General features: G+C 40.2%; 64 protein-coding genes (1 of these 64 running past the window's edge). 3 read left to right on the forward strand and 61 right to left on the reverse strand.

Annotation, left to right across the window (positions count from 1 at the left end; all coding sequences use genetic code 11):
• A partial coding sequence (locus tag ACIQXU_RS00005; RefSeq protein ID WP_402986036.1) for a transposase occupies positions 1 to 273 on the forward strand: 273 nt, incomplete at its 5' end.
• On the opposite strand, the gene ACIQXU_RS00010 is transcribed toward ACIQXU_RS00005, so the two are convergent.
• From ACIQXU_RS00010 to ACIQXU_RS00095, 18 genes are all read right to left on the reverse strand, one after another.
• Complete coding sequence (locus ACIQXU_RS00010; protein WP_402986039.1) at positions 247 to 783, reverse strand: YpoC family protein; 537 nt, start codon at positions 781 to 783, stop codon at positions 247 to 249. The two genes, ACIQXU_RS00005 and ACIQXU_RS00010, sit on opposite strands and share 27 nt — an antisense overlap.
• Entirely contained in the window at positions 780 to 1,436 is a 657-nt protein-coding gene (gene nth, locus ACIQXU_RS00015) for an endonuclease III (protein ID WP_402986042.1), read from the reverse strand. Before nth ends, ACIQXU_RS00010 begins: the two co-directional genes overlap by 4 nt.
• Before the next feature lie 22 nt (positions 1,437 to 1,458).
• Positions 1,459 to 2,154 (reverse strand): DnaD domain-containing protein, encoded by a 696-nt coding sequence (locus tag ACIQXU_RS00020; RefSeq protein WP_402986044.1) that lies wholly within the window; start codon positions 2,152 to 2,154, stop codon positions 1,459 to 1,461.
• A gap of 127 nt (positions 2,155 to 2,281) precedes the next feature.
• A complete protein-coding gene (gene asnS, locus ACIQXU_RS00025) occupies positions 2,282 to 3,574 on the reverse strand; it encodes an asparagine--tRNA ligase (protein WP_402956726.1) in 1,293 nt (430 codons plus the stop codon).
• 210 nt (positions 3,575 to 3,784) lie between these two features.
• Positions 3,785 to 4,969 (reverse strand): pyridoxal phosphate-dependent aminotransferase, encoded by a 1,185-nt coding sequence (locus ACIQXU_RS00030; protein ID WP_402986047.1) that lies wholly within the window; start codon positions 4,967 to 4,969, stop codon positions 3,785 to 3,787.
• 19 nt (positions 4,970 to 4,988) lie between these two features.
• On the reverse strand, positions 4,989 to 5,465 hold the full coding sequence (locus tag ACIQXU_RS00035) for a cell wall elongation regulator TseB-like domain-containing protein (protein ID WP_402986050.1): 477 nt from the start codon (positions 5,463 to 5,465) through the stop codon (positions 4,989 to 4,991).
• Between the two features lie 17 nt (positions 5,466 to 5,482).
• Complete coding sequence (locus ACIQXU_RS00040; RefSeq protein ID WP_214772022.1) at positions 5,483 to 5,653, reverse strand: YpmA family protein; 171 nt, start codon at positions 5,651 to 5,653, stop codon at positions 5,483 to 5,485.
• A 158-nt stretch (positions 5,654 to 5,811) separates the two neighbouring features.
• Positions 5,812 to 8,592 carry an ATP-dependent DNA helicase DinG gene (gene dinG / locus ACIQXU_RS00045; protein ID WP_402986053.1) on the reverse strand — a complete coding sequence of 927 codons (2,781 nt, stop codon included), beginning with the start codon at positions 8,590 to 8,592 and terminating at the stop codon, positions 5,812 to 5,814.
• A gap of 180 nt (positions 8,593 to 8,772) precedes the next feature.
• Positions 8,773 to 9,156 carry an aspartate 1-decarboxylase gene (panD, locus tag ACIQXU_RS00050; RefSeq protein WP_402869126.1) on the reverse strand — a complete coding sequence of 128 codons (384 nt, stop codon included), beginning with the start codon at positions 9,154 to 9,156 and terminating at the stop codon, positions 8,773 to 8,775.
• A 23-nt stretch (positions 9,157 to 9,179) separates the two neighbouring features.
• Positions 9,180 to 10,025 carry a pantoate--beta-alanine ligase gene (gene panC, locus ACIQXU_RS00055; protein ID WP_402986055.1) on the reverse strand — a complete coding sequence of 282 codons (846 nt, stop codon included), beginning with the start codon at positions 10,023 to 10,025 and terminating at the stop codon, positions 9,180 to 9,182.
• Positions 10,022 to 10,852, reverse strand: a complete 831-nt coding sequence (gene panB, locus ACIQXU_RS00060) for a 3-methyl-2-oxobutanoate hydroxymethyltransferase (RefSeq protein WP_402987327.1) — start codon at positions 10,850 to 10,852, stop codon at positions 10,022 to 10,024. The genes panC and panB overlap by 4 nt, the downstream gene beginning before the upstream one ends.
• A 360-nt stretch (positions 10,853 to 11,212) precedes the next feature.
• A complete protein-coding gene (locus tag ACIQXU_RS00065) occupies positions 11,213 to 12,193 on the reverse strand; it encodes a biotin--[acetyl-CoA-carboxylase] ligase (protein WP_402986058.1) in 981 nt (326 codons plus the stop codon).
• On the reverse strand, positions 12,178 to 13,371 hold the full coding sequence (locus tag ACIQXU_RS00070; RefSeq protein WP_402869132.1) for a CCA tRNA nucleotidyltransferase: 1,194 nt from the start codon (positions 13,369 to 13,371) through the stop codon (positions 12,178 to 12,180). The genes ACIQXU_RS00065 and ACIQXU_RS00070 overlap by 16 nt, the downstream gene beginning before the upstream one ends.
• A gap of 16 nt (positions 13,372 to 13,387) precedes the next feature.
• The gene (gene bshA / locus ACIQXU_RS00075) at positions 13,388 to 14,527 is read right to left on the reverse strand and encodes an N-acetyl-alpha-D-glucosaminyl L-malate synthase BshA (RefSeq protein ID WP_402956712.1); all 1,140 of its coding nucleotides are present in this window, start codon (positions 14,525 to 14,527) and stop codon (positions 13,388 to 13,390) included.
• Positions 14,528 to 14,531: 4 nt separating this feature from the next.
• Positions 14,532 to 15,245: a bacillithiol biosynthesis deacetylase BshB1 gene (bshB1, locus tag ACIQXU_RS00080; RefSeq protein WP_402986060.1), complete on the reverse strand. Its 714-nt coding sequence runs from the start codon at positions 15,243 to 15,245 to the stop codon at positions 14,532 to 14,534.
• Positions 15,229 to 15,654 carry a methylglyoxal synthase gene (locus ACIQXU_RS00085; RefSeq protein ID WP_402869137.1) on the reverse strand — a complete coding sequence of 142 codons (426 nt, stop codon included), beginning with the start codon at positions 15,652 to 15,654 and terminating at the stop codon, positions 15,229 to 15,231. Before ACIQXU_RS00085 ends, bshB1 begins: the two co-directional genes overlap by 17 nt.
• Positions 15,655 to 15,672: 18 nt before the next feature.
• A complete protein-coding gene (gene dapB / locus ACIQXU_RS00090; protein ID WP_402986062.1) occupies positions 15,673 to 16,473 on the reverse strand; it encodes a 4-hydroxy-tetrahydrodipicolinate reductase in 801 nt (266 codons plus the stop codon).
• Positions 16,466 to 16,819 carry a nucleotide pyrophosphohydrolase gene (locus ACIQXU_RS00095; protein ID WP_402956708.1) on the reverse strand — a complete coding sequence of 118 codons (354 nt, stop codon included), beginning with the start codon at positions 16,817 to 16,819 and terminating at the stop codon, positions 16,466 to 16,468. The genes dapB and ACIQXU_RS00095 overlap by 8 nt, the downstream gene beginning before the upstream one ends.
• Positions 16,820 to 16,989: 170 nt before the next feature.
• Here ACIQXU_RS00095 and ACIQXU_RS00100 point away from each other — a divergent pair, with 170 nt between their 5' ends.
• A complete protein-coding gene (locus ACIQXU_RS00100) occupies positions 16,990 to 17,862 on the forward strand; it encodes a YitT family protein (protein WP_402869141.1) in 873 nt (290 codons plus the stop codon).
• Between the two features lie 93 nt (positions 17,863 to 17,955).
• Here ACIQXU_RS00100 and ACIQXU_RS00105 read toward each other — a convergent pair whose 3' ends face one another.
• The 29 genes from ACIQXU_RS00105 to ACIQXU_RS20940 all read right to left on the reverse strand — a co-directional run bounded on the left by ACIQXU_RS00105 (position 17,956) and on the right by ACIQXU_RS20940 (position 44,825).
• Entirely contained in the window at positions 17,956 to 18,630 is a 675-nt protein-coding gene (locus ACIQXU_RS00105) for a zinc metallopeptidase (protein WP_402956706.1), read from the reverse strand.
• An 86-nt stretch (positions 18,631 to 18,716) separates the two neighbouring features.
• Positions 18,717 to 19,502: a sporulation protein YpjB gene (gene ypjB, locus ACIQXU_RS00110; protein ID WP_402869144.1), complete on the reverse strand. Its 786-nt coding sequence runs from the start codon at positions 19,500 to 19,502 to the stop codon at positions 18,717 to 18,719.
• Between the two features lie 114 nt (positions 19,503 to 19,616).
• Positions 19,617 to 20,213: a lipoprotein heptaprenylglyceryl N-acetyltransferase LhaT gene (gene lhaT / locus ACIQXU_RS00115; protein WP_402986065.1), complete on the reverse strand. Its 597-nt coding sequence runs from the start codon at positions 20,211 to 20,213 to the stop codon at positions 19,617 to 19,619.
• Between the two features lie 164 nt (positions 20,214 to 20,377).
• Entirely contained in the window at positions 20,378 to 21,145 is a 768-nt protein-coding gene (locus tag ACIQXU_RS00120; protein WP_402869148.1) for a menaquinol-cytochrome c reductase cytochrome b/c subunit, read from the reverse strand.
• Positions 21,146 to 21,199: 54 nt separating this feature from the next.
• A complete protein-coding gene (gene qcrB / locus ACIQXU_RS00125) occupies positions 21,200 to 21,874 on the reverse strand; it encodes a menaquinol-cytochrome c reductase cytochrome b subunit (protein ID WP_034307974.1) in 675 nt (224 codons plus the stop codon).
• 3 nt (positions 21,875 to 21,877) lie between these two features.
• Entirely contained in the window at positions 21,878 to 22,384 is a 507-nt protein-coding gene (locus ACIQXU_RS00130; protein ID WP_402869149.1) for a QcrA and Rieske domain-containing protein, read from the reverse strand.
• 169 nt (positions 22,385 to 22,553) lie between these two features.
• The gene (locus ACIQXU_RS00135) at positions 22,554 to 23,006 is read right to left on the reverse strand and encodes a YpiF family protein (protein WP_402986068.1); all 453 of its coding nucleotides are present in this window, start codon (positions 23,004 to 23,006) and stop codon (positions 22,554 to 22,556) included.
• A 169-nt stretch (positions 23,007 to 23,175) separates the two neighbouring features.
• Positions 23,176 to 23,727, reverse strand: a complete 552-nt coding sequence (locus ACIQXU_RS00140; protein ID WP_402986070.1) for a ReoY family proteolytic degradation factor — start codon at positions 23,725 to 23,727, stop codon at positions 23,176 to 23,178.
• Positions 23,728 to 23,756: 29 nt separating this feature from the next.
• On the reverse strand, positions 23,757 to 25,025 hold the full coding sequence (locus tag ACIQXU_RS00145) for a tetratricopeptide repeat protein (RefSeq protein ID WP_402956702.1): 1,269 nt from the start codon (positions 25,023 to 25,025) through the stop codon (positions 23,757 to 23,759).
• Positions 25,026 to 25,397: 372 nt separating this feature from the next.
• Positions 25,398 to 26,684, reverse strand: coding sequence for a 3-phosphoshikimate 1-carboxyvinyltransferase (gene aroA, locus ACIQXU_RS00150; protein ID WP_402869157.1), 1,287 nt, complete (start codon positions 26,682 to 26,684; stop codon positions 25,398 to 25,400).
• 26 nt (positions 26,685 to 26,710) lie between these two features.
• Positions 26,711 to 27,814 (reverse strand): prephenate dehydrogenase, encoded by a 1,104-nt coding sequence (locus ACIQXU_RS00155; protein WP_402986073.1) that lies wholly within the window; start codon positions 27,812 to 27,814, stop codon positions 26,711 to 26,713.
• Between the two features lie 42 nt (positions 27,815 to 27,856).
• Positions 27,857 to 28,969, reverse strand: coding sequence for a histidinol-phosphate transaminase (gene hisC, locus ACIQXU_RS00160; protein ID WP_402869160.1), 1,113 nt, complete (start codon positions 28,967 to 28,969; stop codon positions 27,857 to 27,859).
• Between the two features lie 49 nt (positions 28,970 to 29,018).
• Positions 29,019 to 29,411 (reverse strand): chorismate mutase, encoded by a 393-nt coding sequence (aroH, locus tag ACIQXU_RS00165; RefSeq protein ID WP_402869162.1) that lies wholly within the window; start codon positions 29,409 to 29,411, stop codon positions 29,019 to 29,021.
• A 22-nt stretch (positions 29,412 to 29,433) separates the two neighbouring features.
• The gene (gene aroB / locus ACIQXU_RS00170) at positions 29,434 to 30,513 is read right to left on the reverse strand and encodes a 3-dehydroquinate synthase (protein WP_402986076.1); all 1,080 of its coding nucleotides are present in this window, start codon (positions 30,511 to 30,513) and stop codon (positions 29,434 to 29,436) included.
• A 2-nt stretch (positions 30,514 to 30,515) separates the two neighbouring features.
• Positions 30,516 to 31,688, reverse strand: coding sequence for a chorismate synthase (aroC, locus tag ACIQXU_RS00175; protein WP_402869166.1), 1,173 nt, complete (start codon positions 31,686 to 31,688; stop codon positions 30,516 to 30,518).
• Between the two features lie 287 nt (positions 31,689 to 31,975).
• Positions 31,976 to 32,749: a CheR family methyltransferase gene (locus tag ACIQXU_RS00180; RefSeq protein ID WP_402986078.1), complete on the reverse strand. Its 774-nt coding sequence runs from the start codon at positions 32,747 to 32,749 to the stop codon at positions 31,976 to 31,978.
• A 182-nt stretch (positions 32,750 to 32,931) separates the two neighbouring features.
• Positions 32,932 to 33,378 carry a nucleoside-diphosphate kinase gene (ndk, locus tag ACIQXU_RS00185; RefSeq protein ID WP_402869169.1) on the reverse strand — a complete coding sequence of 149 codons (447 nt, stop codon included), beginning with the start codon at positions 33,376 to 33,378 and terminating at the stop codon, positions 32,932 to 32,934.
• A gap of 96 nt (positions 33,379 to 33,474) precedes the next feature.
• Positions 33,475 to 34,437 carry a heptaprenyl diphosphate synthase component II gene (gene hepT, locus ACIQXU_RS00190; RefSeq protein WP_402956690.1) on the reverse strand — a complete coding sequence of 321 codons (963 nt, stop codon included), beginning with the start codon at positions 34,435 to 34,437 and terminating at the stop codon, positions 33,475 to 33,477.
• 28 nt (positions 34,438 to 34,465) lie between these two features.
• A complete protein-coding gene (locus ACIQXU_RS00195) occupies positions 34,466 to 35,182 on the reverse strand; it encodes a demethylmenaquinone methyltransferase (RefSeq protein WP_402869172.1) in 717 nt (238 codons plus the stop codon).
• 3 nt (positions 35,183 to 35,185) lie between these two features.
• Positions 35,186 to 36,010 carry a heptaprenyl diphosphate synthase component 1 gene (locus tag ACIQXU_RS00200; protein WP_402986081.1) on the reverse strand — a complete coding sequence of 275 codons (825 nt, stop codon included), beginning with the start codon at positions 36,008 to 36,010 and terminating at the stop codon, positions 35,186 to 35,188.
• Between the two features lie 238 nt (positions 36,011 to 36,248).
• Positions 36,249 to 36,494 (reverse strand): trp RNA-binding attenuation protein MtrB, encoded by a 246-nt coding sequence (gene mtrB, locus ACIQXU_RS00205; RefSeq protein WP_402986084.1) that lies wholly within the window; start codon positions 36,492 to 36,494, stop codon positions 36,249 to 36,251.
• Positions 36,495 to 36,515: 21 nt separating this feature from the next.
• Entirely contained in the window at positions 36,516 to 37,082 is a 567-nt protein-coding gene (gene folE, locus ACIQXU_RS00210) for a GTP cyclohydrolase I FolE (protein WP_402869176.1), read from the reverse strand.
• Between the two features lie 285 nt (positions 37,083 to 37,367).
• Positions 37,368 to 37,640 carry an HU family DNA-binding protein gene (locus tag ACIQXU_RS00215; protein WP_318683240.1) on the reverse strand — a complete coding sequence of 91 codons (273 nt, stop codon included), beginning with the start codon at positions 37,638 to 37,640 and terminating at the stop codon, positions 37,368 to 37,370.
• A 498-nt stretch (positions 37,641 to 38,138) separates the two neighbouring features.
• The gene (spoIVA, locus tag ACIQXU_RS00220) at positions 38,139 to 39,617 is read right to left on the reverse strand and encodes a stage IV sporulation protein A (RefSeq protein WP_402869179.1); all 1,479 of its coding nucleotides are present in this window, start codon (positions 39,615 to 39,617) and stop codon (positions 38,139 to 38,141) included.
• Between the two features lie 230 nt (positions 39,618 to 39,847).
• The gene (locus ACIQXU_RS00225) at positions 39,848 to 40,570 is read right to left on the reverse strand and encodes a hypothetical protein (RefSeq protein WP_402986087.1); all 723 of its coding nucleotides are present in this window, start codon (positions 40,568 to 40,570) and stop codon (positions 39,848 to 39,850) included.
• Positions 40,571 to 40,586: 16 nt separating this feature from the next.
• A complete protein-coding gene (locus ACIQXU_RS00230) occupies positions 40,587 to 40,784 on the reverse strand; it encodes a DUF2768 domain-containing protein (protein ID WP_402869182.1) in 198 nt (65 codons plus the stop codon).
• A gap of 540 nt (positions 40,785 to 41,324) precedes the next feature.
• Positions 41,325 to 42,377 carry an NAD(P)H-dependent glycerol-3-phosphate dehydrogenase gene (locus ACIQXU_RS00235; protein ID WP_402956684.1) on the reverse strand — a complete coding sequence of 351 codons (1,053 nt, stop codon included), beginning with the start codon at positions 42,375 to 42,377 and terminating at the stop codon, positions 41,325 to 41,327.
• Between the two features lie 16 nt (positions 42,378 to 42,393).
• Positions 42,394 to 43,704 (reverse strand): ribosome biogenesis GTPase Der, encoded by a 1,311-nt coding sequence (gene der / locus ACIQXU_RS00240; RefSeq protein WP_402986090.1) that lies wholly within the window; start codon positions 43,702 to 43,704, stop codon positions 42,394 to 42,396.
• A 500-nt stretch (positions 43,705 to 44,204) separates the two neighbouring features.
• Positions 44,205 to 44,825: a YphA family membrane protein gene (locus ACIQXU_RS20940; RefSeq protein ID WP_427591739.1), complete on the reverse strand. Its 621-nt coding sequence runs from the start codon at positions 44,823 to 44,825 to the stop codon at positions 44,205 to 44,207.
• A gap of 115 nt (positions 44,826 to 44,940) precedes the next feature.
• On the opposite strand from ACIQXU_RS20940, the gene ACIQXU_RS00250 reads away from it, so the two are divergent.
• The gene (locus tag ACIQXU_RS00250; RefSeq protein WP_402869190.1) at positions 44,941 to 45,072 is read left to right on the forward strand and encodes a YpzI family protein; all 132 of its coding nucleotides are present in this window, start codon (positions 44,941 to 44,943) and stop codon (positions 45,070 to 45,072) included.
• Positions 45,073 to 45,131: 59 nt separating this feature from the next.
• On the opposite strand, the gene fni is transcribed toward ACIQXU_RS00250, so the two are convergent.
• The 14 genes from fni to ACIQXU_RS00320 all read right to left on the reverse strand — a co-directional run.
• Positions 45,132 to 46,178, reverse strand: a complete 1,047-nt coding sequence (gene fni / locus ACIQXU_RS00255) for a type 2 isopentenyl-diphosphate Delta-isomerase (RefSeq protein WP_402869192.1) — start codon at positions 46,176 to 46,178, stop codon at positions 45,132 to 45,134.
• A 20-nt stretch (positions 46,179 to 46,198) separates the two neighbouring features.
• Positions 46,199 to 47,335, reverse strand: coding sequence for a 30S ribosomal protein S1 (gene rpsA / locus ACIQXU_RS00260; protein WP_402986095.1), 1,137 nt, complete (start codon positions 47,333 to 47,335; stop codon positions 46,199 to 46,201).
• 208 nt (positions 47,336 to 47,543) lie between these two features.
• A complete protein-coding gene (locus ACIQXU_RS00265) occupies positions 47,544 to 48,131 on the reverse strand; it encodes a lysophospholipid acyltransferase family protein (RefSeq protein ID WP_402986098.1) in 588 nt (195 codons plus the stop codon).
• Complete coding sequence (gene cmk / locus ACIQXU_RS00270) at positions 48,128 to 48,802, reverse strand: (d)CMP kinase (protein ID WP_402869198.1); 675 nt, start codon at positions 48,800 to 48,802, stop codon at positions 48,128 to 48,130. Before cmk ends, ACIQXU_RS00265 begins: the two co-directional genes overlap by 4 nt.
• 193 nt (positions 48,803 to 48,995) lie before the next feature.
• Complete coding sequence (locus ACIQXU_RS00275; protein ID WP_402869200.1) at positions 48,996 to 49,181, reverse strand: YpfB family protein; 186 nt, start codon at positions 49,179 to 49,181, stop codon at positions 48,996 to 48,998.
• Between the two features lie 68 nt (positions 49,182 to 49,249).
• The gene (locus tag ACIQXU_RS00280; protein ID WP_402869203.1) at positions 49,250 to 49,909 is read right to left on the reverse strand and encodes a flagellar brake protein; all 660 of its coding nucleotides are present in this window, start codon (positions 49,907 to 49,909) and stop codon (positions 49,250 to 49,252) included.
• Positions 49,910 to 50,091: 182 nt separating this feature from the next.
• Positions 50,092 to 51,447: a germination protein YpeB gene (gene ypeB / locus ACIQXU_RS00285; RefSeq protein ID WP_402986101.1), complete on the reverse strand. Its 1,356-nt coding sequence runs from the start codon at positions 51,445 to 51,447 to the stop codon at positions 50,092 to 50,094.
• A 14-nt stretch (positions 51,448 to 51,461) separates the two neighbouring features.
• A complete protein-coding gene (gene sleB, locus ACIQXU_RS00290) occupies positions 51,462 to 52,316 on the reverse strand; it encodes a spore cortex-lytic enzyme (protein WP_402869207.1) in 855 nt (284 codons plus the stop codon).
• A 121-nt stretch (positions 52,317 to 52,437) separates the two neighbouring features.
• Positions 52,438 to 53,124: a glutamic-type intramembrane protease PrsW gene (gene prsW / locus ACIQXU_RS00295; protein ID WP_402986105.1), complete on the reverse strand. Its 687-nt coding sequence runs from the start codon at positions 53,122 to 53,124 to the stop codon at positions 52,438 to 52,440.
• Positions 53,125 to 53,210: 86 nt separating this feature from the next.
• Positions 53,211 to 54,176: an asparaginase gene (locus ACIQXU_RS00300; RefSeq protein ID WP_402986107.1), complete on the reverse strand. Its 966-nt coding sequence runs from the start codon at positions 54,174 to 54,176 to the stop codon at positions 53,211 to 53,213.
• Between the two features lie 18 nt (positions 54,177 to 54,194).
• Positions 54,195 to 55,163, reverse strand: coding sequence for a YpdA family putative bacillithiol disulfide reductase (locus ACIQXU_RS00305; protein WP_402869214.1), 969 nt, complete (start codon positions 55,161 to 55,163; stop codon positions 54,195 to 54,197).
• A gap of 153 nt (positions 55,164 to 55,316) precedes the next feature.
• Positions 55,317 to 56,594 carry a Glu/Leu/Phe/Val family dehydrogenase gene (locus tag ACIQXU_RS00310; protein ID WP_402869216.1) on the reverse strand — a complete coding sequence of 426 codons (1,278 nt, stop codon included), beginning with the start codon at positions 56,592 to 56,594 and terminating at the stop codon, positions 55,317 to 55,319.
• A 265-nt stretch (positions 56,595 to 56,859) separates the two neighbouring features.
• A complete protein-coding gene (locus ACIQXU_RS00315) occupies positions 56,860 to 57,435 on the reverse strand; it encodes a genetic competence negative regulator (RefSeq protein WP_402869218.1) in 576 nt (191 codons plus the stop codon).
• Positions 57,436 to 57,520: 85 nt separating this feature from the next.
• Positions 57,521 to 57,671, reverse strand: partial view of a MerR family transcriptional regulator gene (locus ACIQXU_RS00320; protein WP_402869220.1) — the 3' end only. It continues 743 nt past the right edge of the window; 151 of the gene's 894 nt are visible here — the last part of the coding sequence; the start codon falls outside the window, past its right edge; the stop codon is at positions 57,521 to 57,523.

Consider the following 57,671-nt stretch of genomic DNA (forward strand, 5'->3'; position numbering starts at 1 on the left):
TACGCTCGACGAAAAATCGAGGTAGAGAGTGTTTTTGGTCATATCAAGGGCAATAGGTCGTTCCGTCGCTTTTCGCTTCGGGGCTTAGCGAAAGTCCAAACGGAGTTTGGCATCGTAGCCATGGCACATAATTTACTGAAGATAGCTGGGTTACGTCAGCTACTTTCAGTAAATTATTATAAAAATAGAAAAACAGGTGGAGAAAAACAACTCGTTTTTCTCCACCTGTTTTATTTTAGGGACTTATTAGACAGCCCCTTTTTTCGCTTTTAGTAGGATGTTTCTTACAAAGAGCTTTTCCAATTCGATGAATAATTCGCTGAGCTGTCTGAATGAATGGTAAAACGCCGGTCTTTCCATGATGAAAGATAATCTTTCAACCAAGTTTATCGGTTTAACCGGACAGGCTTCCATCTGTTTCTTCCATGCACTTAGCTGCACAGGTTTTTCATTCATCCAATAGACTGCCGAAAGGAATAATCCAATTCCTTCTTTCATAGGCTCCAAAGCCAGTCCCGCTTTTCTATTCGAAAATAACAATTCGCAATCCTTTTTAATGAGCCTCCATTTTTCAAACAGTTCAGGTATATGCATTTCCCCACTCTTCCAAGGTGAATAAACTTCTTCCCCCCTGTAAAAAAGCAGCTCATATGAAAACACTTCAACTTCACTGGGATTTCTCCACTCTTGATAGTCTTCCTTTTTTAAAGCTTTTATTTCTTTAGGGAAGAAGAATGGATCGTCTAATTCGACCGGCACATTTATTGAATTTAAATCGTTCATTTGGCTTCTATCCTTTTTAGTCGCTTTTTCCCTTCACGACACAAATCAAGAAGCGGACAGGTTTCACATTTTGGAGACTGGGCTTTACAATGATAGCGACCAAAGAAAATGAGTCTATGATGTGTAACGGACCATTCATCCATTGGCACTTTGGTCATTAAGGTTTTTTCCACCTCAAGGACATTGTCTTTCCAGCGGCATATACCCAGCCGTTTAGACACACGCTCTACATGGGTATCCACTGCTATCGCCGGCACGCCAAAAGCCACTGAGACGACCACATTGGCCGTTTTCCGACCGACACCCGGTAACTTGGTAAGCTCATCACGGTCCCTAGGAACTCTTCTATCATATTCGTCTATCAGCATTCTAGACAACTTTTGAATGTTCTTTGCTTTATTACGGTACAGACCGATTGAACGAATATCATTTTCCAATTCTTCAATCGGTACACTAAGATAATCTTCAGGCGTTTTATATTTTCGAAATAAATTTTGAGTAACTTTATTAACCAATACATCTGTACATTGAGCCGAAAGAGCAACAGCAATCACCAATTCAAATGGATTGGAGTGATTCAGCTCACAATGGGCATCAGGAAACATCTCGCCCATCGTATCCAGACAGTAACGAATTTGAGCCTTATTCAGCATGTTTGTTCTCCTTTAATTCACATTACTGTTCGAGCCAATTATAAAAGGGTACATCTTTCAGTGGTTGTGTCGGTTCTATTTTACGGTCCCTTTTTTGATGGACTCTAAATTTTTGTCCTTGCTCCCTTGCTTGTTCCAAGGTTTTAATCCCATTCTTTTTCCACTCGAATAAAATTCGGTCTATATAACGGAAATTCAATTTCCCTGAAATGACAGCCTCCCTTAAAGCCGCCTTGATGATATCTGGTTGATGGTCATCCTCCATCCACATTGCCAGGGTTTCACACTCAAAAGGAGATAACGGACGTCCGAACTCCTGTTCAAATATTGTATACAGGCTCTCCCCTGTCTTCTGTACCTCGGCAGATTCAGCCTGTTTCAAAGACTTCAAGAAGCAGTCCATCATTTTCTCATATAGTGGATCGAGTGAATACTTTTCCTGACCAATTTCCTGATTATTTTCAACGACCATCTGGACGAATCCTCTTTGAACTAAACGTTGTATTAAATATAGGCATTCAGATTCCTGTAATGTCATTCGGTCGGATAGTTGAGACGGTGCTGGGAATGGATTATCTCCATCGATAAAATTCTGCAATTGGAGTAGTAGAACCATCTCTTGCTCATTCAGCCCCATTGTCTTATAGTGAGTCAACAAAAAGGATGGAATCGTTATCGTTCCTTCCTTAAACCAAGCATATAAATGTTCTTTATTCATGTTTTGGACACCTCTAAATTAGTATAACATGAAAAATGTGATACGAATAAGCTTATAATTTTAACAGAATTAATAGAAAAAAACGGTTATTCGCCCAGTATGGCTAAATAACCGTTTTTTTTACAAATCAAGGATATAAGCGATTTAAAAGACGTGGGAAAGGAATAGTTTCACGGACATGTTCAACGCCGCTAATCCATGCCACTGTCCGTTCTAAGCCAAGGCCAAATCCAGAATGTGGGACAGATCCATATTTCCTTAATTCCATATACCATTTATAAGCATCTTCACTCAAACCATGTTCAGCAATGCGCTGTTCAAGAAGCTCCTGATCATGGATTCTTTCCGATCCACCGATAATCTCACCATAACCCTCTGGTGCGATCAAGTCGGCACATAAGACGACTTCTTCCCGGTTTGGATCTGGTTGCATATAGAACGGTTTAATTTTAGTAGGATAGTGTGTAATGAAGACCGGCTTATCATAGCTTTCAGCAATTGCCGTTTCATGTGGTGAGCCGAAATCGTCTCCCCATTGAATATCTTCAAACCCTTGTTCATGAAGGAACTTGATAGCTTCATCGTAAGTGATCCGCGGGAACGGAGCCTTGATTTGTTCAAGCTTTGTCGTGTCACGGCCAAGTGTATTCAATTCTAGCTGACAATTCTTCAGAACAGACTGAATGACGGCTGTGACAAATTGTTCCTGGACTTCTAGGTTTTCTTTGAATTCCACGAAAGCCATTTCCGGTTCAATCATCCAGAATTCGATTAAATGCCTTCTTGTCTTAGATTTCTCTGCCCGGAAAGTCGGACCGAAAGAAAATACTTTTCCTAACGCCATGGCTGCAGCTTCCATATAAAGCTGACCGCTTTGTGATAGATAGGCATCCTCATCAAAATATTTTGTCGCAAACAACTCACTCGTTCCCTCTGGTGCGCTACCAGTTAAAATCGGCGGGTCCACTTTGACAAAACCTTCATCATTGAAGAATTCATATGTAGCACGAATGATTTCATTACGGATTTTCATAACCGCATGTTGACGCTTCGAACGAAGCCATAGATGACGATTATCCATTAAGAATTCTGGTCCATGAGCTTTCGGAGTGATTGGGTAATCAACTGAATCATGAATGATTTCAATATTGTTCACCTGTAGCTCATAACCAAAAGGTGAACGCTCATCCTTCTGAATGACTCCCGTAACATACATGGAAGATTCTTGTGATACCGACTTTGCAGTAGAGAAAAGGTCTTCTCCTACATCAGCCTTCACGACTACCCCTTGGATGAAACCAGAGCCATCGCGGATTTGAAGGAAAGCAATTTTACCACTAGAACGCTTATTAGCAAGCCAGCCTCCAATTGTCACTTCTTGATCGACAAATTTGCTAGCATCTTTTATTGTAATTTTCACCGAATTTCCCTCCAAATATAACTTAACTACTAAGAAATTTACTCTATTTATTATACCTATAGGGCTCATTACAAGCAAATTATTCAGCTAATCTACTATAAATGTCTACTTTACTGCTCATAATCTTTTATCCATATAAAAAATAGGGAAGATATAAAAAAGCCTACAAACCCCCTAAACGAAATAGGGGACCTGTAGGCTTTTCAAATACTACGCCATTTTCGCTTTAACGAATGTATGAATTCTTTCAACGGCTGCTTCAAGTAGGTCCAAAGATGTTGCGTAGGATAATCTGATGTTATCCGGAGCCCCAAATCCTGAACCTGGGATGACGGCCACTTGAGCTTCTTCTAATAAAGCGGTAGTAAACTCTTCGACATTACTGAACCCTGTTAATTCAATTGCACGTTTCACATTCGGGAACAAATAAAATGCCCCCTGCGGTTTAATGCAGCTTACTCCCGGTATATCTACTAATTTTCCATAAATCGTATCCAATCTACTTTCAAATGCTTGACGCATTTCCTCTACCGGTTCCTGTGGGCCATCATATGCTGCAATTGCACCATATTGAGCCGTGGTAGTAGGATTGGATGTACTATGGCTAGCTAGGTTTGTCATGGCCTTGATGATGGCCTCATCACCTGCTGCATAACCAATTCTCCATCCTGTCATAGAATGTGATTTAGAAACCCCGTTGATGATGATTGTTTGCTTTTTCAATTCAGGAGAAATTTCTGCAATCGATATATGTTTTGCAGTTCCATATACCAATTTTTCATAGATTTCGTCCGAGATGATTAAAATATCATGATCTAGGCAAACTTTACCAATGGCTTCTAACTCATCTTTAGAATAGAGCATGCCAGTCGGGTTGCTTGGAGAGTTAATGATGACCGCTTTCGTTTTATCAGTGATGGATTCTTCGAGTTGTTCCTTTGTGATCTTATACTGGTTTTCTTCAGAGCCAACAACATACACGGGTTTTCCGCCAGCAAGCTTAATCTGCTCTGGGTAACTGACCCAATATGGTATAGGAACAATTACTTCATCTTCTTCATCCAAAATCGCTTGGAACAATGTATAAAGCGCATGTTTTGCACCAGATCCGACAATAATTTCAGAAGGCTTATACTCTAGACCTTGATCACGTTTTAACTTTGCTGCAATCGCGGCTTTCAGTTTTGGAAGCCCAGCAGAAGGCGTGTATTTGGTTTGTCCTTCATTCATGGATTGCATGGCTGCATCGATAATATGTTGAGGAGTATTGTAGTCAGGTTCGCCGGCCCCTAAGCCAATAATATCAAGACCTTGTGCTTTGAGTTCTTTTGCTTTTGCTGTGATTGCCAGTGTTGTTGAGGGTGTTAATGACTGAACCCGATTAGCTAATTTCATAGTAGTAAAATCCTCCATTCTATATACTTCGATAATACTTAAGCCATTCCCCTGTTTTGAAATCGTAATAATCATAATTATACCGTTCAGAATCGTCGAGATATGTTACCTCCCAAAGAGGAACATCCTTTTCCATACCAAGCTTAACAGATATGATTTCTTCAGGTTTTAGCTTATCATTCACTATGTTTAAAATTTCTTTTTTTGTCTTACCTTCTTTAAAATTCCTCACAACTATTTTTTTCTTCTCGTCCTCAGGAATCCAGACGATTTTTTTACTTCCATTTTTCGTCTTGCCAATGATAACAGAATATGAGGTTTGACCATTATAAAGGTAAAACTCATCCTTGGTATCAATTCCGCCTGCTTTCTTTGCCTTTTCAAAAGCCTCATTACCAGCTTCTTTTTTATGCTGTAATGCTTTAATGTATGCTCCGCTGACAAAACCGATAAAACAAAGGACTAGGATAGAAGCAATAACCAACCATTTTTTCAAAGCCGCTTTCCCTCTTTCTATGTACGATAAATAGTAAATATCGCTTTTTCTTGATCTTGTGAATCCAATGCCAGCCCGAACATCAAATCGTCCTTTTTCAACGTTCGATTCAAAGAATCCACAATCTTATACAAATCAGGTGAATTTTGCAGCCTGACTGTCGAGATCACTTCAATTTTGCTCTCCATGAAAATGCTCCTCCATTTTAACTAAAAATTGTCAACAACCACTGGTATGTATGGAATTTGAAGGCATAACTACCTTTCACATTATACCAGTTCATAGGTTATTTTTCTTCATTATTTCGCAAAATTCCACCTATAATAGGAAAAGAATAGAAGAGTCATTAAATCCACTCTTCTATCAAATCCGCCATTTCTCTAATGGAGACATTTTTCCAATCGATAGGGGGAATCGATCTTTTAAACTCATGCCCATATTTAGCCGTGATAACACGTCGATCCAATACGATCAGCAAACCCCGATCCTCTGGCGTACGGATTAACCTACCGAATCCCTGACGGAACCTTAACAGTGCTTCAGGTAAGGAATATGCCGAAAAGGCGTTCTTCCCCTGTTTTTCGAGTAGCTGACATTTTGCAGCCGTAACCGGCTCATCGGGAGGTGAAAAAGGAAGCCTGACAATGACCAGACATGATAGATCTTCTCCTGGTATATCGACACCTTCCCATAGACTCGTAGTCCCGAATAGCACTGCTTTCTCGAAATTTTGGAAATTCCTTAACAACCTCATCCTGCTTCCACCAGAAATCCCCTGTGCAAACAAAGTGAAATCATCCAAGACCTCGGAATCTTTTATGGCATAATATGTGGCACGCAACATCTCATGTGAAGTAAATAAAACCATCATCCTGCCCTTGGCTGCCTGGGCAGCAACAATTATATGGTTAGCTGCGTTCTCGGAAAACTCATCCACTGTTAAACAGTTTATATCGGGGATATCATTCGGCACCAACACCTTTACCAAGTCCTTATAAGGGAATGGTGAAGGGTAGATGGCTGTCTGTACCCATTCTTTTTCCAAACCAAGCTGTGCCTTGAAATACTGGAAGGAATGTTTCACGGCTAACGTAGCAGATGTCATGATTACACTCTTCTGACGTCCAAAATAAGAGTCCCACAACCATTTGCTTCCTGATATCGGTTGAACCGTCAACGTAACACCGTGCTGTGGCGCCGCTTTTGTATAATCAAGCCAATAAATATTTTCTTCATGAGGCTTAATGAAACATTCATGCAAGGAATCTCTTGTATCCTGAAGATGTCCAAGCAACACTTCGATATCATTCAGGTAAAACAAGGCATTTTTCCCTAAAGATGATTCATTATCCATTAAACGATGCAATCGCCTCTCAAGTTCCATGATCATTGAACCTGATAGATCCACTAACCGTTCCGCTATAAGTATCGCCTGTTTCCAGGAAGGGTCTTCTATTTTAAAGGCAATTCGCTTCGGACCTATAGACCGTGAGAGTTTTTCTGCTTGATTGGACAAGAAATAAAAAAGTTGATCGAATTCATATGAAAAGTCACTTAGCTTTTGATCAAATGTATAGGTTGGACTGCCATCCGACCATCCATTGTTCGAAAGCAATTTTTCAAGTCTATAAAATAACTGCTTTTGATCGAAGGTCCCTAGCCTGTTTAGCATGGTCTTTACTGAAATATAATGGAGCCTCCTACCAAGTTGTGTGGAAGCCGCCTGTTCCAAGTGATGGGCCTCATCCAAGACTAAATACCCTTCTTTGGGAATAAGGGCGTCTTCTGTAAGGAGGTCACTCATTAAAAAGGAATGGTTTGTAATGATAATATCTGCTTTTGCGGCTGTTTTCTTGGCCCGTTCAAAGAAGTCCAGTTCAATCCAGGGTTTTTTCAAACCTACATATGTAAGACCATCACTTTGAAGCCTGTTCCAAAACAATTGTCCACCACTAGTAAGATTCAATTCATCTTTATCCCCTGTTGCCGTTTCCGTCAACCAGACCAATATCTGCATTTTCGTTAAAGCAGTTTCATAATTATCTTCTTTTTCTCGCAATGCCCGCTCAAACTTTGCCAGGCTCAGGTAATTGCTTCTTCCTTTTAGCAAAACGGCTTGAAAGGAAAAAGGAAGGATCTTCTTCAGTTTAGGTACTTCATTTTGAAGGAGCTGATCCTGCAACTGAAGAGTATATGTCGAAACGACGACAGGTTCATGATGTTTCTTGGCAAAATAAACGGCCGGCAGTAAATAACCCAATGATTTTCCAATTCCCGTGCCAGCTTCAATTATCGCATGCTGTCGGGATTCGAAGGAATCATGAATTAAGTTCATCATGCTAAGCTGTCCATCTCTTGCTTCAAAAGCGGGGTATGCATTTTGAAGCATGGCTATTTTCCCCTCGTCATCGAGTGGGAATTCTGTTTCTTGTTCAATATGCTCACTATCATCGGTTACTTTTTTAAATGCCAGTCCTCTAAATGTCGTAATACCTGGTAAACGGACCTCGGCTTTTGTAAGTTTGCTCGCAATGCAAGCATCTATTAATTCGGAAACCTCGCTCTGTAAGGAAAAAGATAGCCGGTATAATTGCTTAAGTGTCATCAATGGTAGGTCCAACAGCTTTTTTTTCAATTCTAACAATAATAAAGCGGTAGCATATGCATCGCTATCCGCTTGATGTGGCCTCGAATGGTCTAAATTTTCCTCTTTGGCCAGCTGATGCAATTTATATCCATCGGAAGTCGGTTTCATGATTTTCGCCAATTCTACCGTATCAAGCGTAGAACCATAAAAGGGCTCAAATCCGCACCTTACCAATTCTTCCTGTAGAAAAGATAAATCAAATAATACATTATGGGCGACAAAGCAAGCCCCTTCTATAAGATGGGCAATTTTTTCCGCGACATCTTCAAAATCTGGCGCATCCTTTACGGTCTCATTACTTATCCCTGTCAATTCTTCAATGAAAAGGGATATTTCCTGCCCAGGATGGATGAATGTTGAATAGGTATCAACAATCTGATCATTTTCAATGACCACACCAGCAAACTGAATGATCCTATCCCCTTTTTTGGGTGAATTCCCTGTTGTTTCTAAGTCAACCACTACATATCGTTGTGTCATGAATTGTACACCTCAAACTTCACTTTCTCCACTAGCTGATGGAATTCTTTATACCTTTTTTATACCATACTACACAGAATAAAGGAAACACTCCGATTGCCAGATGGACATAGGTTCAGGAGTCTGGTTGCATAAAAAAGGGGCATGCTCAACATATAGATGTTGAGCCGCCCTCTTTGCTTACAAGATTGTCGCTGCAGGTTCGTGTGAAATCAATTCAATGATTTGGTTCCTTTCATTCATGATTGCCACTTTAGGTTGGTGATCACTCACCCTTTCTTCAGCCACCATCACATAAGAAATGATAATGACAATATCATCAGGCTGGACTAATCTTGCTGCTGCTCCATTTAAGCAGACAACCCCACTTCCACGTTCTCCCGCTATCACATATGTTTCCAGTCGAGCACCATTATTATTGTTGACAATCGCCACTTTCTCATTGGGCACGATGCCCACTGCATCAATAATATCTTCATCTATCGTGATGCTTCCCACATAATTCAAATTGGCTTCAGTCACCCTTGCCCGATGGATTTTACCATTCATCATTGTCCGAAACATGATCGTTCCCCCTACTATTCGTTTTATAGCGTAACTATAATATTATCAATGAGTCTTGCATGTCTGAACTTAACGGCCACAGCAATGATTATATTTCCATTCAGGACATCAAGTGGCTTCAGTTCCGGATATTGATAAATTTCAACATAGTCAATTTTGCCTTTTGTCCGGGCTTTGATATGTTCCTCGACGAGAGCTATCACCTTTTGAGGGTTTCTTTCCCCAGAAATAATGGCATCTTTCGCCCTCAATAAACTTTGGTACAGTTCTTTTGCTTCATGACGTTCATCCTCAAGCAAGAAGACATTCCGTGAGCTCCTTGCCAAACCATCTTCCTCACGTACTATATCAACGGCCACTAGTTCAATGGGGAAATTGAGGTCCTGGATCAACCCGTCGATTATAGCGACCTGCTGGGCATCCTTCATCCCGAAATACGCCCTATCAGGTAGAATGATATTAAAAAACTTCGTCACGACAGTTGCTACGCCATCAAAATGGCCGGGTCGCTTTCTACCACATAAACAATCGGTGCGGTTTTGTACAACGACTTTGACTGATGGATTTTCACCATACATTTCATCCACGGTCGGATAGAAAAGATAATCGACGCCCGCGTTGACTGCCAGATTTTCATCCCGGTCCAAATCACGGGGATAAGACGCAAAATCCTCATTGGGTCCAAACTGCAACGGGTTGACGAAAATACTTAAAACTACGATATCATTCTCTCTGCGGGCATTTTCTATAAGGGAGGCATGCCCTTCGTGTAAGTATCCCATGGTTGCAACATAGCCTACACTTTTTTTATTGTTTCTGTCATGACGGAGTACTTTCTGCAATTCTATTGCTGATGTAAAAGTTTTCATTTTTCTCCTCCGTAAAGCGCATGAAGTTGTTCTTCCTTCATCGTAAAAGAATGATCTCTCGTCGGAAAATCGCTTGATTTTACTTCTTTCACATAACTTTCAATTGAGTTTCCAATTAATTCATTGGCATTTCCATATACCTTGACAAATTTTGCAACCCGTTCAACCCCATACGTAATGAGATCATGGAAAACCAATACTTGTCCATCCGTTTCGGCTCCAGCTCCAATTCCAATCGTCGGGATTGTAAGGTCTTTAGTAATACGCTCTCCCACTTGATAAGGTACACACTCAAAAACAATTGCCAGAGCCCCAGCCGCTTCGCATTTCCTTGCATCTTCCATTAGCTTTTGGGCAGCTTCGGCATCTTTTCCTTGAACCTTATATCCTCCGAGCACGCCTACAGATTGGGGTGTCAATCCAAGGTGTGCGACTACCGGAATTCCCGCCTTCGTCAAAGCCGAAATCTTTTCGACCACATCGTCCGCCCCTTCAACCTTCACAGCATCGGCATGGCCTTCCTGCATAATGCGAGCTGCATTCTTGAGCGTTTCATCCAAAGATAGATGATAGCTCATGAAAGGCATATCCGTTACGACAAATGTATCAGGAGCCCCTCGTTTCACCGCTTTTGTATGGTGAATCATGTCTTCAACAGTCACAGGAATGGTGGAGTCGTAACCTAGAACCACCATTCCTAACGAATCCCCGACCAAAATCATATCAACCCCTGATTGCTCGGCTAACTTTGCCGATGGATAATCATAGGCAGTCAGCATGACAATTTTCTCACCTTTTTGTTTCATTTTCAAAAAATCACCGGACATCAACTTCATTACGTTTCCTCCTTTATTAGAGGAGATGAAAACATCAGTGTTTTAAAAAACTGGTGTCTAAACATTCGCTGCACAAAAAAGACCGACTAAATAGAGTCCCTAGTTCGTGATGATAAAAATGGCCAAACAAATGGCCTTTATCATCAACGTTCAAAGTACTTTCCTTTTAGTCGATCTCTTTGGTATCTTTAGAAGTTTCATCCCTCCGTCCCCGTCCAATCATTTGGATCAAGGCAGATTTTCAAATATTTTTGTGTTATTGGGGTGCAGTTCTTTCACGATACTGCCCACTTGAATTATATCAAGCCACATTCGATTATTCTATTTATTTTTCTTGAATTCTACAAAAATCTACTGAATTTCTATATCTGCAGAATAAATCGAATGGATGGTCCCTTGATTATCTTCGAGAAGTAGAACGCCAGCGTCCGTGATTCCAAGTGCCTTGCCGACAATTGTATCATTAACGGTACTTGCTTTAAGAATTTGTCCTAAACTGATTGCATAACTCTCCCAAAGGAGCTTAATTGGCATGAAACCTTCTTGTAAATAGAGTGTATACAGATCTTCTAGACGAAGCAGGACTCGTTGAATGACCTTGGCCCTTGAAATCTTCACTCCACTTTCAATGGAAAGAGAAGAAGCTTTCTCCTGAAGGTCCTCTGGAAAGTCTTCTTTTTGTTGGTTGATATTCATTCCGATCCCGATGATGACGGAATGTATTCTATCCGACTCAGCCTGCATTTCCGTTAAGATCCCCGTAACTTTTCTACGATTAATAAGTAGGTCATTTGGCCATTTGATCTGAGGTTGAAGTTCTGTAACATCCTCGATTGCCTGTGCTACAGCAACTGCAGCCAACAAGGTTAACTGCGGCGCCTGATGGAGCGGGATTTTCGGACGTAAGATCAGACTCATCCAAATCCCGCTGAATTTTGGAGAATGCCAAGATCTCATGAGCCTCCCTTTTCCTGAAACTTGTTCCTCGGCAATCACAAGGGTGCCTTCCTCCGCCCCTTCGTTAGCCAGCTGGTGGGCAATTTTTTGTGTGGATTCAACGGATTCTTGATAATGGATCATCTTTCCAAGGGCTTTCGTCTCCAGCCCGAATTGAATTTCACTTTCCGATACTTTTTCTGGAGCCGATACAATGCGGTACCCTTTCTTCCGGACTGCTTCAACCATATATCCTTCACCGCGCAAATCCTCTATATGCTTCCAAACGGCCGTACGGGAACAGCCAATATACTCAGCGATTTCCTGTCCTGAAATAAATGTTCCATTCGCTTTAGAGAGGGCTTGCATCAGTTTAGTCCTTAAATCAGATTGCATGTTATAAGCCACTCCTTAATTTCAGCTTTTTCATTTGTTATTTCCGAATTCAATACAGCTGCCAAAATCAGTTCCAAGTATTTTCTAACCCAAGGACCCGGTTTTTCTATATGCCATGACAATAAGTCCTCTCCAGTTACATCAAGATCTGACATACTCTTTAGAAGAAGGTTTTCGTACTTGATAGACATGGACTTTTCCGCTTCTAATACGTTTCTGCCTTCGAGAATTGCCTTAACTTTGGCTGCCTGAACCGCTTCGATATGACCTGCCTGGAATACATCAAAAGTGGAATCTTCAAATCCAGGTTCCTTTTCGACCAATTGTATAATACGTTGGACATTCCTGATTGATTTTAAAGGAAGCTTCCATGCTCTCAATACTTCCTCAATATCCTCCATATCTGCCTGGATGAGGACGACCGCCCATAACTCAGGCACTGTCAATTGATGAAGGGGGAGAAGCAATACCTTTTCCAACTTTTCCTTTTGACCAGCAAATTGGGGAAGAAACTGATATAATCCACTATCCAGTAAAAGACTTAGTGCCTTTATCCGATTGTCGCCGGCTAATAGCTTTTCAAATTCTACAAGAATTCTTTCAACGGCAATCTCCCGTAAAATAGGCCCGTTCTCCTTTAAGGATTGGAATGTTTCTTCATCAAGTTGAAAATTCAGCTGACTGACGAACCTTAATGCTCGCATCATCCTAAGACCATCTTCAGCAAAACGATCATGTGGGTTACCAACAGTCGTTATCTTTTTTTGAAAAAGGTCAAGTTGGCCCTTGTATGGGTCGAAGATGACCCCCGATTTGTCCATAGCGATTGCATTTATCGTAAAATCTCTTCTTTGTAGATCCTCAGTCAAAGAACGGACGAATTTTACTGAATCAGGCCTACGATAATCCGTGTATCCACTCTCTGTTCGAAAAGTAGTAATTTCATATGTCCCTGACTCCAGTATCACTAATACAGTTCCATGTTCGATTCCCACATCCGCCGTTTTTGGGAATATCCCTTTAACTTCCAAAGGTGTAGCGGAGGTTGCGATATCCACGTCATTAATGGGCCTGCCGAGAATATAGTCCCTGACCGATCCACCAACAAAATAAGCTTCGAACCCCGCTTCTTCAATTCTTTCAAGAATGGGTACCGCTTCTATAAATAACCGATCCAACTATGTCTCCTCCTCACTACTCCAATGAATTGGTCCCAAGCACCTGCATATAGATTTCTTCATATTCTTTCATGATCGTATCTGAGTGGAACTCAGTATTGGCACGATCCAAAGCAGCTTTTGAGAACTGTTCATGTAAGGTGGGATCACTTAATAGTTTGATCGCTTTTTGAGAGATCATTTCGACGTCTCCTAATTCACATATGTAACCCGTTTCTCCGTCAACAATGACTTCAGGTATCCCGCCGACATTCGTTCCGATGCAAGGAACTCCACAGGCCATCGCTTCTAACAGTACAAGCCCAAAGCTTTCTTTTTGGGACAACAATAAAATTAAATCACTGATTGAATATAATTCTGCCAGGTTATCCTGCTTGCCCAAGAATAGAACCTTATCGCTGATACCCAGATCTTCCGCCAACTTCAATACAGTAGTCACTTCAGGTCCATCCCCGACAAGTAAAAGCTTGGCTGGCACCTTTTTTTGCGTTAAATAGAAGGCACGGACCACATCTTGTACTCGTTTAACTGTCCGGAAATTAGAAACGTGGATGATGACTTTTTCATTCTTCTCAAATCCGTATTCGTCCCGTAAATATCCTGAGTCGGTTTTATGATAATCGCGTTCATCAATAAAGTTATAAATGGTTTGAATTTCCTTATCCGGAGCAATCAACTCATGTGTTTGCTTGACGAGTGAATGAGAGACGCCTGTGACGACATCCGAATTTTCTATACCGAATTTGATTAAATTAGATAATGATGGGTCATGACCCAATACCGTGATGTCCGTTCCATGAAGCGTTGTGACGATTTTCACTTTATTACCTGACATCTGCTTAGCCAGAATTGCACAAACCGCGTGAGGTATCGCATAATGAACATGTAAAATATCAAGTTCTTCCCTTTTAACAACCTCGGCTATCTTGCTTGCAAGTGCCAAATCATAAGGAGGATATTGAAAAACGGAATACGAATTCACTTCCACTTGATGATAATAAATATTATGGTACATCTTATTTAACCGAAACGGGAGACTTGAAGAAATAAAATGAATCTCATGCCCCTTTTCCGCAAACATTTTGCCCAACTCGGTAGCCACGACACCTGACCCACCTACAGTCGGGTAGCAGGTAATTCCGATTTTTAATTTCATATGATTAATTTTCCCCTAACAAATCGATTTCGACCAAAAATGGTTTTTTTGACATGAACCCTTCCGCATAATCGACACCGACTTCTTTACCGAACATCCGCTCACGTGCTTCGACTGTTTCGATATAACCGTTAACAAGCGGAGTATCCACTGTGGTATCCTTCTGTTCAAACTGACTTTCGTAAGCTCTAAGACTGTCAAGTTTCTTTAATATCGTAGAGGAAATGTCAATGACAAAATCAGGCTTATGAAAACCATTTATCATGTAATAATACATATTTTTGACACGGTGGGCTTCCAATCCAGCATTCTCCAAATATTTTCTCACACCAGCAGAAAAAACTGCTTCTTCAACTAACTTTGCACAGTTTCCATGGTCAGGATGGCGATCTTCTAGAAAAGGTGCAAAGACAAGTTTGGGCTTATACTGACGGATGACCGCTATTACTTTCTGTATGTATTCTTCTTTCATATAAAGCCCACGGTCAGGAAGGTCTAGGGAGATTCTATCGACCCCGAGGATTTCCGCCGCCTTTGATGCTTCCTTAATCCTTAATGGGACAGTCCCATTGGATGACATTTCAGCCTTGGTCAAATCACAAATAACAATTTTTTTACCTTGCTGTGCATATTTAGCTATCGTGCCCCCCATCCCGATTTCTACATCGTCTGCGTGGGCCCCGAATGCCAGGATATCTATATTATTTTTGTTTGTCATTTATCTCACCTTGTTTTTCTCTAAGTTTGAGCCAGTCCATATATCCATGTTTAAGTCCTTGAATAAGGACCTCCGCTGTTCCCATATTCGTTGCCAGCGGGATTTCATAGACATCAGATAGGCGGATAAGTGCTGATACATCCGGTTCATGGGGTTGGGAAGTTAAAGGATCACGAAAGAATAGCACCATATCCATTTCCCCTCTAGCTATCATCGCCCCGATTTCTTGGTCTCCTCCAAGTGGTCCAGAATGGAAACGATGGATTGGCAAAGATACTTCATCTATAATCCTTTGCCCCGTTGTACCAGTCGCAAATAGTTCATGTTGTTGAAACACATCTTTATAGGCCATTACGAATTGAATGATATCTTCCTTTTTCTTATCATGAGCAATTAAAGCAATCTTCATCATACGCCTCCTTAATCCCTACTCGATAATATTTTCCAAGCCATAAACAAGTACATCGAGTTTCATGACTGTTTCCACAGCAAGCTTTACTCCTGTCATGAATGATGCACGGTTAAATGAATCATGGCGTACCGTCAAGAGTTCCCCATCACTCCCGAATAGTACCTGTTGATGGGCAACAAGTCCTGGAAGGCGTACACTGTGGATATGCATGCCATCGATCTTGGCTCCTCGAGCCCCTTGAATCGTCTCTTTCTCGTTTGGATGCCCTTGTTCTTTTGTTTCGCGGACTGCCGCTATCATATCTGCCGTTTTTGAGGCAGTTCCGGAAGGTGCATCCAATTTTTGATCATGATGCATTTCAATAATTTCAACATCCGGAAAGTATTTGGCTGCCATTTGTGAAAACTTCATCATCAAGATTGCGCCAATCGCAAAATTGGGTGCGATGATACAACCAATGCCTTTTTCCTTAGTCAAATAATCCAGTTTCTCTAAATCCGATTTAGAAAAACCTGTCGTACCTACAACAGGGCGAATACCATGGTTCAAGGCTGTTTCTGTATGGTACATCCCAACTTCCGGTGTTGTTAAATCAATCAATACATCTGCTTCCACCTTGGAAAAGCATTCATTAATATCTGAATACACTGGTGCCTCAATGCCATTGAACCCCTCGATAGTAGATAAGTTCTCTCCATTAAACTTACGATCTATAACAGCGGCTAATTGAAATCCATCTGTGCGATGTACCAATTTCACCGCTTCATTTCCCATTCTGCCACGCGGCCCCGCAACAATCACTCTCACTTCACTCATCCTTCATTCCCCCTACGTTCTCATCTTTTTTTGTCCATCTGTCTTTATCCCGGGTTGTAAATTTATGCATGACCATATCATGCGATTTTTGTAGATCAATGCCAAGGGAATTAGCAAAACAGATCATCACGAACAACATATCCCCCAATTCCTCTTCAACTGTATTTTCTTTTTCAGTCAATTTTTTAGGTTTTTCGCCATAGTAATGATTGACTTCTCTTGCAAGTTCCCCTAGCTCCTCTGACATGCGTGCAAGCATGGCCAATGGGCTAAAATATCCTTCTTTAAATTGTCCTATGTATTGATCGACCTCAGCTTGCATTTGTTGAATCGTTTTCTGTTCCATTTTGTCACCCATTCTTGATATTCGATTACAAATATTTATTTCTACTCCATGTTAGCTAAAAGTGCAAGAGATGACAACCGATACGCCCACCGTAATTAATTGCTCACAAATGGTTAATTGGTTATAATAAGTAAATTACTTGAATACATACGTTTTGGGGGTCTCTAGACATGCTAAACGGTTTAAAAGTGAAAAACATCCTGTTCATCCTAATTGGAGCTGGAATTTTTGCATTCGGCCTTGTCCATTTCAATATGCAAAATAACTTGGCAGAAGGCGGGTTCACTGGTCTTACCTTGATTATATATCAACTCATTGGTTTAAATCCGTCATATTCCAATTTGATATTAAATATTCCCCTTTTCTTCGTTGGTTGGAAATACTTGGGCCGAACTTCTTTTTTTTATACAATCGTTGGCACTGTCGGTTTATCGGCTTGGCTTTGGATTTTTGAAAGGTATCAGTTTGAAATAAATCTTGGCCAAGATTTAATGCTGGTTGCCTTGTTTGCAGGGGTCTTTGTCGGTGTTGGCCTGGGCATCATATTCCGGTATGGCGGAACGACGGGCGGAGTTGATATTATTGCCCAATTTGCTCATCGTTATTTAGGGATGGGGATGGGGCGTACCATGTTTATATTCGATGCGGTCGTCATTGGTCTTTCCATTTTAACTTATTTGGATTATCGAGAAGCGATGTATACCCTCGTAGCCGTATTCATAGGGGCGCGCGTCATTGACTTTATGCAAGAAGGTGCCTACGCTGCAAGAGGAGCCATGATTATCAGTGAGAAAAATGAAGAAATTGCTGAAAGGATCATGCATGACATGGATCGGGGGGTAACCGTCTTGAAAGGCTATGGTTCATTCACAAAAAACAATCGTGAAATTCTATATTGTGTCGTTGCCAAAAATGAACTTGTCCGATTAAAAAGTGCTATAACGTCAGTCGACCCCCATGCTTTTGTGTCTGTCAGTGAAGTACATGACGTTCTAGGAGAAGGTTTTACGTTAGATGAAAACAAAAATCCAATAATACGATAACGCTTTCGGATGATCCTTGAAATATCCCTGTAGTTCGTACGTGAATGTAGAGATTGAAAAAGGCATGATTTCAAAATGAAATCATGCCTTTTCTTAATCTTCTTCCCTCATACCTGTGTACATAAGCAGAAGGCGAACTAATTCGAGTACAGCTACAAGAGCAGCAGCTACATAGGTCATCGCGGCAGCACTTAACACTTTTTTCGTTTCTCTCTCTTCATCATTTCGGATGACTCCAACGGAAACAAGTTGATCCATTGCCCGTGAGGAAGCATTAAACTCAACTGGCAGAGTGACTACCTGAAATAATACAGCTGCAGCCATGAATACGATACCCGCTAATAATAAAGCTGGTATGTTCGCAAACATACCGACTAAAATTAAAATCCAGGAAATATTCGATCCAAAGTTTGCGACTGGGACTAACGCATGACGAATCCGCAAGAATGCATAAGCTTCCTTATCTTGTATCGCATGTCCAACTTCATGGGCTGCAACAGCTACACCAGCAACTGAATGTCCATGATAGTTATCTGTGGATAAGCGTACTGTCTTATCTCTTGGATCGTAATGATCGGATAGCATGCCTGGTGTTTCTTCGACTCTTACATTGTAGAGACCATTTTGGTCGAGAATGGCCCTAGCAGTCTCTGCACCATTCATACCTGATGAAGCAGGCACTTGAGAGTACTTTTTATACGTACTCTTCACTTTCATTTGTGCGTAAATCGGGATTAAGATGATAATCGCCAAATAAATGAAATACATGGTTTCCTCCTAAGAACTATAATTACTTTTATTCTATGGATACGGGACGGTCATGTCAAATATAGTGTTCTTCAGGGTAGCGCCTTTCAATCATTACGTTCCTTGGTTGGCTTTTCACGATCTCCCTTATATTTTCTCCAACCTACATAGGATAGCGTCATAATTATTATACTGCCCGTTGAAATGATCACCCACCATAAGGAGGGGTCTGAATCGTCTTCTCCCATTTCCTCAAAGACAGCCGTCAATTCATCCTGCAGGTCTTCCATTTCTTTTTGATTTCCACCTTTCCTAATCACTTCAGGACGATATTGATCCATATACTGAATTCGGGTATCCAACTGTTGAATTGTTTCCCTGGAAAGGTCCACTTTTAAACTGGGATAAATCATTTCATATTGCGAGAGGAATAAGTTCAATTGATCATTAAAAGTGATGGCATCTTGATTGGTTGCCGCGTCTTTCGTTTGTCTAAAAGAATTCATCATTTGATCTTCCATTTCAGTCCAGAGGGGTTGATGCGTAGACTTAACTGCATCCATTACAAGTCTAAACTTAGTGACGGAATTAATCTTTTCGGAATCTCCCTTACTACTATCCTTTATCGTCATCAATGCTTCATTATGAGCAACGGTAATGATTCGAAGTTCGTCCATATCAAGAATTTGCTCTATTGCAGTCTTTTTTATAAACTGATCAGAAAAAAATGTCAGCATCTTTTCTGAATCATCATATCGCTTCAACTTGGCCATTTCGAGAGCTTTATCCGAAATGTTGTCCAACTTCTCCAAATTTGAAGAGGATTGTGCATAAACAGGGAAATTCAAGACGGAAAATAAAAGGGCAGTGGTTAAGATGAATTTTTTCAACATGATACTCGTCCCTCCTCATATCTCTACTAAAACGATATGAGCAAAAAAACATGAGTAGACCATGTTCATGATAAAAAAATAACCTTGCCCATTTAATTATGAACAAGGTCATTTTTACTTTATGAAAGAAAGCGTAAATCTCCCTTTTCTGTATCCGAAATACCAAGCAACGAAAATGGACAATATACTGAGCCAAAACGTGAAATAACCGATCATATCCATATACTCAAATAAATCACGATAGCTGGGCATCATCTTAAAAACGTAATCGATTATATCATTATGTATGGTCCAGATTCCGGCCAAAATTAAATGCCAAGGTTTTATTCTGTAAAATGGTGCGTATAATATCCCCTGAATTGCCATCCCTAAATGGGATGCCATTAACATATAGCCTTCTATTGGCAATGTGCCGGTCGTCAATAAAGTAAGTACGTTCATCACAACGGCCCAAATACCATATTTGAATAAAGTCATGATTGCCAAGGCTTCCACGAAACCAAAGTTTTTCTTGAGTAGAAATCCTACTAATACAAGTAAAAAAAACAAAGAAGCCGTTGGGCTATCAGGTACAAATGGTAAAAAGATAGCAGGTGTTTCAGCTAATTGATAACCATACCAATAATATCCATATGCCGTTCCGAATACATTCACTATTAACAATAAAACAAGTACTTGCCGATGCGCAAACCAACTATAAATCACATTCATCCACTTTTCCCTCGCATTCTCTATATATTCATATTACAGATTCTATCCTCCAAATCCAAGTTTTTCTTTTAAATTGTCATTCCATTCAATAAAAATGGCTGACAACGGAGTTGTCAGCCATTTTTATTCAGCAGTAGCGAAAAACAAATGCTACCTGAATTCATTTATTTTGCTGATAAACCAGAAACGAATTCAGCCAATGTCTTCAATTCTTCATCAGAACCTTTGAACATACCAGCTGGCATTGCCCCTTGACCTTTGACAGCAATTTTAGAAACTTCTTCTGGAGTTAAACCGGTGTCAATCAAGCTAGGTGCTCCTGCCCCACCTGTCAATTCTGCTCCATGACAGCTTATACATCCGCTTGAATCCATAAGCTTATAACCATCACTATCTTTATCGATGTCAGCACCTTCTACGATGGCCCCCTGCTTTTTAGAAGCTTCCCAATCGTGATGGGCCGCCGATTCCCATGTTAAATAAAACACTCCAGCAATAGCTAATAACATAAACCCTACAGCAAATGGGCGTTTAGCTGGACTACGCTCAGGACCGCGATCTAAAAACGGTGCCAGAAGCAATGCTCCAAAAGCTAAACCTGGTATAACCATGGCTCCAATTGCATTGTACGGACCTGAAGCATAGGTATACTTAAGTAATTGGTAAAGGAATAGAAAATACCAGTCAGGCAGCGGAATGTACGCTGTATCTGTCGGATCGGCTATCCTTTCCAATGGGGACGGATGTGCAACTGTCAAGCATAAATAGCCAACTAAAAATACTGCTCCGACCATCCATTCCTTTAAAAGGAAATTCGGCCAAAATGCTTCAGTTTTCCCAGGATATTCAGAATAATCTTTCGGAATATTCGGTTTACGGTTCGCAGAAATACGCGAGTCGCCTACGAATTTCATACCTTTCCCACGATGCATTGAATGATCCCCTCCTTTATGAAAAGGTTTTTATGATTCTTGTTCCATATTCTTTTATAGTGGACCTGAAATACCTTGCTTACGAATCATTAAGAAATGAGCCGCCAATAATGCAAATAATGCCGCAGGAAGGAAGAATACATGAATCGCGAAGAATCGAGTCAATGTCTGTGCACCAACGATTGTTGGGTCTCCTGCTATCAATGTCTTAAGTGCCGGTCCCATTAAAGGTACCGATTCGACAATGGTCAGTGTAACTTTTGTTGCAAATAGCGCTTTCATATCCCATGGTAATAAGTATCCTGTTAAACCCAATGCCAGCATAATAAAGAAGATTAATACGCCAACCATCCAGTTCAATTCGCGCGGTTTTTTGTAAGCTCCCTGGAAGAAGACACGAAGAGTATGTAAGAACATCATAACGATAACTAGACTTGCTCCCCAGTGATGCATGCCACGGACAATTTGACCGAAGGCCACTTCGTTTTGTAAATAATAAACCGATTCCCAAGCATTCTTGATATCGGGTACATAATACATCGTCAAGAACATACCTGACAAAATTTGAATGACCGTGATAAAGAAAGTTAACCCACCAAAACAATATACGAATGCAGAAAAATGATGCGCAGGGTTAACATGTTCCGGAACCTCATGGTCAGCAATATCCCGCCATAACGGCGTAATGTCTAAACGCTCGTCCACCCAGTCATATAACTTTGTTAGCAATGTTTACGCCTCCCCGTGCGGTTTTAGTTGACCTAAATAAAGAATTCCGTCTTTTTCTTTCGTGTCAAAGACATCCAAAGGTGAAATCGGTGGTGTCCCTTTCACGTTCATGCCATCTTTCGTGTACCTGCCATAATGACAAGGACAGAAGAACTGGTTTGGATTAGATTTATCCGTATTCCACGCTACCGTACAACCTAAATGCTTACAAATTGGAGATAGTGCAACTAACTTCCCATCATCCGTTTTATAAACCCAAGCTGTGTTTGTTTCTTCAGACTCATACCACCCGTCGACCTGCTTAAAGCTAAAATCAACTCGGACTGGTTCTGTAGTCAGTTCGCTTACCTTCTGCTTAGTTGCAATGTAATCCCCGCCTTTATCAGCTGATAGTACTGGATCAATTGCAAACCTAACCATAGGCATCAACATACCGGCCGCCATAAATCCACCAACGCCAGTAAGTGTGTAATTAAGGAATTGACGTCGTGAAACATTATGTTTGCTCATGCGTTTTCCCCCCCTCTATTACTATATTGAGAGCCCATTGGACCACTAAATAGCAACACTATAAAACTAGGACATTTCCATGATATATCAATAATTTCCCAAGGTCAATATTTGTAAAACCCAAAAGGTGGCAACTATGTGTCAAAAAATGAAAAAAACCCTTATTTTATTAGCTTTTCCAGTAATGAGTAAATATGTCTAGAATTTGATTGACTTGTTGGCTAATCATAGCCCTAGCTTGGGCATTTTCTAAATTTTCAAGCGGGATGGAAGGAATCCAAACCAAATGATGCTCCAATTCCAATTCATTCTTTTTCCACTCGATATCCGATGTAAGGAAAAATACATGCTTAAAGTTGTTTGCTTCCAGTTTTTCAGACCAACGCTTTAGAATGGAAAGCTTGTCCTCCTCATCACTTAGGTAGTGAAATGTTGGCATTAAAAGCATTCTGCCCTTCATTTGCTTTTCGATTTCCATACTCAAAATAGTAATGAATTCGTTATTCGAACCGGACTGTTTCATTTGTTCTCCAAAAGAGAGGGGAACCAATGGTATTAGTGCCGTATCCACAAACTCTTTTGCATGGATATACATATCCAATTCTTTTGCTGACCACTTCATATTCTTTACTCCACTCCCACTTTATCGAATCAACTCCTTTTCATTGTACCATTTATCGTAATATCTTTACCATATACCCCTAGTATTCATAAAAATGTAGTTTTTAACCATATTTTTTAAAAAAATAAAAATAAAAAACCTTTCCTGCTTCAGGAAAGGTCTTTGCAATTTATCCCAGTACTTTTAGTTGATTGAGTTGTTCCGTTAAATTCTTAAAAGCTTGTTCATCATGTTTATCCAACGCTTCATCGATTGCCTTGAGTATTCGGTCTCTCTCGAAATGAAGCATACTCTTCTCTAAAAACTGCTCAGCAAGTAGCTGATCTTTTTCATTAGCGGCTGTTGATTTTGGCATGAACGGGTTATTTTCCAATACTGCGGCGTATTGATAAGACGAATAAGCTGATTTAAAATTTAGCTGGATATAGATATCCTCATCCCGATTCAATCGAATATCATGAAAAGATTTCTCTGCATCGGTTGTCATGATATTGGATTTATAAAATCTGAAAGGCACTTCCTCCACACAATGGGTAGACATGATAAGACCACGGGGACAATATTGTGCATTCTCTACAAAATGGACCTTTTTCATTAATTGGTCGTGACTCATTAGATAATTTAAAATCCAAACACATTCTCTTCTTTTAAGTTGATAATGATTTAAAAACCACCGAATAAAATCCTTTTTCTCATTTACAGAAACAGGGGTAGCCACCATGAATTCCCTCCTCTGTCTTACTATTTTTTTTATAGCCCTGAACTTTCACCTAAACGTTCCAAAATCATCGCATATTCATCATTTGCCGGATTTATTACGAGCAGCTTGTTAAATACTTCTCTAGCAGTAGCGCTGTCTCCTTCTTCAATTAAAAAGAAACCGTAATCCTCCAGAAAATCCGGATTGTCTCTGAAAGAATTATATGCTTTACCATAGCTGGTTAATGACTCTTTATATTGCTCTGTTTTTTGATAACAGACAGCAGCTATCCATTCAAACTGTGGATCATCCTCGCCATATCTCCTTACCTCACCAATGCATTCTAAAATATCTTCATACCTTTCATTATGCATATAGAGCTTCAGTAGGGTAAGGGCAGCTTCTAAGTAGCCGGGATCGATTGCCAAAGCCTCTTTGAATAGGTTTTCCGCTTCATCCTCCAAACCGCTTTTCAAGGCGATTTTACCACCGAAGAAATATAGTTCCTTATTGAACTCATCTGCCTTGATGCCTTCCTTAACCGTATTCAAAGCCTTATCAAGATCCTCTAGATGTTCATAGCTTTTTGCTAAGTATAAGTAGAGGGAATGGTACTCATGGTCTATTTCCTTCAGTTCGATAAACTTGCGCACGGCAGTTTCATATAGACCAGCTTGGAAGGCAGTAAAGGCGTATTCAAATAGCGTATTGATTTCGACGCTACCATCTAAGGCCTTCTCGAAGTAAGGAAGGGCCTCCTCGAATTTCCCCGAACTACTCAACGCTTCCGCAAGACGCTGATTGACGTTCACCCCTGCAATTTCATGTTCCCGTTCTAATACCTTTATGTAATTTGCAATGGCATCCTGGTCTCTTCCTTGATGATAAAATAGTTCAGCTAGTGCAAAATCAATGATGATCTCATCCGGCAATAATTCCTTAGCCTGCAACAATTTCCTTTCACTGACCTCGCTCATCCCCTGTAATTGATAAAGGTCTGCTTCTAGTAATAGGGCACTTGGATAGACCTCATCTTCCGGGCTGACTTTTTCAAGCATCAGCATGGCTTCATCTTCTTGATCCATATCGATAAGGATTTCTGCTAAAGAAACAATCAACTCGCCCTCGTCTGGATACAGTGCCAGTAGATGCTCAAAAAGATCCTTAGCTTCCTCGACAAACCCAAGTTGGAACATTTCCTCAGCCAACAATAAGATGTCCTCTGCCGACTCTGATGATTTAATTCGATTTATATGTTTAAGAGCTTCTGTTAATTCCCCTTTTTTTAAATACTGAATAACTTGTTCTACTATATTCATAGCTGCTTCCTTCCTTTTGCATAAACTTAGTCTCTAGACAAACAACATCACGCAAAACGTCAACTTTCCTATCATAAAAAGGATGAAACGGATCGTGAAGATGTTTAGTAAAAACAGTAATATTTAGTTTACCATACTGCAGCCCGGTAATTCCATTGATGTAGTTCCCCCCATTCTTCATAAAAAAAGGTTACTATCTAATTCTCCATGGAAAGGAGAATCTCCTTTTTGATTAATCGGACCTTTATCATCAGTCCCCACCGTTATATTTCATAAAACGTTATTTTGACAACGCTTACAAAGGGATAGGAGCAAAAAACAAAAAAATAAAAAAAGTTTGCAGCACCAAAATATCTGCAAACTTTTTTCAATTCACTTAATCAAGTATGTTAAATGGTCAAAAAATTCCGGATACGAAACATCAATGGCTCCTGGGTCTTCCAGTTGAACATCCCCATTAGTAATTAATGCCGCTATTGCAAGCATCATTCCAATGCGGTGATCTCCATGGCTCGTGACCGTCCCTCCCTGAAGGGATTTACGCCCACTAATAATCAATCCATCTGCAGTCGGCGTTATATCCGCTCCCAGGATTTTAAGCTCATTGGCCACCGTGTCTATCCGGTTCGTCTCTTTTACCTTTAACTCACTAGCATCCTTGATTGTGGTAATACCTTCCGCTTGAGTGGCTAGGAGAGCAATGACCGGAATCTCGTCAATTAAACGAGGAATCAAATCACCACTGATCGTCGTCCCTTTTAATTGGGAACTCCGTACAGTAACGTCTCCTGCGGGTTCACCTTCTCCAGAATGTAAATCGACCGTTATATCCGCTCCCATTGCCTTCATCACTTCAATAATGCCTGTTCTTGTGGGATTAAGGCCTACGTTTTTCAAAACAACTTCACTATTTTTTGTAATCGCTGCAGCTACCATAAAGAATGCAGCCGAAGAAATATCGCCAGGCACATGTATAGTAGTTCCTTTGAACAACTGATTGCCACTTACTTTAATCGTTTGACCGTCTTTTTCAATTTTTCCACCAAATTGTTGGATCATCCGTTCAGTATGGTCTCGTGTCGCTTCCGGCTCCACGATGATCGTTTCTCCTTCAGCTTGTAGCCCCGCAAGGATAATAGCAGATTTGACCTGGGCACTAGCTACAGGCAATTGATAGCGAACCCCTTGTAATTGCCCTCCCCTTATGGAAAGGGGCGTGTATTCGCCGTCTTTACGTCCGTCTATGAGCGCTCCCATCTCACGGAGGGGATTCACCACTCTTGTCATCGGCCGTTTAGCAATGGAGGAATCACCAGCGAGGACTGCAGAAAAGTCTTGTCCAGCCAAGATACCTAGCATCAATCGAATCGTAGTTCCAGAATTTCCGACATCCAGGACTTCACGAGGCTCAGTCAACCCATTGAATCCTTTCCCCTCTATACGGACTAGCTGACCCTCTTGTTCTATGCTCACGCCAAGCTGCTTGAAACAGGAGATTGTACTTAAGCAATCCGCACCAGGTAAAAAATTAGTAACCTCCGTAACCCCTTCAGCTAGCGCTCCAAACATAATAGATCGATGGGAGATAGACTTATCCCCCGGTACAGCGATCGTTCCACGCAAAGATTGAATGTTCGTTGGCAACCTTTTTGTCTTCATACAACCATCCTTCACCATGTATTATTTTATGCCAGAATCGTTTCATAATCAGTATGCCTCGCCACACAATCAGCAGCTTTAATACGGTCTTCCTCTGTCTGGAAGCTGATTACTAGTACGCCATATATTTCTTCCCTTGTTTCGATGATTCGTATATTCGTTATACTGATTCCTTCCTGTGCCAAATAACCAGTAATCTCTGAAATGACCCCTGAGTAATCTGGTATATCAACATATAAATCATAAAACGCCGGAATGGCACCTTTCATATTGCTCGGTAAGTCATCCCTATATACCTTGGCATCAGTAAAGAAACGAAAAATTTCTTCGCTATCTTCATTGGCTACAAGTTCTTTGATATATTCCATTTCCCTTAACCAATCATTCATCAACACTAATAGCACTTCACGGTTATGTAATAAAATATCACGCCACATTTCGGGATTACTGGAAGCTATTCTAGTAATATCACGAAAGCCTCCTGCAGCAAGCCTTGAAATCAGCTCATTCTCCTGACTGTATGCTTCCGCCTGTTTGACAAGGCCTGAGGCGATGATATGTGGAAAATGACTGATCACTCCTGTAATTCTGTCGTGGGTATCAGGTGAGACTACCAAAAAATTAGCTCTTGTGCCACTTAACCATTGTTTTAACTGCTCTATTCTTTCTTCCTCGACATGTTCCTCTGGAGTAAGTAAATAGAACGCGTGCTCAAATAAGTGCAATTTGGCTGCCCCCGCTCCACTCTTGTGGGAACCAGCCATTGGATGGCCCCCTATGAAGGTGTAACCTCTATTGATCAAGCTGCTGGCCGCATTCACAACGGTTGTTTTCGTACTTGCAGCATCCGATATGATGACATCCCTTTTTAAGTCCAGATGAGCTAATTCCGCTAAAGTCCGGACCGTTTCATTGACGGGGACCGCCATTAAGATTAAATCGGCATCACAGGCGCCAGCTTCAAGAGAAGATACGGAATCATCAATGATTCCTAATAAGGTGGCTAGTTGTAAATTCTTTTCGTTTAAATCATAACCAATAATTACAGCGTCAGGATGAGCATGGCGGATAGCCATGGCCAACGATCCACCAATTAGTCCGAGGCCAATTACGAAAACCTTTCCTTTCACTCTTCTCTCCCCCGCTCCTTTAGTCCTCTAACCTAGATGAAATTAATGTATTGAATTAGAAGGCAAACTTACTTCAGTCAAGAATGATTTAATAGCACGAATCATTCCTTCATTTTCCTCCGTCGACCCAATCGTCACACGGACGCTATTTGGGAAACCGAATGACTTACCTGATCTTGCGATATATCCCCGCTCCAATAAAAACTGAAATACTGCATCAGCGTCATGATTGAAATGAATGAAAATAAAATTACCCTGAGATGGATAATATGAGAGATTTTCCGATTCACAAAACTCATAATACTGTTGTAGACCTTTTTGGTTTTCCGTCCTACATTTTTCTATGAAGGCCTGGTCCTCTAATGCCACGACGGCAATCTTTTGTCCGAATGTATTCACATTGAATGGTTCACGCGATGGATCAAGCTTCTGGATAATGTCTTCATCAGCCAATCCGTATCCAACTCTAAAGCTGGCAAGACCGTATATTTTTGAAAATGTTCGAAGTATAATCAGATTCTTATATTTATTGATCCATTGATTGGTTCTCGGATAATCCTCAGCCACTGCATATTCACTATAGGCTTCATCTAAAACAACAAGTACATCTTCCGGAACCTTTTCAAGGAATGCAATTAAATCAGGTTCGGGAATGTATTTTCCTGTCGGATTATTAGGTGTACAGATCCAAATAACAGATGTGTTTTCATCAATAGCATTAAGCATACCTTCTAGGTCATGAGCTCCGTCAATGTGCGGCACTTCTCTAATTTCCGCCCCTTCAAGGGTGGCATTATGTCGATACTGTGAAAAAGTCCCCGTAGCCATAACAGTGTTTTTTCCCGCTCCAAGCAAACTCCTTGATATTATTTGAATATTCTCATCTGATCCATTCCCAAAAATAAGTTGTGTCTCTTTAACACCTGTATGTATAGCAACGGCCTCTCTAAGCGAGGTTGCATATCCGTCAGGGTAAATAGCGAAAGAATGGCTTGCATTTTTTATGCTATCTTTAACTTTTTCGGAACACCCAAACGGATTTTCATTTGAAGCAAGTTTCACTATTTTTTCAAGACCATACATTTTCTTCACTTCATCGGTTGATTTTCCCGGTTGATAAGATTTCAAGGAAAGGACCGCTTCATTCCATTTCATATCATTCACCCCTATTTTCACTACTTTAAAGCATCAAAGTGTACAAATATTATACCATATCTTTTTTCTTGAATTCTAATTTTTTAGTTAAATCCGGCCTCAAAACAGTGGCACCCGCTTGATATACATGCTCAATATCTCTCTGCGATTTCGTCGTCTCTACATGAAGCATCACTCTTATACAGGAAGGCAAAGAATTTATCACAGGAATTTCTTGCATACAAGTGACCGGTACATATGTCCACCCTTCAAATTTCCTGAGGGCTTTGGCAGGGAAGACGGAGCGTATATCATCCGTTGCAGAAAAAAATACGGAGGCAACCATTTCAGGTTCAATATCGTTTTTTCGAATAATTTCTTCCAACAGTAGTTCAACAGCAGAAATCACTTCTGATTCTGTGTCATTTTCTACGGTTGTTGCGCCCCTTATTCCTCTAATCACACACGATTCCCCCATTCTTCAATCACATTAAATCAGTCATTTCTTCTAACAGTAGCGAATCTTCCATATCCATTAACACAGGAGAACCCAATTGTTTTAGCAAGACAAATGTAGCACCGCCATGGACGGACTTTTTATCAGTTTTCATCAAATGGAGCAATACTTCTTTTTCAAGCTGATGAGGTATAGTTGTTTGATAACCTAAAGAGGAAACCCATTGTATGAACTCGTTAAGGTTAAAATCCAGATCCTGTTTCTTCTGACTTAATTTCAGGGCGTAGACCATTCCTATTAAAATGGATTCACCATGAGTAAAGTTACCATATCCCATAGAGCCTTCAATAGCATGACCAAGTGTATGACCAAAATTTAAATAGGCACGGATACCCGTTTCTTTTTCGTCCTTTTCTACGATGGATGCTTTTATGCTTATCCCTTTTGTAATCATGATTAGAAATTGCTCATCCGTTACATTGGTGAGATCCACAATATTCAACCTTAACCATCGGTAAAAGTCTTCATCAGCAATCAAGGAATGCTTAATTACTTCGGCAAAACCCGAACGTAACTCTTGTAATGGAAGCGTATGTAAAAATTCAAGGTCATAAAAGACCGCTTCAGGCTGGTGAAAGGCACCAACCATATTTTTTCCTAGTGGATGGTTGATGGCAACCTTGCCACCAACAGCACTATCATGCGCAAGTAAAGTCGTCGGGATCTGGATAAACGGGATTCCCCTCATAAAAGTGGCCGCAACAAATCCAGCTAGGTCGCCGACTGCACCACCGCCAAGAGCAATAATCATTGACTTCCGATTAAGTCGTTGGGATAAGGCGTAGCTTTGGCACTCGTAAAATACGTCAAATGTCTTAGCATGCTCCCCTTCCGGAACAACATGGTGCAACACCGGTTTTCCCGTCTTAATTAAAGCGCTTTTGACTGTCTGTAAATGCAATTCTGCTACTTTTTCATCCGTAATGATTAAAATCTTGCTTACATGACTATATTCATTGGAAATGAAATCGGATAATTCATGAATCGCATTCTTGCCTATTACAACCGGGTATTGCTTGGAAGCCGTTTTAATTTGTATGGATTCCATCGTTAAAACTCCTTTACTTCTTCCCGATAAGAATTTATGTATTCTTCCAATCGATCAAAGCGGTCTGAAGGAAATTGTTCCACGATTGCCGTCGCAAGTTCCCAGGCCACTACTGCCTCGGCAACCACGGCTGCAGCTGGCACAGCACAGCTATCAGAGCGCTCCACACTTGCTTCAAATACTTCCTTAGTATCGATATCAACGCTTTTCAACGGTTTATATAATGTCGGAATTGGCTTCATGACACCACGTACAACAATCGGCATACCAGTCGTCATCCCGCCTTCAAAACCACCCAGGCGATTCGTTTTCCGATAGTAGCCCTTATCCTTGTCCCAAGCTATCTCATCATGAACATCACTACCGAATCGATGAGCCGCTTCGAATCCTATACCTATCTCGACACCTTTAAAAGCGTTAATGCTCATAATTGCCGCTGCAAGCTTAGCATCGAGTTTACGGTCATAATGAACATAGCTTCCAACGCCCACTGGCATTCCTTCAACAATGACTTCCACAACGCCGCCGATTGAATCTCCCTTTTGTTTAGCATCATCAATGGCATCCTTCATTTGTTGCTCGACATTCTTATCAAAACATCTGACTGAAGATTCTTCCGTCACATGCTGTAACTGCTGAATCGACTCATATTGAGGAGGATCAGCCTTTATACCACCGATTTCAAGTACATGTGATGCCACTTCAATTCCTAACAAAGCCAGTAATTTTTTAGCTACTGCACCTGCTGCCACACGCACGGTCGTTTCGCGGGCCGATGAGCGCTCCAAAACGTTCCGTAAATCACGATGACCGTATTTAATGCCACCATTCAAGTCTGCATGACCTGGACGTGGACGCGTAATTTTGCGTTTGATCTCTTCAGCTTCTTCCTCTGATAGACCTTCACTTCCCATGATCTTGGTCCAATGCTTCCAATCGTCATTCTCGACTACCAATGCGATCGGTGATCCCAACGTGTAACCATGTCTGATTCCAGAAGATATGAAGGCTTGATCCTTTTCAATCTGCATTCTTCTTCCTCGGCCATGCCCTTTTTGCCGGCGACCCAAATCTTTGTTAATATCCTCATTTGTAATTGGCATACCCGCTGGTAAACCTTCAATAATAGTAGTTAGCTGCGGACCATGTGATTCTCCCGCTGTTAAATATCTCATTTTCCTGCCCCCTTTTAGCACTTTAAAGGATTTATGTATCAATATAACACAATTTTATGAAAAGTGGGAATACAGTTAAAGCAAAATCAATATTTCTTTATATTTCAACACTTTTCTTTTATTATTTTACATGTTCTCAAACAATTTCGATATAGTTTAATCTTTCCCAAGCTAACATTTCACCCCCATCTTCTCTCTCAGCTTACCAAAAATGGCCCTTTAGTCCAATAACGTATATAGAAAAGAGAACTGAATGTTCCATTCAGCCCTCTATACCGTAAATCTATTTACTTTTTCTTATAAAAGAATGTGTCTATGGTTTCAAATTCATATTTTCCCGGATTAAAAATCTGTTCTGTACTCCCCACAAAAAAGACACCACCACTTTTCAAAGATGCACTGAATTTATCATATAAAAGACACTTTGCGTCTTCAGTAAAATAAATCAAGACATTTCGACAGACGACTAAGTCAAAACCCTGTTCAAATCGATCTGCAAGTAGATTATGTTTCTTAAAGGTGACTGTTCGCTTAATTTCATCTTCAACACGATAAAAATCATCTTCTTTTTTAAAGTGCTTGTTCTTTATATCATCTGGCACTTCATTCAAAGAACGCTCAGGATACACCCCCATTTTACCCCGGGCAATTACGTTTTCATCTAAATCCGTTGCCAATATTTCAATTTGGCTTAATGGAACAAGATTCGATAAAATCATCGCAATTGTATATGGCTCTTCACCGGTTGAACAGGCAGCACTCCATATTTTTAATTTTTTTTTGCTGGCTAAGAGGGAAGGCAGGACTTTTTTCTCTAAAACTTCCCATCTCTTCGCATTCCGATAAAATTCCGAAACATTAATCGTCATTCTGTCTAAAAACTCATTTAATACTTTAGAATTGGACTGAATGTCTTTAAAATATTCCCGGAATGATCGATACCCTCTTTTCTCATACAGAGAGGTGAGACGACGTTTCATTTGCCCTTCCTTGTACAATGACAAATCAATGCCTGTCAACACTTTAATATTGCGAATAAACTCTTCATATTCTTGAGGCATTGCTGTGACTCCCCCGAACTTATTGATTTATGTCGTTCTTCTCTTTATATCGGAGTGGGCTTGGGATTCTTTAAATAATAATTCCGCTTTACGCCTTTAATTTCAATAACTGCAAAGATACAAAAAAAGCGGGTCTGTCGAATCATTCGACAAAACCCGCTTTTATATTCTTACCTACCTAATTAGTAAACCCATTCGTTAGCGATTTTTGAATACTCAACTAGTTCTTCTTCTTTGAAGAATAAACCAATTTCACGTGCAGCGCTTTCAGCTGAGTCTGATCCGTGAATGATGTTTTTGCCTACAGTAACTGCGAAGTCGCCACGAATTGTAGCTGCTGCAGCATCTTTAGGATTAGTAGCACCCATCATTTGACGAGCAGTTGCAATTACGTTTTCACCTTCCCAAACCATTGCGAAAACAGGGCCAGAAGTGATGAAGTCCACTAATTCGCCGAAGAAAGGACGTTCTTTGTGCTCTCCGTAATGTTGCTCAGCTAATTCCTGAGAGATAACCATTAATTTTGCTCCAGCTAATAGGAAGCCTTTCTTTTCGAAACGAGAAACGATTTCACCGATTAAATTACGTTGAACGCCGTCAGGCTTTACCATTAAAAATGTTTTTTCCATAATTGTCACTCCTAATATGTATCATAGTTATTTGCCTTTATAAGGCAATCCTTTTAGAATACTACCATGGTTTGTCCAGTTTCGCAACTGCAAGCTTTAAAACTTCCTTTTTCCGATGTTTTTTGCTATATCAGATAATGTCTTCCTCGCCTTAATGGCGGGAAGTCCTTTCAATTCCGAGAAAGCCTTTTCTAAATAAAGGTCACTTATCTTAGCCGCTTGTTCAATGGCACCTGAAGACTTGATAGCTGTAATGATTTTCGATAAATCTTCTTTGGACATATCTTCCCTAACCGTTTCGATTAGCTTTTTAAGCATTGGGTCTTCCATTGCAATCAAAACGGGTAAGGTGATGTTTCCCTGTATCAAATCACTGCCTGCCGGCTTACCCAATTCTTCTTCAGATGCAGTGAAGTCCAGGATATCATCTGTTATTTGATAAGACATGCCAACATAATAACCAAATCTAAATAACTTTTGATGGATTTTTTCATCAACACCGGCAGCAATCGCCCCGAGCTGGCAGCTTGAAGCTATGAGTAACGCTGTTTTTCTCTTTATCCTTCGAAGATAAATTCGCCAGTTTTGATTGAAATTGTATTTATCCTTAATTTGCTCTATTTCCCCGAGGCACAATTCGACCATGGTATCCGCGAGAATCTTATGTGCAAGCGGGGTCTCAATCACTGCCATCATTTCCAGTGCTCTTGCAAAAATGAAGTCGCCGGTATACATGGCAACACGATTGTCCCATTTCGATTTAATAGTGGCAGACCCTCTGCGTAAATCCGCATCATCTACAACATCATCATGTACGAGTGAAGCCGTGTGTATCAGTTCCAATGTCGCTGCAACATGCTTGACTACATGGATATCATAATCGCCAAACTTCGCCCCTAAAAGGACGAATACCGGGCGAATACGTTTTCCACCTGATTGCAGTAAATGTAGTGAAGCTTCCCGCAAAACCGTGGAATCCGCTATAATTGCCGCTTCTAATTCTTTTTCAATTAATTGCAAATCTGTATTCAAGAAGGAATACATCATTCTATATTTCATAAATTCCACCCAGCTTTGTCCATTGCTTTTATGCTTTATTTAAAGGCTTATATCCGAAATGTGTTGCAGCAACGCCACCAAAATGCGCTTTATAACTCACTTTTTCCATGCCTGCCTGCTTAAACATACTTTCAAGTTTTTTCATACCCGGGAAATCGCGTGCAGATTCCTGAAGCCAAGAATATTCATTATAGCTTTTAGCGAACAACTTGCCGAAAACCGGCATGATAAAACGAAAATAAAAATAATAGCCCTGTTTAAAACCTAGCATCGTTGGCTGCGAAGTATCGAGACAAACGACCATTCCCCCAGGCTTTACCACTCGGTTTAATTCTTTAAGGACTTGCATGTAATCTGGCACATTCCGAAGGCCAAAGCCAATCGTTACGTAATCAAAGCTATTATCATCAAAAGGGAGTTCCATTGCATTACCATGCATAAGAGAAACATGATCCAATTTAAGATCTTTGACTTTTTGTTCGCCAATTTTCAGCATGTTCTTACTGAAATCCAACCCTATTACTTTTCCTTCCGGTCCGACTTCATTAGCGAGCGCAATGGTCCAATCCGCCGTTCCACAGCATACATCGAGTGCATGGGCGCCCTTTGGGACTTTCATGATATCCATGGTCGCCTTTCGCCATTTTAGATGCTGCTTAAAGCTGATGAGGGAATTCATCTTGTCATAATTTCCGTATATCTTTTCAAAAACATGATGAACTTTTTGCTCTTTAGACTGTTCCATGGCTCAACCTTCTTTCACACATGAATTCGCTTGATTCTTTGTTTGCTTAAGTATCTCGCTCACTCTTTGTAAGATTTCTTCATTTTTTTTTGTTACATTCCGAGAGGAAAGTTCTACAGCTTTACTTACATCTCTTAGACATCTATCTATTTCAATCTTTACTCGTTCTTCTTTTTCTGATGAATGGACGTCATTACGCTTACCTTCATCGATGATATTTCTCATGTTATCAAAGACAATCGATTGGCCAGTAAGCAAATAGTTTGTCTTTTCAGTCTGCAGTCGATTTAAAAGAAGCAGGTCTTCCGAAATCTCCATCCAATCAGGTCGTTTATAATATTCGGCCATTTTATAAACAAGCGAGGATTCGATTGCCTTTAGAGTATTTAGAAGTGTAGGAAGATCGCTTATGCATTTTTGATAAAGAATAATTTTATTATCGTTGATTTTCTTTATCGCACTTGAAAGTACGCGGATCATCTCAATGTTTCCGATACTCGCTAGCCCCTGATAATACAGGCCGCTGTAGTAATCACCTGCAAGGACTTGTAATTGCCGATTTTTCAAAACCTGAGGCGTTTCCGGCCCATCGAATGAATTAGAGACGATTTCATGTGTATCAAGAGCAATTTGAACGAGCATGGTCGATTCAATGTATTGATTCCGCTCTTCGTTTAAAACGTCCAGATCATTAAACAAGCCCCAAAGTAATATTAATTTATTTTCATCAACTAATGGCTTTTGGATATATTTAAGTAAATAAGGATGTTGAGCCTTTGTTTCTATCGTTTGTTTTAATTGTCTTAAGTCATTCGTTATGTTTAACAATTGAGATCACCTTTGCATCCCCGAAAGATAATTTTTTCATACATATTCGTTTCTTATCTGTGTAAAATACACATTATTATACCATAAAAACAATCAGTTGAAATGAACAACGTTTATAAAATGATACATCCCTGAATGGGAAGGAGTATCTTTTATTCTTTCTAACCAACTGGATGCAGAAGTTTTCTTAAATAAATGTGTGAAATAGGTGAGGAATAACCTTTTAGGTGAGAATCATTTACTTAACGGTTGAATTCTTTTTTGACTCACTTTCCATTTCACCGTAGGGAGTGTAAATCTTTGCATGTCCTCTTATTTTTATGGCCGATGTATGCTCCGTGAATTGAGCAATCATCACTTCCCCTGAGTCAAGCTTCTCAGAATGATGAAACTTGGTATCGGTCCCTCTTGTCAACCCAATCACGTTTACGCTATCTTCAATGGCTTTAATGACTACAAAATCACTTGAGAATTTTTCGTCCATTTCTATTCTCCCCCTATATCCTTAGTCTTTAATGAATGCCAATACTTCGGCCCGAGTACGATGGTCCTTTGCAAAAGACCCTCTAACCGCTGAGGTCACTGTTTTAGACCCTGGTTTTTTCACGCCCCGCATGGTCATACACATATGTTCAGCCTCTACTACAACCATCACACCATGTGGCTCCAGCTTCTCCATAATCGCATTTGCGACGGTCGATGTTATGCGTTCTTGCAATTGTGGTCGTTTTGAAACCGCCTCGACAGCTCTGGCTAACTTACTCAAGCCTGTCACTTTTCCGTTTTTAGGGATGTAAGCGACATGGGCTTTCCCGTAAAAAGGCACTAAATGATGCTCACAAACCGAGTAAAAAGGAATATCCTTCACAAGAACAAGCTCTTCATGATCTTCACCAAAAACCGTATCGAAATATTCTTTTGGATCCTGATTCAGCCCTGAAAATATTTCTTCATACATTCTAGCCACGCGCGCTGGAGTATCTAGTAACCCTTCTCTCCCAGGATCTTCCCCAACTGCCTCAAGAAGCATCTTCACCGCTTCTTCTATTTTTGCATGGTCGACATTTGCCATTCCCTTACCCCCTATTTAAATTGAACTAATATGTATTAGAAAAAAACACAAGACAAAACGCCTGGCATTTAATGTTCTTTCATCAAAAGGCCTTTTAACCAGTATAAAGATCAATAAATAATTCATGTACCATTCATTGCATTCATTGATACTTATTATTATATTATCTTTTCTTCAGTATTCACTGCCTTTTATAATAGCATAGATAGAAATTAAGAAGCAAAAAAAGACCGCGTATGCACGCGGCCCTTTTTGTCGGTTAAGCACCCGTATGTAATGGTAAAATTACTTCACTGCATCTTTCAGTGCTTTACCAGGTTTGAAAGCTGGCACTTTGCTAGCTGCAATTTCGATTTCGTCACCAGTTTGTGGGTTACGACCTTTACGAGCCGCACGTTCACGAACTTCAAAGTTACCAAAACCGATCAATTGTACTTTATCTCCAGATTTTAGAGCTTCTAAGATTGTATCAAAAACAGCATCAACAGCTTTTGTAGCGTCTTTCTTAGAAATTTCAGTTGCTGTAACAACTTCATTAATTAATTCTGTTTTGTTCATGCCATTCACCTCCTCCCAAAAGGATCTTTATAAAAAATCATTATTACAACACGATAATAGTGATTTGATATTTAATTCAATGGGAACTTTTCCTACTGCTAACCATGTGTAACCTATCTTGAATAATTTTTCAAAAGGACACATCAGCTAAGTTAAAAATAGGTTGAAACCGCTGTTATAACGCGTTTTCTGTATGTAGATTATCACAAATCCTATTCGCTTAGCAAGGGAATTCAAAAAATAATGGGAATCTTTTCATAAAAAATTGTATAATTTATAAATTTTGTCTCCCGCTAATCATCATTTCCCTTTTTTATAGAAAGTAAACTCCTAATCCCACTGAAAATCGCATAACACTAGGGTTTTTAGAGATTCCATTAAAAACTTACTAAAAAAACGTATCGGTCAGATTCTTTTTACCCTTATAAGGACTGATGTAATCCTAACAATAAAAAGACCAATCCCACGAACGGAATTGGTCCCATTTAATATGGTTCCTTATAAAATGATCGCTATTAAACCACCACTACCTTCATTGATGATTCTTTCAAGCGTCTCCTTCAACTTATACCGAGCATTATCTGGCATCATGGCTAGTTTCACCTGAATTCCTTCTCTAACATATGAGCTTAGGCTTCGGCCAAAGATATCGGAATTCCAAATGGAGAGTGGATTATCTTCGAAATCCTGCATTAAATACCTGACTAATTCTTCACTCTGCTTCTCCGTACCAATGATCGGTGAAAACTCTGATTCGACATCTACCTTTATCATATGAATAGATGGGGCAACCGCCTTTAACCTGACCCCGAACCTGGCTCCCTGACGAATGATTTCCGGCTCATCCAAGCTCATATCGTTCAAAGATGGAGCCGCTACACCATATCCGGTTTGCTTAACCATCCTTAAAGCATCTGCTACTTGATCATATTCGGCCTTGGCATATGCAAAGTCCTGCATAAGGGATAGGAGGTGATCCTTGCCACGTATCTCGACACCGACAATTTCCTTCAGGATATCGTCGTAGAGTTCATCTGGGGCATATAAGTCGATTTCAGCCACACCCTGCCCCATTTCTATCCCCGCGAGTGCAGCATGGTCAATAAATTCAAACTCATTGAAATGCCCGACTACCCGGTCAACATCCCTTAGACGTTTGATGTCTTTTACAGTCTCTTTGACCGCTTCCTGATAGCTTTCCCTTAACCAATGGTCTTCTCGGAGGACCATTACCCAACTCGGAAGATTGACGTTGACTTCAAGAACCGGAAACTCATAGAGAGCTTCACGAAGCACACTGTATACATCCGATTCGCGCATCCCTTCCACACTCATCGCCAATACAGGGATATCGTACTTTTCCTGTAAAGAATCCCTCAGTGCCACCGTATTTGGATGATGGGGTTGCACGGAATTAATGACGATAATAAACGGCTTTCCAACCTCTTTCAATTCTTCGATGACCCTTTCCTCGGCCTCTAAATAATCACTGCGGGGAATTTCACCAATTGTCCCGTCTGTTGTAACCACAATCCCTAAAGTCGAGTGATCCTGGATTACCTTCCGTGTACCAATTTCTGCTGCTTCATTGAAAGGGATCGGTTCTTCGTACCATGGAGTATGAATCATACGGGGCCCATTTTCATCTTCATACCCTTTGGCCCCAGGTATTGTATACCCTACACAATCGACTAATCGAATATTCACTTCTAGACCTTCCGCTACCTGAATGGAGGCTGCCTGGTTAGGCACGAACTTAGGTTCAGTCGTCATGATTGTTCTTCCCGCTGCACTTTGCGGCAGTTCATCTTGAGCTCTTGCTCGGTCTGCTTCTGACGGTATATTCGGAATAACAACAAGTTCCATGAATTTTTTTATAAATGTGGATTTCCCTGTCCTGACAGCTCCAACTACACCTAAATATATGTCTCCACCGGTTCTTTCAGCAATATCTTTAAAAATATCTACCTTTTCCAAGGTATCCCCTCCCGAATTAGCGTTTTGGGATCACGATTATCCATTTACTCATGTTTAGGACACTATATGTCTATGATGTTGTCCGAAAAATTTATTCCGATTATTCCCGTACCCATACCTTCCTCCACCAACAGATTTTATATAAGGGTTTTTATTTTAAAAGTAAGATAAAATGAAGATAAAGAAATAACCCTTCCCCTACAATATATTTTGTAGAAGAAGGGTTATGACTATTTTGTGAGAAATATTGGGCTTTTACTTTTTTCATCGATGGTATATGGCAGTGAATAAGCTGGAACGAATTCCGAACTATCCACAAGAAGTTCCCGAATATCTTCTCCCGTCTTGATTCTTCCATCATGCTGCTGCAGTACATCATATAAATCCGGTGTGTAATCAACATAAAGATTTCCATCCCCATCCACCACTAAATAAAGATCCTTTTGTGAATAGGGGCTCGTAACAGTTGGTGCTTCCTTTAGACCCATCTTTTTATAATCAAGCGTAAAGACATTTTCCGATATCCTCTCTTTATAAGGGGGATACCCGTTACTTTGCTGATATGCCTGCAACCGTAAAGAAATATCTTGAATTTTCTGGGCCATCCGGACATCCAAAAGTTTCACCGTCGGATCGTTCTCTACGTTCACTAGGACATATTGAAAAACCCCTCCTGATTCATAAGCATTATCAGGCGGTTCCCCCATATACCTTGGTGAGATTTTCGTGAACTTGATTACATACTTTTGATAGATCGGAGTGTCCGCTTCTTTCGTCACTATGGGAAGAATCCCGCCTTCGTCTTCCTTAAATTGATCAACAGCGCTTTGGACGGATTGAATTTGTTCTTTATATGGTAACTGATTTTGAACTTTTTGCTTCTGAGGATACAAACAGCCTGTCAATAATCCAGAGATGCATAATAAACATAATATTTTGAAAGAATTTCTCATCATATCTCCTCACCTATTAAGTGGTTGGGCCGCTTAGAACAACGATAAGGATGATCAAGCCGGCTAGAAGCATAAGTATGTATGCAATAATTGCTGTTAAGCCTTTCCAGATTCCTTTAAGTTTATAACGACTTCCATAAATAAGTAGGATAGAGATAACCATAAAGCCCATCGCTATAAAGGATATCCACATTTTTTGCAGAGCTGGTGTCATATCATCTTCACTCCTTTTTCCAGAAATTATTATAACATACCAAATTACGTTAAAGGTATTAAATCGTTGTCCAAACTGTTTAAATTATTGCTCAATTAGCTTTTTCGTTTAAAAATAATGTTTAAAAAGTTAAGAAAAGAATAACCAGTTTGACAAAATAACAGCCCAGCAAAAACTTTTTTCATGAAGGATGCTATAGTCATTCACTTAGCCGAAAGAGGCCAACACATGGTTTTGAATTGTTTCATAGCCCAATAGAAACAATGGCACTTCCACGCGTCCAAAACCCTCTTGTGGAGTCACGATTCGAGTGATGATGAGTTCCCTTGGTTAACATTTACTGCTGACAGGGGAAAAGGATATTTCTCCATAAAAAAAAGCAGAAGATAATAAGATATCTTCTGCCATTTGACTAAATCCCCCGTGCCGAGGTCAAATTACTAGTTTACTTTCGTTGCATTGTATGCTGATACCTTGTAACTCGCATCCTCAAATGCCCATTTTAATGAAATTCTTTTAACAGATTTACAGTCCATGGAATTATTTTTCCTGTCTATTATCCAATATGTTAAAAAGTTCTTCCATTTCATTGGTTTTTGAACGGTTCATCAAGAGATCAACAGCCTTCTTCACTTCTTCCCCATTAAATAACACACGATATAGGGCTTCAGTGATTGGCATGTTCACATCATACTTATGAGCTAGCTGATAGGCTGCTTTAGTCGTTCTGACACCTTCAACGACCATACCCATATTTTCTAATACTTCTTCTAGGTTTTGCCCTTTACCAAGCAAATTTCCGGCTCTCCAGTTCCGAGAGTGCACGCTTGTACATGTCACAATCAAATCGCCGATGCCAGCTAAACCTGAAAATGTAAGGGGATTGGCACCCATTGCAACTCCTAGTCGAGAAATTTCCGCCAGTCCACGCGTAATCAAGGCAGCCTTTGCATTATCCCCATAACCCAAACCATCCGTTATTCCGGCAGCCAAAGCTATGATGTTCTTCAAGGCTCCTCCGATTTCAACACCAACCAAATCCGGGTTCGTATAGACACGGAAAGAATGATTGATAAAAAGGTCCTGAACCTTTTCTGCGGCTTTCATATTTTTAGATGATACGGCAACCGTTGTTGGATGGCGCTTGCTTACCTCTTCAGCATGGCTTGGCCCAGAAAGGACCACTATATCTTTGAGCCATTCCGGCGAAGAGACTTCTTCAATCATCTCGGAAATACGAAGTAGAGAATCTGGCTCGATACCTTTACTCACATGTACAATCGTTAACGGAATATCGTGAACCGCTTCAATTTGCCCAAGCACTTCACGATAGGCTTTAGTCGGAACAGCCAAAATAACGATTTCAATGCCACTTAAAGCCTGTTCCATAGAGGAATAGCCCTTAATCCCCAATGGCAGCTCAATTCCTGGCAAATATTTATTATTGGTATGTTCTACATTTATTTCATCAATCTGCTTCGGGTTATGTCCCCATAATCTCACTTCATGCTGGTTATCGGCTAACACCATGGCTAGAGCGGTTCCCCAGCTACCGGCACCAATAACAGCGATGCTTTCTTTTTCATTCACCATTGTACATACCGCCTTTCTATTTTCTTTGGCGTCCAAAAATCCGTATCGGCGTTCCTTCGAATCCAAAGGCATCCCGAATACGATTTTCTAAAAATCTCTCATAGGAGAAATGCATTAACTCTGGATCATTAACGAATACAACGAAAGTAGGCGGCTTGATTGCCACTTGTGTCGCATAGTAAATTTTCAAACGGTTACCATTATGTGTAGGTGTTGGATTCATGGCTACTGCATCCATAACCACTTCATTCAGGATATTTGTTTGAACGCGTATAGCATGGTTTTCGCTAGCTCGATCAATGACCGGCAACAATGTATGCGTGCGTTTCTTAGTTAGGGCAGATAGATAAATAATCGGAGCGTAATCAAGGAATTGGAAATTATCCCGGATTTTTTCTTCAAATTCCTTCATCGTCTTTTCATCTTTCTCGATGGCATCCCATTTATTAACCACGATGATAACCGCTCTACCCGCTTCATCAGCATATCCAGCAATTTTCTTGTCCTGTTCGCGGATGCCTTCCTCCGCATTCAGAACGACAAGAACAACATCAGAGCGTTCAATTGCTCTTAAAGCACGAAGAACACTATATTTCTCTGTGCTTTCATACACTTTCCCTTTTTTCCTCATACCTGCCGTATCAATGATGACATACTCTTTGCCATTGAATTTGTACGGTGAATCAATTGCATCACGTGTCGTACCTTCGATATCACTTACGATAACACGTTCTTCCCCCAATAAAGCATTCACTAGAGATGATTTACCGACATTTGGGCGTCCGATCAGACTGAATTTGATTACGTCGTCAGCATAATCCTGGCCACCGTATTTAGGGAAATGTTTAGCGGCTTCATCCAACAGATCACCAAGCCCCAGTCCATGTGAACCTGAAATTGGGAATGGTTCGCCAAAACCTAGAGCATAGAAATCATAAATTTGATCTCTCATTTCTGGGTTGTCCACTTTATTGACAGCAAGAACGACTGGCTTTTTCGATCTATAGAGGATTTTAGCAACCTCTTCATCTGCTGGAGTTACACCTTCACGTCCATTCGTCATGAAGATGATAACATCTGCTTCATCAATGGCGATTTCAGCCTGCGAACGAATTTGTTCCAGGAATGGCTCATCACCGATGTCGATTCCACCTGTATCAATGATATTAAAGTCATGAGTTAACCATTCACCTGAACTATAAATCCTGTCTCTTGTTACTCCTGGAACGTCCTCAACGATTGAAACACGTTCTCCCACTATTCTATTAAAGATTGTTGATTTACCAACGTTTGGCCGACCAACTATCGCAATTACCGGTTTTGGCATTGCTATTCACCCTTTCTGCTACTATATCTCTGTCAAAGTCACGAAATTCATGAATGCATTCTTTTAATATTTCATCTGCACTGTGATTTTCATTAATTCCTTTTTAAGGAAAAGGCTGTATGGATCATCATATAAAGGAAACTTCCATCAGTACAAGAAAACACCTATACTGTTGGCAAGTTAAACGTATCAAGTATATACAGGCATGAGTCCGCCTATCCCCTTGTTCCTAAGAGAACATATGGCAAATCCGCTGCTTGCTAAACATGATTAAAAACAGCCAAGAAAAAATGAAGACAGCCAAAAAACACCTTCGGCAACAGCTTCCATTTAATATAATTAGAGCACTTTACGATTTATCTACAGACCTCTAACTATCCTATAGTACCAAATTTCTCACTAATCAACAATGATTGTATGCATAAAAGCCCATTCTCCTACAATATTCCCCGCAAAAACTCCTTATGAAAAGTATTATATTAAACAAATTTTTATCCTATCTATTGGGTAAAGTTCTCCTTCCTTTCCTCCGACAATACCCTTGCTTGTGATGATGCAAAAATATATCCACATAAGACCTCGAGCAATCGCCAAAGAGCATTGGCCGTCAATACCATGACTACATTATCATGCCATGCATAAGATAGCGCCACGTAAGTCATCGAATGGAAATGAAGGAGGCCTGAATACACAAGATCGCCCAGCGTCATTCCTAACAACAGTACCGACATGCGCGATTTCCAGTCTTTAAACAGTAAGAGAATCAAATAATTCAGGAAAATGCAAAGAAGATAGGGCGCCTTGATAAATAGCCAAATGGGATCTAGTAAAGAGAACAACTGAAAACTTGCATAGGCCAGAGTGACAATCAAACTTCCTATAACAAGCTCTATTGTTTTCAAGGGAGATCGCTTTCTTATGTATACACACAGAATAAGAAAAAGATATAGCCCACTAATATGCATAGTAAAGGAGGATACCTCAAGGGTATATCCCACAAGGACCATGATAGCTAACAGATGGAAAAGGAAATCGAATCGATAGGCAACAGTTTTAGGAATAAAAAACATGACACATACCCACACTATCCATGAAACCCAATAAAAAAATATTCCATCCATAATAGCTTCTCCCCTTTTTAAGAAACATTATGGGTTATTTATGGTAAGAATAAACATGCCGATTTTTTTGATAAGTTACTAAATGCATGCCTGACAATAAAGGAGGTGTAATCTCGTGGGCAAAGACCGCCAAGAAAAGAAATTAAGGGAAAGCAAACGTTTGGAATCGGATCGGGACCAGTCCCTCGATAAAAAAGGGGCAACCAAGCTGGAAAGTCCTGAAGATGCAAGAAATAGAAACCATTGACCACTAAAAAAAGAGCACCTCTATTGTCATGATAACAATAGATGGTGCTTCTTTTATTGTCATTTTGCATAGGAAGTGCAGTCTATCCCTCTTTGAGTCAACCAGTGATAGGTATCACCGGAGATCACGACCTTTGCCTTTCTAAGCTCGGAAATATTAATAGCACCAAGTGCCGTCATAATAATCTTAAAATCGTCATGTATGTAATTTATTTCCCTAATTAGCTGCTCTAAACCGCTTTCTTTGTGCACCTTCAAGAAATGGCCAGCTATCCCTATTCCTCTTGCTCCTAAAGCTAAGCTTTTGGCAATCTCTAAAGGATTCTGAATACCGCCTGAACCCACGACTGACAATGCGGGTGAAACATTTACCGCTTCTACTATGGAAGCAGCAGTGGGAATACCCCATTCATTAAAATATCCAAGTATTTTGGAGCGTCTTTCATTTTCAATCCTAGCAAAATTCGTTCCACCGAAACCGCCCACATCTATTATGGAAACTCCAACAGAATGCAATTGCTCTACGGTTTCCTTACTCATGCCAAACCCTACTTCTTTTATTATGAGTGGAACTCCTAAATTTTTATTGATTTCTTCTATCCTAGACAGTATACCTGCAAAATCCCTATCTCCTTCAGGCATGGTCAACTCTTGAATGGCATTGATATGAATCTGGAATGCATCAGCCTCAATCATATCGCTCGCTCGCTTTGCTTGTTCAACAGTGGCTTCACCACCAAGATTTCCAATGAGGATTCCATTAGGATTCTCTTGTCTTACCACTTTATATGAAGCTTCCTGACTTGGATCTTTAATGGCTCCCATTTGTGAACCGACTGCCATTGCCATTCCAGTTTCCCTGGCAGCAATGGCCAGTTCCCTATTGATTTTTTCAGTTTCCAGTCCACCGCCGCCGGTCATGGCATTTATGAAAATTGGCGAACTTAATGTAAGTCCGCCAATTTCCACCGTAATATCCACATTATCCAATGAAATCCCAGGTAAGCTTTGGTGAACAAACGAAACATCTTCAAACCCGGATTTACGTTGCTGGCCTGTTTTCAATGCAATGTTTATATGGTCTAATTTTCGTTGTGCTCTCTCCAAGGCTCTCTCCAATTATTATCTTATTTTAGTTTTTTTAATTGATCGCCAATCATTTCACCAAGCTGGAACCCTTTTGTTTCAGCTGGAATTTCATAATCCGACGAGTAATTAGATTGTGGATCTTCCAGTTCTTTGATGCTTAATGATAACCGTTGATCCGCTTCATTGACGTCCAAAATCTTCACTTTGACCGACTGATCCTCTTGCAGGACTTCCTGCGGTGTTGCTATATGTTTGTGAGATATCTGTGAAATATGGACCAATCCTTCCACTCCGGGAAAGATTTCAACAAAGGCACCGAAGGAAACAAGACGTCTAACTACACCTTCTTGTATCGATCCTTTTGCTGCTTTATCAGCGATATCCACCCATGGTCCAGGAAGGGTATCCTTTATGGATAAAGAAATTCTCTCGTTATCACGGTCAATCGAAAGAACCTTCACCTGTACTTTATCGCCTTCAGTCACGACATCTGACGCTTTATCGACATGTTGGTGAGACAGTTGAGAAATATGAACAAGTCCGTCTACGCCACCAATATCAACAAAAGCTCCGAAATCGGTTATTCTTTGTACAGTTCCCTCAATCACTTGGCCACTTTCAATTCCATCAAGAACACTAGCTTTCTGCTTTTCCTTTTGCTCCTGTACAACTGCCCGATGGGAAAGAATCAAACGGTTCTTATCCTTCTCTAGTTCGACAATCTTGAATGTTAAAGTTCGGTTTTTGTAATCAGAAAAGTCCTCAACAAAGTAGTCTTCTACTAAAGAAGCTGGAACAAAACCACGTACGCCTAGATCTACAACAAGTCCGCCTTTGACAACATCTTTGATTTCTGCTTCAAATACGACTCCATTTTCAAATTTTTCTTCTAGGTCATCCCACGCTTTAAGAGCATCAATTTTACGTTTTGATAGAATAAGAGCTTCTTCTTCCACTTTGATAACTTCAAGCTCTAAGATGTCTCCTTCTGAAACGGCATCAGATGCTTTTTCGACATGCAGGCTTGACAACTCACTGATAGGAATGATCCCACCGGACTTGCTGTTTTCCACATCGACAATGACCTGTTTTTCTTCTACCTTTGAAACGGTTGCTTTAACTTGATCCCCAACATTGTAATTGTTCACTTCTACTTGATTCATATCTTCTGTCATTACTAACTCCTCCTTAACCCATGACTGATCAGCAAATTCATCGGCCATATATTTTATTTAAAGTGATTGGATAAAAACACTTTTTATAAAGATAAACCAGCCTCTTTTTAGGGTAAAAAGGTCAAATTACCTTTTTTATTCCTATAAAGGAATATTACCCCTAATTTATAAATTCTAACAAAATCAGTGAATTGTCAAGCGGAAAGGATTATTTATGTTCAGAAATCAATTTTCCGATATGCGCCATAACGATCTTGGTCGCTTCATCAGCTGAAATCCTTTTCTCCCGATATTCTGTAAAGTCAATTGGTGGGCCGTAAACGACCTTTAGAGGGCGCAATAATTTATATGGTCCAATTATCGCACAAGGAATTATCACAGCTTCGGATCGCAATGCGAAAAAACCGGCTCCTGCCAATCCTTCTTGCAATTCACCCGTTTTGCTTCTGGTACCTTCGGGAAATAGCCCAAGTACTTTGCCTTCTTTTAAAAGCTTCAGCCCTTTTCTAAGTGATTCCCGATCGCTATTTCCCCGCTTTACGGGAAAAGCGTTTACCCTAGGTAATATACCCTTTAATATAGGTGCATGAAACAACTCTTCCTTCGCCATGAAGTGAATATCCCTTGGAGACGTCATTCCGACGACGGGCGGGTCCAAATTATCAATGTGATTGGCACAAATCAGCACCCCTCCCTCTTTAGGTATATTTTCCTTCCCTAACGTTTTAACCCTATAAGCAGGCATTAAAACACCTTTTACGACGTTTTTACCAAAAGTATAAAAATCCAAGGTCATCTTTTCCTTTCCTCTATCAATGACATGATACTTTCTGCCACTTCTTGGATGGATAGCGAAGTCGTGTCAATCTCGACAGCATCCTCTGCCTTTTTCAAAGGGGAAACTTCTCTCTCGGAGTCGAGCTTGTCCCTAGTTGCAATTTCTTCTTTTAAGATCTCAATATCAGAAGGGAATCCTTTTAGTAGATTTTCCTGATGTCTTCGCTGAGCCCTTTCATCCACAGAGGCAATTAGGAATACCTTAACCTCGGCATTCGGCAGTACATGGGTACCTATATCTCTGCCGTCCATGACCACTCCGCCATTTTCACCAAACATTTGCTGCCTTCTAACCATTTCTTCCCGAATGCTTCTGTGCTTTGCCACTTCTGAGACAGACCCAGTCACTTCATTGTTTCTAATTTGAGCGGTAACATCCTCATTATCCACAAACACCAATTGTCCCGCTTCACTCGGTCTTAAAGATATATCGGTATCGATCAACATATTGAATAAAGCGTTCTCATCATTCAGGGCAACCCCGTGATTCAACGCTTTATAAGTTAATGACCGGTACATCGCACCTGTATCTACATATATGTAATTGAACTTTTCTGCAACAATTTTTGCAACCGTACTTTTTCCAGCAGCAGCTGGTCCATCGATTGCAACTGATAATTTTTTTGTCATAAATCCTCCCAAGAATCCTACGATCATGATGATAGTTTACTACCCCTTCATTTTATCACAATTAGCGAGAAAAAGATTAATAAAAGGGCGTGTCAATTGAAAATCACGTCTGTTTAAAACACCTTATCGGTATTTATCCGAGATTCCTTGCTAAAGGCGTGTTCATCTAGAAAAAGGCGGGAATCCCGCGCTTTTATTTTGATGTCCCATTAAAGGTTTCAATAATTTTAGTATAGTTATTTGTATTGACCCCTTCATACTTTGAAAGCTTTGTCAGCTCAAAGATGCGATCTTCCTTACTTAGAAGAAGTTGAAAAAAAAGCAAACAGATTAGTTGGATGATTATCACTTTAATTAAAAGCCTTTCAATTGTTTTCATGAACTGTCCCTTCCAAACTAGGTAATACAATCAGTATGGAAAGAAATCCGACTTCTCATTCACCTCAATTACATATACAGACCTTTTTTCTTCAAGTCCACTTGCTTTTCAAAAATGAACCTCATCAATGTTTGAACCTCATTTCTTGGAGGGTCTATAAATTGAATATGAAGTAACCTATTGCCATGGTCCTTCTCCGTCACCCTTATCACTTTACTTTTCAACCGCAAGTATTGAATTTCCCCTGACTTTAATGTAAGGGCCATCCATAGATATAGTTCTGAGACAGATCCGATATCCACCCCTTTTAAAAGCCTGATTGAAGCCCCACCCGCACTGATGTCCTCGGTCAGGGCTCGGAATGGGGAAAACTCATACTGTATGGGATGCAATGCGATATCCACCGTTACATCAAGACGGACATACTGTCTCCTCTGAATTTTCACAAACGTCTCTACTTCGGGTACCATTAGTTGAATCATCGGGATTTGCCCTTTCACTTTGCCCAATACCTCGGAATCAAAAATATAAACGGCTTGTTCCTCATCCGTAAAGGAAATGTTCAGTTGAGTTCCATCCACTAGAAATACAACTTTTCCCGTCTCGATATTTATGGGGTAGTCTACGTAAACGCAACCAGATTCCATTTCTACGACCATACATTTAAACTTTTCCTTTTGGGAAGAGTATTTTTGCTCTAGCGTCAGCATATCGCCTATTTTAAACATTGTGTCTACACGTCCTTCGTTATTCTTAAAAAGGATCACCACTGAAGGAATTAATGAAATTAAACCCTTAATTTATTCCACATAATCCATAAAAAGTTTATTTGTATTATGTCATGGAAATGGAAAAAGGAAAAGTACCTAGGCACTTTTCCCTATATTTATTTTAGATATTAGTGTGGATGTTAGATTAACTTTTCATAAACAGGTTCTGCATTTTTCAATTTTTCTACCTTTTCTTCCCTGCCGTTGTCAGCATTAATGAAAATTCGGTAGGTATCTTCCTTAATCGTTCCAAGAAACTCGTAACAAAGTACCTCTTCACCTATGTCATTTATAATTAAAGCCTTTCCCTGCTCCATGATTTTGACGTTCGGATTAATTTTTTCTTTCGCTTCTTTTTCTGTAATTGTGGCATCACCAATATCCCTAATCTTATTTGCTTTTAAATATTCTTCTGCAGAAAATCCGATGATGGATCCATCGTCCAAAGCCACTTTTACCTTGACCGAGTCTGGGTAAACCCTTATTCCATTGACAGTAGAGACAAAATTAAACAGACCTATGTGACCATATTGCACACTTTCAAACAACTCAAGCGATCTAAAGTCATGTTTCTTAAGAAAAGCGGATGCTTTACCGTAAGCTTGATTTAAATCAATATTCGTTTTTTGCACCTCCCGATTATTGATATACCAGATGGGATAACCACCCTTTTTGGTCATATCCATATTCACCTCAGTATCTTTTTCCTTATCCAGGATACTTATGCTATAAAATCCATAATCAGAGCCTTTTCCATTTTCTTCAACATTTACTTTCACATTTTCACTTTGATTATTTGAATACGCTCGCGCGGCCGTGACAGCCTCTTTTTTGGTCAATGCTTTCCCGTTTAAATTTTGATAATTTTTGTCCTTCTGCTCTGCAGAGATATATGTTGGATTCATTTCATTCGTTTCACCATATCCTGCGACTTTTTTCTCTACCGTTTTAAACCCATCAATGATTGTATTATCATTATTCTCTTTACCCGTCGCTAGCGCTAACTCGACATCCATCCATCTTAAATTATTTTTAAGTACAAGATATTGCACTTTTCTTAACTCACCTTGAATATCTCCAGCTTGAGTATACAAAGAATTTAAATTCGCGTATTCTTTATCGCTCAGCGGCTGCTTTTCCAAATCACGAACCGCCGTTCGGTAACTGAAGTCTGCGATTTTCGATAAAAATTCTTCTGTCTTATTAAAAGGAAGTAAGGTCAGTGGCAGCTGCCCAACATCACTCTGTGCCTCAGAAGTGATTCGCCAAACGTCGGTAAGGGCTGGACTTAAAGAATGTTGTGAATTCATGGCGAGCGTACTCCCAATTTTGTCATGTAATAGGTCCACCTGATAGCTTAAATCATGAAAGGCCCGCTGATACGTGTTTTCGGCATTAATTAATACAGCATTTTTTTCTTTATGTTCTTGGTATCCCCAAAAGGCAGTTCCTCCAACGACTAAAACAAGCAGGACAATTACTATATTCCTAACCATAATTCATCACCTCTTTACTTACAGAAAATATGCTTTCCGATTTTTTTAATTTGTGGTCTGGACCAAATCCACTTGCTTGTTGCTGTTTCAGGATTGAAATAATATTCCGCATTACCGCTTGGGTCCCAACCGTTAATCGCATCCAAGACCGCTTCTTTCGCCCTTTCGTTCGGAGTCAACCAAATTTGCCCATCCGCAACTGCCGTGAACGCACGAGGCTCAAAAATCACGCCTGAAACGGTATTTGGGAACGAAGCGCTCTCCACCCTATTGAGGATCACTGCTGCCACTGCAACCTGCCCTGTATATGGTTCGCCTCTGGATTCCCCATATACGGCATTTGCCATCAGTTGGATATCATTCTGTGAATATCCTCCTGGAAGGTTCGCAGATGTAGCGGTACCTGTAGACTTATTATCCGATGTAGAGTCATTCGCCTTACTTGTTGAGGCATTCTCTTTATCTTTAACTTTTACTTGCTTATCAATGTCGACTCCCCCGTAATAGGTAAACTCATTTCCTTTATTGATCTGGTCATGGACAAATTCCTTATTGAAATTAGATGCATCTGAAAGTTTCTTTTTTGTCGTTGACCCTGCAAGACCGTCGATTGGCAGGCCGAAGTCTTCTTGGAAATTACGTAGTGCCCAATAAGTTCCCCAGCCATATGCCCCATCGATTTTCCCTTGATAATAACCAATGTTTTGTAAGCGTGCCTGTAATTCAATTACATCATCGCCAACAGCGCCCCTTTGAATAACTTGACTCGAAAAGGCATTTGTTCTTGTTTCCGGGAAAATTCCGAAACAAATCGTTATGCATGAAAGTAGCAAGAGCCATTTCCACGTTGACGAAATTCCTTTCATCAAAAACACTCCTCTTTACTTGAATTAACGTTATTCTATTTTCTTCTTAACCCGCGCTTTTATTCCAAGGCAATAAAAAACGGAGTGGGCAAATTATGCCAACACTCCGAAATAAGAAATAATATTATTTACTTAGATAATGATTTTGAGAAATCTTTTCTGCATGAAACTTTGACAATAAGCGGGCTTTTTTCACTTTTTTCATTCCCAGCCACCATAGGTAAACCATAAAGGGCATGATTAAATGTATCCAGAACTTCTGGGAAATTAAAATATAATCATAGATGCCATGTAACAAAATCGGGATAATCAATGCCAGGAATACGTACAACCTATTATTATCAGCGGAAAATTTTGCTTTACCCAAATAATACCCCATGATTACGCCGAACAAGGCATGGCTCGATACCGGCAGGATCGCTCTACTGAAAGCATGTTCCACACCATTCGCTAGCAGGTACAAAATGTTTTCCATTGTTGCGAAGCCAAGGGAAACCCCTGCCCCATAAACGATCCCATCATATGGTTCATCGAAGGCAATATGCTGATAAATGACGTAGATAAGTATGAACCACTTAAAAAATTCTTCAAGCAAGGCTGCCCATAAAAATGCATTGGCGAGATTAGTATCTAAAATGTGTTCCGTTTCGAGCACATATTGTATAAACATAATTGGTAGAACAAGGAATACACCGAATAGAAAAGTTTTGATGACCACCGAAATGGGTTCGGTATCATATTGATCTTTCAAATAAAAGTAGCTGAGTAACGCCAACCCTGGCGCAATAGCCGCTGACAAAATGACCAGCATGGCCGACCTCTTTTCTTTTCCTTAATCGTACCATGGAATGGAGAAAAATAAAATCCTGTAATTAGTCTTCCTGTTTTTTTACTTGGTCAATATTTAAAGTGCTTTCCGTCTATAGCTGCTTCACTCGCCAGAAGGATTGCTAATTTAATACGCGCTTTTTTACTGTCATAATCCGCGCCCAGAATCACTCCTCTATGCTCCAAGTCTGCAGCACTGCCTACATAGTCATATGCGGGGTATACCTTCCCCTCCTCAGCAGCTGTAGTCATGACGATGGTAACCCCTTTATCGATTGCATCTTGGATGGCAGGCACCATGTGCGGGGTTACTTGACCTCTACCAACCCCCTCGAGTACGATTCCTTTGGCATCATGTTCGACAGAAGCCTTAATATAAATACCATCGACGCCGGTGTGGCATTTGATGATATCAACTCTCGGTAAATTACGTTGAATCTCAAAGCTCTCCCTGTATAATGGTTTTTGATAGATGCTAACGACTTCGTTATCAATAATCCCCAAGTACCCATACCCATAGGATTCGAATCCTTGTAAATTGGAAGCATGTACTTTCTTAACATACTTTGCCGAATATATCCTTTCGTTAAAAACTACGACTACCCCTACATTTTCAAGAAGAGGGCTCGCAGCAGTTAAGATAGAGTTTCTTAAATTGGAATACACATCTGTTCCAACTTCTTGCGGAGACCGTTGCGAACCCGTCACCACAATCGGGCGATTGTCATTAATTGTGAGATCCAAGAAGAAAGCCGTTTCCTCTAATGTATCCGTACCATGGGTCACAACTATTCCAGCCACATCCGGATCTTTCAATTCTTCTTGAATTGCTTGTTTAAGTTCATCCATTCTATCTAAATCCATGGACATGCTCGGTATTTGAAAAAGATCAACCAGTTTAACTTCAATTTCCTTTGGTAGCTCGCAAAGGGATGCCAACTCTTTTCCACTCAAAGCGCCTGATGATAACATGCCGCCCGTGGTTTCTTTACTTGCAATCGTTCCACCTGTCGTGATTAATGATATTTTCTGCATTGTTACCCAGCTCCTTATTTACATATCCTTTGAAGCTAAATGTTGAGCAATTAATCCGCCGTGGAACCTGCCATTTTCAATGAAAATTTCATTGGCATTATTTCCTGCTGCCAGGACACCCGCGATATAAAGGCCTTCAACATTTGTCTCCATCGTCTTCTCATCATAAGTAGGTCTTCCTGTTTCTTGATCGATCGAAATGCCCATTGCTGCTAAAAATGAATGATCGGGGTGGTAACCCGTCATGGCAAATACAAAATCGTTTTTAATTACCTTTTGCACGTCACCAACATGATAAGCCACACTATCTTCAGTAATCTTATCTACAGTGGCGTTAAATTCCATCACGACTTTACCATTACGGACCAATGACTCGAACTCAGGAAGAATCCATGGTTTAATACTTGTAGAAAATTCGGATCCTCTATAAAGGACTGTAACCCTTGCCCCGGCCTTGACCAATTCCAGTGCTGCATCCACACTTGAGTTTTTACCACCAATGACAGTAACGTCACAGTTAAAGTAAGGATGTCCCTCCTTGAAATAATGGAACACTTTAGGAAGCTCTTCGCCCGGAATGCACATATAATTAGGATGATCATAATAACCTGTAGCTACGATGACACGTGACGCCGTATAATTACCTTTAGATGTTTTAACGAAAAAGCGTCCGTCATCCTGTTTTCTCACTTCTTCAACCTTCTCGAACTTATGTACCCGTAATTCTTTTCTCCTGACAACTTCCCTATAGTAGGCCAGTGCCTGATTTCGCACGGGTTTCCGATTTTCGGTAATGAATGCCGTATCCCCTATTTCTAACTTTTCACTGGAACTGAAAAAGGTCTGATGGGTAGGATATCGATAAATGGAATCGACTACGTTTCCTTTTTCTATAACAAGGGCCTGAATTCCCTCTTCTTTTAGAGCAATAGCAGCTGACAGTCCACATGGGCCCCCACCGATTATAATTACTTCTTCTTCATTCATTTTACACGCACTGCCTTTCCAACAATAATATTAAGTTATATTCTTCTCCTATTAAAAAATCCTATCATTAAATGATAGGATTTTTTACATATCTTTTCAATGATAATGCTCGTACGCTCTAGCAATACAAGTTAATCATACATCATTAAATTATTAAATCCATCCACGGAAGCGAGATGCTTCTGCCATTTTCCTAACACCGACCATATATGCTGCCAATCGCATGTCAACACGTCTGGATTGGGAAAGATCATAAATGTTATTGAATGATTTCACTAGTATTTTTTCGAGCTTTTCGTCAACTTCTTCTTCAGACCAATAATATCCCTGATTGTTTTGGACCCATTCGAAGTAAGATACGGTAACGCCCCCAGCCGAAGCCAAGACATCAGGAACCAATAAGATTCCACGATCCGTTAGAATTTGCGTAGCTTCTATAGTAGTCGGGCCATTGGCTGCTTCAACCACGATGGAAGCTTTAATGTTTGAAGCATTCTCTTCCGTGATTTGGTTTTCAATGGCGGCTGGAACCAAAATATCGCAATCCAATTCTAGAAGTTCTTGATTAGTGATTGTCGTTTTGAACAGTTTTGTAACCGTACCGAAACTGTCTCGACGGTCAAGTAAATAATCAATATCCAAACCATCTGGGTCATGAAGTGCACCATAGGCATCGGATATACCGATCACTTTAGCACCGGCATCATGCATGAATTTCGCTAAGAAACTACCTGCATTCCCAAATCCTTGTATGACGACTCGTGCCCCTTTAATATCAATGCCGCGTTTCTTAGCCGCTTCATTAATGCAGATGGTCACACCTTTAGCTGTTGCAGATTCACGTCCATGAGATCCACCTAGTACAAGAGGTTTACCAGTAATGAAACCAGGCGAGTTGTATTCATCTATACGGCTATATTCGTCCATCATCCACGCCATGATTTGTGAATTAGTAAATACATCTGGTGCAGGAATATCCTTTGTGGGTCCTACGATTTGGCTGATTGCACGGACATAACCCCGGCTAAGTCTCTCCAATTCCCGGAAAGACATATTACGTGGATCACATACAATTCCACCCTTCCCACCACCATAAGGAAGATCAACAATGCCACATTTCAAGCTCATCCAAATGGACAGTGCTTTTACTTCACGTTCCGTCACATTCGGATGAAAACGAATGCCACCTTTTGTAGGACCAACAGAATCATTATGCTGTGCCCTATATCCTGTGAAAATTTTGACGGAACCATCATCCATACGAATTGGCATTTTCACCGTCAATAATCGTAAAGGCTCTTTTAAAAGCTCAAATACTTCTTCAGGATACCCCAGTTTGTCCAGTGCTTTATGTATTACTGTCTGGGTAGACTTTAGCACGTCATGTTTTTCTTCCTCATTCACATGGCTATTCCCTTTTGCCGATTCCATTATAGTACCCCCTATATAATCTAGATCCATTATTATTAGTGATAAGTGCTCTTCAGTGCTAGTATACACCTTCGCAATATTAAAGCAAAGAGTAAAAATGGGAATTTAAAAGTTAGAAATATTCAAAAAATGAAAACGGTAACATTTACGTTTATATACTTGATACTTCCCCTAATCTTAGAGGTTAAACCGAAAAGGAACGAGGTTATCCAGGCAAACCGTTTTCGGCTATATTTGAAGTGTCTGCCCTGTCTCCTCTTTTCTACTAAATGAAATGCGTGATTAAAACATGTATGGCTTCCTTTTCAATTAGGCGGGTTCCGTATTCATTTATGCGGGATAATGTCAGCGTCGAAGCATGGCCATATTCGGCTGCAAGGGAGATGACCGTTTCATAAGTTGCATCCCTAACACCCTCAATCAATAAATAGTATTTTCCTTCATAAAAATAAAGGGCACTATTGAGCATCCCTTGGAGGGTCAGACGATGACACAACTGAATTACATCTTCAAAATCGTGGAAAACATAAAGAATATGGGGAGATTCATCAACTTTAACCTGCAAATCCAGAAATTCTTCTTCCTCAGTAAATAATTCTTCTTCATCCTTCGTTACTATAATGATCAACCCTTGAGCAGGTAGGGAAAATATTTCAATGGCAATCGAACCACTCATTTTAAAACTGAGCTCTTCACAAGCTTCTTCCACCATATCTTGAAACAATTTGTGCACTTTCAAGGAATTCCCTAAGATGTCTTCTTTTGTGATGCCTCTATCAATTAAATCATCGAGGGTCAAAAAAATCTTAATCTTATTGTTCGTTAATCGTTCCAGTTTCATAAAAAAATGCCCCCTGGTTTCCATCTTCATACATCATATGAAGACTTGGTCTCAAGGTGCATATCCATTATTTATGAGGAAAACATTAAAATTTCAACCACTTATTCCAATCCGATTGGAGACCGCCAATGAATACATGCTTGAATTTATTACGGTCATCGTCAGAAAGATGATTCAGCGCTTCTCCCCCAAGACCTATTTTCAGGTCAGGGAACTCCTGCCATAGCTCATCTATC

This window comes from Peribacillus sp. NPDC097284 (genome assembly GCF_044761765.1).
Taxonomy (GTDB): domain Bacteria; phylum Bacillota; class Bacilli; order Bacillales; family DSM-1321; genus Peribacillus.

Coding starts and splice junctions, on each gene's coding strand:
- ACIQXU_RS00010 (WP_402986039.1), bottom strand. CDS start 783: ATGAACGATTTAAATTCAATAAATGTGCCGGTCGAATTAGACGATCCA.
- nth (WP_402986042.1), bottom strand. CDS start 1,436: ATGCTGAATAAGGCTCAAATTCGTTACTGTCTGGATACGATGGGCGAG.
- ACIQXU_RS00020 (WP_402986044.1), bottom strand. CDS start 2,154: ATGAATAAAGAACATTTATATGCTTGGTTTAAGGAAGGAACGATAACG.
- ACIQXU_RS00030 (WP_402986047.1), bottom strand. CDS start 4,969: ATGAAATTAGCTAATCGGGTTCAGTCATTAACACCCTCAACAACACTG.
- ACIQXU_RS00040 (WP_214772022.1), bottom strand. CDS start 5,653: ATGGAGAGCAAAATTGAAGTGATCTCGACAGTCAGGCTGCAAAATTCA.
- dinG (WP_402986053.1), bottom strand. CDS start 8,592: ATGACACAACGATATGTAGTGGTTGACTTAGAAACAACAGGGAATTCA.
- panD (WP_402869126.1), bottom strand. CDS start 9,156: ATGTTTCGGACAATGATGAATGGTAAAATCCATCGGGCAAGGGTGACT.
- panC (WP_402986055.1), bottom strand. CDS start 10,025: ATGAAAACTTTTACATCAGCAATAGAATTGCAGAAAGTACTCCGTCAT.
- panB (WP_402987327.1), bottom strand. CDS start 10,852: ATGTCCGGTGATTTTTTGAAAATGAAACAAAAAGGTGAGAAAATTGTC.
- ACIQXU_RS00065 (WP_402986058.1), bottom strand. CDS start 12,193: ATGCAATCTGATTTAAGGACTAAACTGATGCAAGCCCTCTCTAAAGCG.
- bshA (WP_402956712.1), bottom strand. CDS start 14,527: ATGAAATTAAAAATCGGAATTACCTGCTACCCGACTGTAGGTGGGTCA.
- bshB1 (WP_402986060.1), bottom strand. CDS start 15,245: ATGACAAACAAAAATAATATAGATATCCTGGCATTCGGGGCCCACGCA.
- ACIQXU_RS00085 (WP_402869137.1), bottom strand. CDS start 15,654: ATGAAGATTGCTTTAATTGCTCATGATAAGAAAAAGGAAGATATCATT.
- dapB (WP_402986062.1), bottom strand. CDS start 16,473: ATGAGTGAAGTGAGAGTGATTGTTGCGGGGCCGCGTGGCAGAATGGGA.
- ACIQXU_RS00095 (WP_402956708.1), bottom strand. CDS start 16,819: ATGGAACAGAAAACGATTCAACAAATGCAAGCTGAGGTCGATCAATAC.
- ACIQXU_RS00100 (WP_402869141.1), top strand. CDS start 16,990: ATGCTAAACGGTTTAAAAGTGAAAAACATCCTGTTCATCCTAATTGGA.
- ACIQXU_RS00105 (WP_402956706.1), bottom strand. CDS start 18,630: ATGTATTTCATTTATTTGGCGATTATCATCTTAATCCCGATTTACGCA.
- ypjB (WP_402869144.1), bottom strand. CDS start 19,502: ATGTTGAAAAAATTCATCTTAACCACTGCCCTTTTATTTTCCGTCTTG.
- lhaT (WP_402986065.1), bottom strand. CDS start 20,213: ATGAATGTGATTTATAGTTGGTTTGCGCATCGGCAAGTACTTGTTTTA.
- ACIQXU_RS00120 (WP_402869148.1), bottom strand. CDS start 21,145: ATGCATCGTGGGAAAGGTATGAAATTCGTAGGCGACTCGCGTATTTCT.
- ACIQXU_RS00130 (WP_402869149.1), bottom strand. CDS start 22,384: ATGAGCAAACATAATGTTTCACGACGTCAATTCCTTAATTACACACTT.
- ACIQXU_RS00135 (WP_402986068.1), bottom strand. CDS start 23,006: ATGAAGTGGTCAGCAAAAGAATTGGATATGTATATCCATGCAAAAGAG.
- ACIQXU_RS00140 (WP_402986070.1), bottom strand. CDS start 23,727: ATGGTGGCTACCCCTGTTTCTGTAAATGAGAAAAAGGATTTTATTCGG.
- ACIQXU_RS00145 (WP_402956702.1), bottom strand. CDS start 25,025: ATGAATATAGTAGAACAAGTTATTCAGTATTTAAAAAAAGGGGAATTA.
- aroA (WP_402869157.1), bottom strand. CDS start 26,684: ATGAAGACAAAAAGGTTGCCAACGAACATTCAATCTTTGCGTGGAACG.
- hisC (WP_402869160.1), bottom strand. CDS start 28,969: ATGAAATGGAATGAAGCGGTCCTTTCCTTGAAATCTTATCAACCGGGA.
- aroB (WP_402986076.1), bottom strand. CDS start 30,513: ATGGAATCCATACAAATTAAAACGGCTTCCAAGCAATACCCGGTTGTA.
- aroC (WP_402869166.1), bottom strand. CDS start 31,688: ATGAGATATTTAACAGCGGGAGAATCACATGGTCCGCAGCTAACTACT.
- ACIQXU_RS00180 (WP_402986078.1), bottom strand. CDS start 32,749: ATGCCTCAAGAATATGAAGAGTTTATTCGCAATATTAAAGTGTTGACA.
- ndk (WP_402869169.1), bottom strand. CDS start 33,378: ATGGAAAAAACATTTTTAATGGTAAAGCCTGACGGCGTTCAACGTAAT.
- hepT (WP_402956690.1), bottom strand. CDS start 34,437: ATGAAATATAGAATGATGTATTCCTTCTTGAATACAGATTTGCAATTA.
- ACIQXU_RS00195 (WP_402869172.1), bottom strand. CDS start 35,182: ATGGAACAGTCTAAAGAGCAAAAAGTTCATCATGTTTTTGAAAAGATA.
- mtrB (WP_402986084.1), bottom strand. CDS start 36,494: ATGGACGAAAAATTCTCAAGTGATTTTGTAGTCATTAAAGCCATTGAA.
- folE (WP_402869176.1), bottom strand. CDS start 37,082: ATGGCAAATGTCGACCATGCAAAAATAGAAGAAGCGGTGAAGATGCTT.
- ACIQXU_RS00215 (WP_318683240.1), bottom strand. CDS start 37,640: ATGAACAAAACAGAATTAATTAATGAAGTTGTTACAGCAACTGAAATT.
- ACIQXU_RS00225 (WP_402986087.1), bottom strand. CDS start 40,570: ATGAGAAATTCTTTCAAAATATTATGTTTATTATGCATCTCTGGATTA.
- ACIQXU_RS00230 (WP_402869182.1), bottom strand. CDS start 40,784: ATGACACCAGCTCTGCAAAAAATGTGGATATCCTTTATAGCGATGGGC.
- ACIQXU_RS00235 (WP_402956684.1), bottom strand. CDS start 42,377: ATGGTGAATGAAAAAGAAAGCATCGCTGTTATTGGTGCCGGTAGCTGG.
- der (WP_402986090.1), bottom strand. CDS start 43,704: ATGCCAAAACCGGTAATTGCGATAGTTGGTCGGCCAAACGTTGGTAAA.
- ACIQXU_RS20940 (WP_427591739.1), bottom strand. CDS start 44,825: ATGGATGGAATATTTTTTTATTGGGTTTCATGGATAGTGTGGGTATGT.
- rpsA (WP_402986095.1), bottom strand. CDS start 47,335: ATGACAGAAGATATGAATCAAGTAGAAGTGAACAATTACAATGTTGGG.
- ACIQXU_RS00265 (WP_402986098.1), bottom strand. CDS start 48,131: ATGACCTTGGATTTTTATACTTTTGGTAAAAACGTCGTAAAAGGTGTT.
- cmk (WP_402869198.1), bottom strand. CDS start 48,802: ATGACAAAAAAATTATCAGTTGCAATCGATGGACCAGCTGCTGCTGGA.
- ACIQXU_RS00275 (WP_402869200.1), bottom strand. CDS start 49,181: ATGAAAACAATTGAAAGGCTTTTAATTAAAGTGATAATCATCCAACTA.
- ACIQXU_RS00280 (WP_402869203.1), bottom strand. CDS start 49,909: ATGTTTAAAATAGGCGATATGCTGACGCTAGAGCAAAAATACTCTTCC.
- ypeB (WP_402986101.1), bottom strand. CDS start 51,447: ATGGTTAGGAATATAGTAATTGTCCTGCTTGTTTTAGTCGTTGGAGGA.
- prsW (WP_402986105.1), bottom strand. CDS start 53,124: ATGCTGGTCATTTTGTCAGCGGCTATTGCGCCAGGGTTGGCGTTACTC.
- ACIQXU_RS00300 (WP_402986107.1), bottom strand. CDS start 54,176: ATGCAGAAAATATCATTAATCACGACAGGTGGAACGATTGCAAGTAAA.
- ACIQXU_RS00305 (WP_402869214.1), bottom strand. CDS start 55,163: ATGAATGAAGAAGAAGTAATTATAATCGGTGGGGGCCCATGTGGACTG.
- ACIQXU_RS00310 (WP_402869216.1), bottom strand. CDS start 56,594: ATGGAATCGGCAAAAGGGAATAGCCATGTGAATGAGGAAGAAAAACAT.
- ACIQXU_RS00315 (WP_402869218.1), bottom strand. CDS start 57,435: ATGAAACTGGAACGATTAACGAACAATAAGATTAAGATTTTTTTGACC.